The organism is Sphingobacterium sp. UBA6645, from assembly GCF_002455685.1.
Lineage (GTDB): Bacteria > Bacteroidota > Bacteroidia > Sphingobacteriales > Sphingobacteriaceae > Sphingobacterium > Sphingobacterium hotanense.
Window position 1 is genome coordinate 1 of record NZ_DKLH01000030.1, and the last position, 49,573, is coordinate 49,573.

46 protein-coding genes are annotated in these 49,573 nt (G+C 40.8%); 21 read left to right on the forward strand and 25 right to left on the reverse strand.

All coding sequences use genetic code 11. The features are described 5' to 3' along the window. The first annotated feature begins 477 nt into the window (after positions 1-477). The 4 genes from B2400_RS05080 to B2400_RS05095 all read left to right on the forward strand — a co-directional run bounded on the left by B2400_RS05080 (position 478) and on the right by B2400_RS05095 (position 7,842). Positions 478-1,731: an efflux RND transporter periplasmic adaptor subunit gene (locus tag B2400_RS05080; RefSeq protein ID WP_149527004.1), complete on the forward strand. Its 1,254-nt coding sequence runs from the start codon at positions 478-480 to the stop codon at positions 1,729-1,731. Positions 1,732-1,818: 87 nt separating this feature from the next. Then, positions 1,819-2,496, forward strand: a complete 678-nt coding sequence (locus B2400_RS05085) for an ABC transporter ATP-binding protein (RefSeq protein ID WP_149527005.1) — start codon at positions 1,819-1,821, stop codon at positions 2,494-2,496. 298 nt (positions 2,497-2,794) lie between these two features. Continuing rightward, entirely contained in the window at positions 2,795-5,143 is a 2,349-nt protein-coding gene (locus tag B2400_RS05090; RefSeq protein ID WP_293931543.1) for an ABC transporter permease, read from the forward strand. Between the two features lie 248 nt (positions 5,144-5,391). Continuing rightward, entirely contained in the window at positions 5,392-7,842 is a 2,451-nt protein-coding gene (locus B2400_RS05095) for an ABC transporter permease (RefSeq protein WP_293931546.1), read from the forward strand. A gap of 869 nt (positions 7,843-8,711) precedes the next feature. Here B2400_RS05095 and B2400_RS05100 read toward each other — a convergent pair. Further along, positions 8,712-9,125 carry a hypothetical protein gene (locus tag B2400_RS05100; RefSeq protein WP_149527008.1) on the reverse strand — a complete coding sequence of 138 codons (414 nt, stop codon included), beginning with the start codon at positions 9,123-9,125 and terminating at the stop codon, positions 8,712-8,714. Positions 9,126-9,439: 314 nt separating this feature from the next. Here B2400_RS05100 and B2400_RS05105 point away from each other — a divergent pair, with 314 nt between their 5' ends. From B2400_RS05105 to B2400_RS05125, 5 genes are all read left to right on the forward strand, one after another. After that, the gene (locus B2400_RS05105; protein ID WP_293931551.1) at positions 9,440-11,824 is read left to right on the forward strand and encodes an ABC transporter permease; all 2,385 of its coding nucleotides are present in this window, start codon (positions 9,440-9,442) and stop codon (positions 11,822-11,824) included. Between the two features lie 175 nt (positions 11,825-11,999). Continuing rightward, on the forward strand, positions 12,000-14,354 hold the full coding sequence (locus tag B2400_RS05110; RefSeq protein ID WP_293931554.1) for an ABC transporter permease: 2,355 nt from the start codon (positions 12,000-12,002) through the stop codon (positions 14,352-14,354). Positions 14,355-14,581: 227 nt separating this feature from the next. Next, positions 14,582-16,966, forward strand: coding sequence for an FtsX-like permease family protein (locus B2400_RS05115; protein ID WP_293931556.1), 2,385 nt, complete (start codon positions 14,582-14,584; stop codon positions 16,964-16,966). Positions 16,967-17,135: 169 nt separating this feature from the next. Continuing rightward, on the forward strand, positions 17,136-17,801 hold the full coding sequence (locus B2400_RS05120; protein ID WP_149527012.1) for an ABC transporter ATP-binding protein: 666 nt from the start codon (positions 17,136-17,138) through the stop codon (positions 17,799-17,801). 38 nt (positions 17,802-17,839) lie between these two features. Next, on the forward strand, positions 17,840-18,688 hold the full coding sequence (locus B2400_RS05125) for a transglutaminase-like domain-containing protein (protein WP_414712984.1): 849 nt from the start codon (positions 17,840-17,842) through the stop codon (positions 18,686-18,688). 365 nt (positions 18,689-19,053) lie between these two features. Here B2400_RS05125 and B2400_RS05130 read toward each other — a convergent pair whose 3' ends face one another. The 10 genes from B2400_RS05130 to B2400_RS05175 form a co-directional block, all read right to left on the reverse strand. Then, a complete protein-coding gene (locus B2400_RS05130; RefSeq protein WP_293931562.1) occupies positions 19,054-20,643 on the reverse strand; it encodes a M28 family peptidase in 1,590 nt (529 codons plus the stop codon). Between the two features lie 22 nt (positions 20,644-20,665). Continuing rightward, positions 20,666-21,103, reverse strand: a complete 438-nt coding sequence (rpiB, locus tag B2400_RS05135; protein ID WP_149527015.1) for a ribose 5-phosphate isomerase B — start codon at positions 21,101-21,103, stop codon at positions 20,666-20,668. A gap of 9 nt (positions 21,104-21,112) precedes the next feature. Then, entirely contained in the window at positions 21,113-21,982 is an 870-nt protein-coding gene (tatC, locus tag B2400_RS05140) for a twin-arginine translocase subunit TatC (protein WP_286651678.1), read from the reverse strand. Between the two features lie 92 nt (positions 21,983-22,074). Further along, entirely contained in the window at positions 22,075-23,436 is a 1,362-nt protein-coding gene (accC, locus tag B2400_RS05145) for an acetyl-CoA carboxylase biotin carboxylase subunit (protein ID WP_149527017.1), read from the reverse strand. A 59-nt stretch (positions 23,437-23,495) separates the two neighbouring features. Then, positions 23,496-23,981: an acetyl-CoA carboxylase biotin carboxyl carrier protein gene (gene accB / locus B2400_RS05150; RefSeq protein ID WP_286651677.1), complete on the reverse strand. Its 486-nt coding sequence runs from the start codon at positions 23,979-23,981 to the stop codon at positions 23,496-23,498. A 67-nt stretch (positions 23,982-24,048) separates the two neighbouring features. Continuing rightward, a complete protein-coding gene (locus B2400_RS05155) occupies positions 24,049-25,038 on the reverse strand; it encodes a beta-ketoacyl-ACP synthase III (RefSeq protein WP_149527019.1) in 990 nt (329 codons plus the stop codon). 5 nt (positions 25,039-25,043) lie between these two features. Next, complete coding sequence (plsX, locus tag B2400_RS05160) at positions 25,044-25,982, reverse strand: phosphate acyltransferase PlsX (protein ID WP_149527020.1); 939 nt, start codon at positions 25,980-25,982, stop codon at positions 25,044-25,046. A gap of 105 nt (positions 25,983-26,087) precedes the next feature. Further along, positions 26,088-26,279, reverse strand: a complete 192-nt coding sequence (gene rpmF, locus B2400_RS05165) for a 50S ribosomal protein L32 (protein WP_149527021.1) — start codon at positions 26,277-26,279, stop codon at positions 26,088-26,090. A gap of 15 nt (positions 26,280-26,294) precedes the next feature. Next, positions 26,295-26,834, reverse strand: coding sequence for a YceD family protein (locus B2400_RS05170; protein WP_149527022.1), 540 nt, complete (start codon positions 26,832-26,834; stop codon positions 26,295-26,297). Positions 26,835-26,908: 74 nt separating this feature from the next. Continuing rightward, complete coding sequence (locus B2400_RS05175) at positions 26,909-27,559, reverse strand: epoxyqueuosine reductase QueH (RefSeq protein WP_149527754.1); 651 nt, start codon at positions 27,557-27,559, stop codon at positions 26,909-26,911. A 154-nt stretch (positions 27,560-27,713) separates the two neighbouring features. Between B2400_RS05175 and B2400_RS05180 the strand changes: the two genes are divergently transcribed. From B2400_RS05180 to B2400_RS05200, 5 genes are all read left to right on the forward strand, one after another. Next, positions 27,714-28,748 carry a hypothetical protein gene (locus tag B2400_RS05180; protein ID WP_293931574.1) on the forward strand — a complete coding sequence of 345 codons (1,035 nt, stop codon included), beginning with the start codon at positions 27,714-27,716 and terminating at the stop codon, positions 28,746-28,748. Positions 28,749-29,356: 608 nt separating this feature from the next. Continuing rightward, positions 29,357-30,175, forward strand: coding sequence for an ATP-binding cassette domain-containing protein (locus B2400_RS05185; protein WP_293931577.1), 819 nt, complete (start codon positions 29,357-29,359; stop codon positions 30,173-30,175). After that, positions 30,172-30,960 (forward strand): hypothetical protein, encoded by a 789-nt coding sequence (locus B2400_RS05190; protein ID WP_293931581.1) that lies wholly within the window; start codon positions 30,172-30,174, stop codon positions 30,958-30,960. The genes B2400_RS05185 and B2400_RS05190 overlap by 4 nt, the downstream gene beginning before the upstream one ends. Then, entirely contained in the window at positions 30,961-31,320 is a 360-nt protein-coding gene (locus B2400_RS05195) for a GntR family transcriptional regulator (protein WP_293931584.1), read from the forward strand. Further along, positions 31,317-32,102, forward strand: coding sequence for a hypothetical protein (locus tag B2400_RS05200; protein WP_293931587.1), 786 nt, complete (start codon positions 31,317-31,319; stop codon positions 32,100-32,102). Before B2400_RS05195 ends, B2400_RS05200 begins: the two co-directional genes overlap by 4 nt. Before the next feature lie 124 nt (positions 32,103-32,226). Here the strand turns inward: B2400_RS05200 and B2400_RS05205 are convergent, their stop codons facing one another. Further along, positions 32,227-32,781, reverse strand: coding sequence for a ferritin (locus tag B2400_RS05205; RefSeq protein ID WP_293931590.1), 555 nt, complete (start codon positions 32,779-32,781; stop codon positions 32,227-32,229). A gap of 224 nt (positions 32,782-33,005) precedes the next feature. Between B2400_RS05205 and B2400_RS05210 the strand changes: the two genes are divergently transcribed. Both B2400_RS05210 and B2400_RS05215 read left to right on the forward strand, forming a co-directional pair. Beyond that, on the forward strand, positions 33,006-33,932 hold the full coding sequence (locus tag B2400_RS05210) for a J domain-containing protein (protein ID WP_293931593.1): 927 nt from the start codon (positions 33,006-33,008) through the stop codon (positions 33,930-33,932). A gap of 3 nt (positions 33,933-33,935) precedes the next feature. After that, on the forward strand, positions 33,936-34,211 hold the full coding sequence (locus B2400_RS05215) for a chaperone modulator CbpM (protein WP_149527030.1): 276 nt from the start codon (positions 33,936-33,938) through the stop codon (positions 34,209-34,211). A gap of 89 nt (positions 34,212-34,300) precedes the next feature. Here B2400_RS05215 and B2400_RS05220 read toward each other — a convergent pair whose 3' ends face one another. The 4 genes from B2400_RS05220 to arfB form a co-directional block, all read right to left on the reverse strand. Then, entirely contained in the window at positions 34,301-34,786 is a 486-nt protein-coding gene (locus tag B2400_RS05220; RefSeq protein ID WP_293931597.1) for an energy transducer TonB, read from the reverse strand. Positions 34,787-34,921: 135 nt separating this feature from the next. Beyond that, positions 34,922-36,130 carry a M56 family metallopeptidase gene (locus B2400_RS05225; RefSeq protein WP_293931600.1) on the reverse strand — a complete coding sequence of 403 codons (1,209 nt, stop codon included), beginning with the start codon at positions 36,128-36,130 and terminating at the stop codon, positions 34,922-34,924. Positions 36,131-36,147: 17 nt separating this feature from the next. Then, positions 36,148-36,519, reverse strand: coding sequence for a BlaI/MecI/CopY family transcriptional regulator (locus tag B2400_RS05230; RefSeq protein ID WP_293931603.1), 372 nt, complete (start codon positions 36,517-36,519; stop codon positions 36,148-36,150). A gap of 223 nt (positions 36,520-36,742) precedes the next feature. Next, positions 36,743-37,150 (reverse strand): alternative ribosome rescue aminoacyl-tRNA hydrolase ArfB, encoded by a 408-nt coding sequence (gene arfB / locus B2400_RS05235; RefSeq protein WP_293931606.1) that lies wholly within the window; start codon positions 37,148-37,150, stop codon positions 36,743-36,745. A 92-nt stretch (positions 37,151-37,242) separates the two neighbouring features. Here arfB and bshA point away from each other — a divergent pair, with 92 nt between their 5' ends. The 4 genes from bshA (at position 37,243) to B2400_RS05255 (ending at position 40,920) form a co-directional block, all read left to right on the forward strand. Beyond that, entirely contained in the window at positions 37,243-38,391 is a 1,149-nt protein-coding gene (bshA, locus tag B2400_RS05240; RefSeq protein WP_293931608.1) for an N-acetyl-alpha-D-glucosaminyl L-malate synthase BshA, read from the forward strand. 53 nt (positions 38,392-38,444) lie between these two features. Beyond that, the gene (gene pyrH / locus B2400_RS05245) at positions 38,445-39,149 is read left to right on the forward strand and encodes a UMP kinase (protein WP_149527036.1); all 705 of its coding nucleotides are present in this window, start codon (positions 38,445-38,447) and stop codon (positions 39,147-39,149) included. Between the two features lie 31 nt (positions 39,150-39,180). Beyond that, positions 39,181-39,744, forward strand: a complete 564-nt coding sequence (frr, locus tag B2400_RS05250) for a ribosome recycling factor (protein WP_149527037.1) — start codon at positions 39,181-39,183, stop codon at positions 39,742-39,744. A gap of 180 nt (positions 39,745-39,924) precedes the next feature. Continuing rightward, the gene (locus tag B2400_RS05255) at positions 39,925-40,920 is read left to right on the forward strand and encodes a sugar phosphate isomerase/epimerase family protein (protein WP_149527038.1); all 996 of its coding nucleotides are present in this window, start codon (positions 39,925-39,927) and stop codon (positions 40,918-40,920) included. Positions 40,921-40,949: 29 nt separating this feature from the next. Here B2400_RS05255 and purE read toward each other — a convergent pair whose 3' ends face one another. From purE to B2400_RS05300, 9 genes are all read right to left on the reverse strand, one after another. Beyond that, entirely contained in the window at positions 40,950-41,450 is a 501-nt protein-coding gene (gene purE / locus B2400_RS05260; protein ID WP_149527039.1) for a 5-(carboxyamino)imidazole ribonucleotide mutase, read from the reverse strand. Between the two features lie 12 nt (positions 41,451-41,462). After that, a complete protein-coding gene (locus B2400_RS05265; protein ID WP_293931616.1) occupies positions 41,463-42,605 on the reverse strand; it encodes a 5-(carboxyamino)imidazole ribonucleotide synthase in 1,143 nt (380 codons plus the stop codon). Between the two features lie 8 nt (positions 42,606-42,613). Next, on the reverse strand, positions 42,614-43,126 hold the full coding sequence (locus tag B2400_RS05270; RefSeq protein WP_149527041.1) for an NADH-quinone oxidoreductase subunit B: 513 nt from the start codon (positions 43,124-43,126) through the stop codon (positions 42,614-42,616). Further along, complete coding sequence (locus B2400_RS05275) at positions 43,123-43,716, reverse strand: NADH-quinone oxidoreductase subunit A (protein ID WP_293931619.1); 594 nt, start codon at positions 43,714-43,716, stop codon at positions 43,123-43,125. Before B2400_RS05275 ends, B2400_RS05270 begins: the two co-directional genes overlap by 4 nt. A gap of 136 nt (positions 43,717-43,852) precedes the next feature. After that, positions 43,853-45,196 carry a signal recognition particle protein gene (gene ffh, locus B2400_RS05280; RefSeq protein WP_293931621.1) on the reverse strand — a complete coding sequence of 448 codons (1,344 nt, stop codon included), beginning with the start codon at positions 45,194-45,196 and terminating at the stop codon, positions 43,853-43,855. A gap of 279 nt (positions 45,197-45,475) precedes the next feature. Then, positions 45,476-46,159, reverse strand: coding sequence for a zinc metallopeptidase (locus B2400_RS05285; RefSeq protein ID WP_149527044.1), 684 nt, complete (start codon positions 46,157-46,159; stop codon positions 45,476-45,478). Between the two features lie 212 nt (positions 46,160-46,371). Then, positions 46,372-46,962: an RNA polymerase sigma factor gene (locus B2400_RS05290; protein WP_149527045.1), complete on the reverse strand. Its 591-nt coding sequence runs from the start codon at positions 46,960-46,962 to the stop codon at positions 46,372-46,374. 238 nt (positions 46,963-47,200) lie between these two features. Then, a complete protein-coding gene (glyA, locus tag B2400_RS05295) occupies positions 47,201-48,472 on the reverse strand; it encodes a serine hydroxymethyltransferase (protein ID WP_149527046.1) in 1,272 nt (423 codons plus the stop codon). Positions 48,473-48,582: 110 nt separating this feature from the next. Continuing rightward, positions 48,583-49,107, reverse strand: a complete 525-nt coding sequence (locus tag B2400_RS05300) for a hypothetical protein (RefSeq protein ID WP_187773885.1) — start codon at positions 49,105-49,107, stop codon at positions 48,583-48,585. 89 nt (positions 49,108-49,196) lie between these two features. Between B2400_RS05300 and B2400_RS05305 the strand changes: the two genes are divergently transcribed. Beyond that, positions 49,197-49,550 carry a HesB/IscA family protein gene (locus tag B2400_RS05305; RefSeq protein WP_149527048.1) on the forward strand — a complete coding sequence of 118 codons (354 nt, stop codon included), beginning with the start codon at positions 49,197-49,199 and terminating at the stop codon, positions 49,548-49,550. Positions 49,551-49,573: the final 23 nt, after the last annotated feature.

Sequence of the window (49,573 nt, forward strand, 5' to 3'; positions counted from 1 at the left end):
GGTGCCTTTTTAGACACCTTCCTAAAATGTATATAACCCATACCATCTTTCGCCGCTATACCTGATCATGGCAATCCTTGTATCCTTTTTTTCCTGGTTCAGAACAAATTTCCCTTCCTTTCCTGGTTCAGAAACAACCCCTTTTTTTCTTTCAACCCGATCCTGCCAATCCTTGCATCTTTCCTTTCCTGGTTCGAAACAAAATTCCCTTCCTTTCTAGTTTAAACCAAATGTTCAAAACAAAATTCCCGTTCTAAACCAAAGTTTCAGACAAAAAACCCCTCACCCCACCTCTCCGACTCCTCCATGTCTTACATCTAAAATCTCATATCTAACATCTAACATGGACATAAGCGAACATCTACTGTTCGCTAACGAACAGTAGCCAAGTTGCTAAAGACGAAACAGCACTGATTTACAGATATTTACAACTTTGGCACAACCTTATCTATGCATTTATCGTAAAGAATAAAATAAATGGACAGACCAATTAAACAGAAGACATGGAATACGAAGCGGCTCTTAACGGTTGGCGGCGTGGTTGCCTTGGTTGGCTTGATCGGCGCGAGTTATTACTTCACGAGCGGCAATAGCAAACTCAATGTAGAAGCGGAGCGTATTGCTATCTTTGAAGTAAAAGAAGATACCTTTCAAGAGTTTATACCTATCAATGGAACCGTACTTCCTATCAGCAGTATTTATCTGGATGCTTCGGTTGGTGGTCGTGTGGAGGAGAAATATGTAGAAGATGGGGCGCATTTGAGAAAAGGAGACCCTATCATGCGTCTTTCGAATACGGATTTGGAGCTGAGCCTTATCAATCAGGAAACGCAGGTTTTGAACCTCTTGACACAGGCTCAAATTGCGCAGACCAGTGCACAGCAGGCTACTATCAACAATCGTAATCAGATGGCGGATGTGGAGCAAGCACTGAAGGAAGCGGAGCGCGTTTATACCTTGAACAAAAAGTTGCTGGCGGAAAAGGCGATTGGTTCACAGGAATATCAAAAGTCACTTAATGAGTATAATTACCAGAAAGAACGTATCGGGTTAACGAATCAGATCGTGAGACAAGATGAGGTTTCGAATGCACAGAAACTAAATCAGGACCGCGAAACCTATAAACGTACGCAGAGCGCTTTGCAGCTGATGCGCCAAAAAGTGGGAGATCTAATATTAAGAGCTCCTGTGGATGGACAACTGACTTCCTTTGATGCAGAGATCGGACAGAATAAAACGGCTGGCGAGCGTTTAGGACAGATTGATGTATTGACAGGCTTTAAAGTGCGTGCAGAAATCGATGAGCACTATATCAACCGCATCTTTCCTGATTTGAAGGGGCAGTTCAGCATTGATGACAAGTCCTATGAGCTGCGCATTAAAAAAGTGTACACCCAGGTGAAAGATGGTCGCTTCTTGGTAGACATGGAGTTTATTGGTGCAAGACCGGAGAGTATCCGTCGCGGACAGACCCTGCCGATACGTTTAGCATTGAGCGATAAGACCAAAGCGGTGTTACTCGCAAAGGGAGGCTTTAATCAACAAACGGGCGGAAACTGGATTTTTAAATTAGATAAATCAGGAAATACAGCTTATCGTACGGATATTCAATTAGGCCGTCAGAACCCGGAATATTATGAGGTATTAGGAGGCTTGAAACCCGGCGATAAAGTCGTTATTTCAAGCTATGAAACCTACGATAAGATTCAAGAATTGAGCATAAAACAGTAGAAGTCATTGCGCCTGCTGCTTCACCCCCTAACCGAAGTAGTAGGTCGCAAATGATGAAAAGATAAACAAAGAAATTATAGATACCATATGATCAAGATAACCAACCTACAGAAATTCTATCGCACCGAAGAGGTGGAGACTGTTGCGCTCAACGATGTTAATATACATGTGAAAGAGGGAGAGTTTGTTGCCGTAATGGGCCCCTCTGGATGTGGGAAGTCGACCCTATTAAATATAGTTGGTCTGTTGGACGATTTAGACGAGGGCAGTTATCTATTCAACAGTATCGAAGTAGCAAAATTTAAGGAGAATAAGCGTTCGGATTTGCGCAAGCATAACATCGGCTTTGTCTTCCAGTCGTTTAACCTAATCGACGAGCTAACGGTTTTTGAAAACGTGGAACTTCCGCTTGTTTACACCAATGTGCCTGCTGCCGAACGTAAGAAACGCGTGGAGGAAGTGTTGGAAAAAGTGCAGATCATGCACCGCCGCAATCACTTTCCACAGCAGCTGTCCGGTGGTCAGCAACAACGTGTCGCCGTAGCGCGCGCCGTAGTCAACAACCCTAAATTGATCCTAGCCGATGAGCCCACAGGTAACTTAGATTCGAGCAACGGTAATGAAGTTATGCAATTACTAACCGAACTCAACGAAGCCGGAACAACCATCGTCATGGTAACACACTCTGAATACGACGCCAAATTCGCAGACCGTGTAATCAGAATGCTCGACGGACAGGTGATATTGGAAGATGTAAGAAATTAATTTATAGATATGAGATGTTAGACATTAGATATGAGATGTTAGAAATTAGATATGAGATGTTAGACGTTAGATATTAGAATGGAATTTGAATCAGGAAAAGAAGGACAGTTGACTTGAAGGAAAGGAAGGTACGTTGTCTTGAACCAGGAAAGGAAGGATTTAAGGATTGACAGGATCGGGTCTGATATCTAATATCTACTGTCTAATATCTAGTCTGAAAGAAAGGCTCCTAATCGGCGTCCTACTCTAATGTCTAATATCTAATGTCTAAAATCTAAAAAACACTAAATACAACCACATGTTTAAAATAGCCTTTCGCAACCTCAAGAAGAATAAGGGATTCACGGCGATCAATATTATTGGTTTAGCTATTGGTATGGCGGCCGCGATATTGATTATGTTATGGATTCGGAGTGAAGTGACGTTTGATCGTCAGTACAGCAATCTCGACCGGACCTATGTTGTCGGGAATAAAGCAATCTGGGGCGATAAGATGCAGGTATGGTTCTGGACCCCTCGTGTGATGGCAAGGACACTAGAGACGGAATTTCCCGAGATCGAGCATGCCGTGCGTGTAAATAAAAGCGGTAATAATTTGCTTTCCGTCGGAGAGAACAAGTTGAACAAGGAAGCTGGCATTTTTGCAGATGAGCGATTCTTTGACATCTTTGATTTCGAAGTCCTCGCAGGTGATACGAAAACTGCGCTCTCCAATGTGAATAGTATCGTCTTGACGGAATCATTAGCGAAGAAATTATTCAATTCCACGGATGTTATCGGAAAATTCGTTCAACGAAATAATGAAGAGCAGTTCGCCGTATCTGCCGTATTGAAAGATCTTCCAGCCAATAGCACCTACAATAAAACGAGCTATTTGCTCTCGATGAAGTATCATGACAGCAAAAATGCTGGAGATACGTATTGGAATAATAATACATTACAGACCTACATCTTATTGAAAAAGGGAGCAAACGTTGAATTGCTGAGCAAGAACATCAAAGGACTTGTAAAACGTCACACCGAAACAAACGCCGACAATTTAATCAAGCCTTTGGCGGACATGCATCTTTACGATAAATATGAGAACGGCGTAGTCGCAGGTGGAAGAATTGATACGGTACGTGTTTTCTTTGTGATTGCTTGCTTTATCCTGCTTATCGCCTGTATCAACTTTATGAATCTAAGTACAGCGCAGAGCGAAAAAAGAGCGAAGGAGGTTGGTATCCGAAAAGTGGTTGGTGCAGGAAAATCATCCTTAATCAAACAGTTTCTGTCGGAGTCCATCTTACTGGCTATTTTTGCTGGACTTGCTGCACTCCTTATTGTGATCCTCGCACTTCCGAGTTATTCGAAATTAGTAGATCGGGAATTGACATTGCCATACGATAGCATTGCTTTCTGGATTGCGTTTATGGCATTCGTCATCTTTACGGGATTAGTTGCTGGCAGCTATCCGGCTTTCTTTTTATCCTCGTTCAAACCAATCCGTGTGCTTAAAGGCAAGTTTGTGTTCAAGGTGAATAGCTTTAGCACAAGGAAGGTATTAGTCGTGAGTCAGTTTATTATCGCTATCGTATTAATCGTCAGCACCATCACTATCCGTAAGCAAATACAACATGCACAAGACCGTGAGGTTGGTTACAATAAAGAACGTTTGATTTTCATATATGAAAATGGGGATGTTGAGAAGAATTTCAAATCCATTAAACAGGAATTATTGGAACAAGGTATTGCTAGCAGCTTGACACGCACAATGTCGCCAATTACATTACGATGGAGCAACAGCAACACTTTTGAGTGGGCAGGGAAATCCAAAGACAATACCGTAATCTTTAATAGAACAGCAGCAGACGATAAGTTGATAGAAACCACAGGTCTGGAGTTAGTGAAGGGTCGTGATTTTGACCTCAGCAAATTCCCAACAGACTCGGCAGCGGCGATTATCAATGAATCTGCGGCAAGGGAAATTGGGTTTGCGGATCCTATCGGACAGATTATTAAGGACGGCAGTCAGTCTTACCAAATCATCGGTGTGATCAAAGACTTTATACAAGAGTCGCCTTATGATCCTATAGCACCGCTGATCATCGAAGGTGCCCATGGCTATCTAGCGACTACACATATTAAGTTCCAACCGAATATACATACGCGTGAGGCTTTAGACAAAACGGAAGCGATTCTAAAGAAATACAATCCGCTCTACCCTTTCGAGTACACCTTCGTTGATGAAGACTATGCGAAGAAGTTTAACGAGTCAGAAAAAACCGGACAACTAGCTTCTCTATTCGCCGGGCTCACCATCTTTATCTCTTGTTTGGGACTATTCGGACTTTCGGCGTTCATGGCAGAGAACAGAACGAAAGAAATCGGCATCCGCAAAGTATTGGGTGCATCTGTATTTTCAGTTACCCGAATGCTTTCCAAAGAGTTTGTGCTGCTTGTAATCATCGCTTGCATCGTCGCATTCCCATTGGCCTACTGGGCAATGAACAGCTACCTGAGCACTTATGCCTACCGCATATCAGTAAGTTGGGAGATATTTTTGATAACAGCAATAACCGCTATTTTGATTGCCATATTTACGGTGAGCTATCAGTCGATAAAAGCCGCTATAGCAAATCCAGTGAATAGTTTGAGGGATGAGTAAAGGTTAGATATTAGACATGAGACATTAGATTTTAGACCTTGTTTAAGTATTTAGTAGTTATTACTTAGTATTTAGACCTATGCTGGCTTGGTATAGCAGCACATAGTCTTGAACCAGGAAAAAAAGGATAAAAGGATTGGCAGGATCGGGTCTAATATCTAATGTCTGACGTCTAATATCTGATATTCCGCCATAGGTCTAAATACTAAATACTAACCACTAAATACTAACCACTAAATACTACAAAAATGTTTAACAGTCTACGCCACTTAAAAAGAAATAAGCTATTCAGCTTTTTGAATATCCTGGGATTAACTATCGGGATTAGCTCCTGCTGGTTGATATACCGATTTGTAAGTTACGAGCTCAGTTATGAGCAGGGCATTCCAGATAAAGAGAACATTTATCGAGTATTATTGAATTTTAAGCGCGATGGCCAGGATGAGCTATTTGGTGGCTTGTCGCGACCGATCTACTTCCATATGAAGCAGGAGATGGATGGTCTTGAAAATGTTGTTCCGAGCTTCCGGATGTTTGTTGCAAAGATCGATATACCTGCTATCGCCGGTCAGGACGCAAAGCAGGAAGAGCCTGATTATTTGGAGACTGCAGTGATCAATACGGTTCCTAGTTATTTTGATATGCTACCCTATAAGTGGCTCGCGGGAGATAAGAGGACCGCGTTGAACGACCCGTTTCAACTCGTGCTGACGGAGAAACGCGCAAAGTATTACTTTCCAAACTTAAGCCCGCGGGAGATTGTGGGAAAAACGATCGTATATAATGACTCATTGAAGAAAACAGTTTCCGGCATTGTCGAGAACCTCCCATTTCCTTCTGAATTTATTGGTCAAGAATTTCTCCTACTGCAGAAAAGGGCGGAAGATAAAAGACTAGCCAGTTGGACAAACAGCAACGGTGCGGACAAGGTTTATATTTTAGTCAAGGATAAAGCCGCCGCTGATAAAGCTCTTACGGAAATACAGGCTACCGTCAAAAGTAAATGGGAAGAATTTAAAGCAGAGACCAAGCCGACTTATGAATATACGAGAAGCATAAACTTCATGCCGATCAAAGACTCGCATTTTGCGTCGCACATGAACGAGCGCGACGCTGATAAAACCAGCTTACAGGTGATCTATGGTTTAATTGGTGTTGGAATTTTCTTGCTACTGTTGGCTTGCATCAATTACATCAACCTGACCACCGCACAGTTACCGCAACGTTATAAAGAAATTGGGATTCGCAAAACGCTTGGTGGATCTAACAAATCGCTAGTACTGCAGATGATGACAGAAACAGCAATCATCGTTGGATTAGCGACCGTCTTATCGGCTTTCGTTGTCCAGATTGCCATGCTGTTCCTTGGCGACTTAGTATCCGAAGGTGCCAAGACCAATTCCAATCCGCTACTCTTTATAGTCTTCATCGCTTTTGTATTATTAACGACTAGTGTATTGGCAGGATTTTATCCCTCGTGGATCATCAGCAAGGTCAATGCTGTGGATATCTTTAGAAATAAAGGAACAGTTGCTGTCGGTCAGAACAGAATAAACCTTCGTAAGGCACTTATCGTTTTCCAATTTATCATTGCGCAGATATTTATTGTTGGAGCATTGATTGTTGGGCAGCAATTAAAATATCTGGTCGAAAAAGATATGGGTTTCAACAAAGAGGCCGTGATTCTTTCTGAAATACCTTACAAGCTTTTCGAAGACCCTAATTTCGAAACGAAGAAGATAACCCTAAGCAATGAACTACGTCAGATTCCAGGTGTTGAGGCTGTAACGATGGGGACTGCTCCATTATCGCCGGACTATAGTTCTTCTCACATGAACTACTATCCGAAGGGACAGTTGGAGCCTATCTCACAAAACATATTCACTAAAGTAATCGATCAGGAATACTTCTCCTTTTACGATTTGAAGCTCAGTGCTGGTGCTCCCCTTTTACCATCTGACACAACCAACGGCTATATTATCAATGAAACCGCAGCTAGAGGATATGGATTTAAAAATCCACAAGATGCGATAGGCGAAATAATTGGTCAGAAAGGATATGAGCAGCGAATTGTCGGTGTTATGAAAGATTTCCATACCAGAGACTTTTATTCAAACATTGAGCCTTTAGCACTTCTCCACTCAAAGGAACAGTTAGGGGATTATGGTATCCGACTAAGCTCAACGAATAGAAAAGAATGGCCGCAAATCATCGAACAAGTGAAGTCTACCTGGGCAAAGTTCTTCCCGGAAGATACATTTACATATAAGTTCTATGACGAGTCGATTCTCGCGATGTACAAAAAGGAACAAAACCTATACAAACTGACGAACATCAGCACGGGCATCGCGATTATCATCAGCTGTCTGGGTCTATTTGGACTTGCAACCATCACCGCATTTCAACGAAGCAAAGAAATCGGCATCCGTAAAGTGTTGGGTGCAACGGTGTCGGGAATTGTCGGCATGCTTTCTAAAGACTTTGTGAAGATGGTGATCCTTGCAATCCTCATTGCTAGCCCTATCATCTGGTGGGCCTGCAACAAGTGGTTGCAAGACTTCGTCTACCGCATCGAGCTATCATGGATACCGTTTGTATTGGGCGGATTATTCGCCTTAGTGGCAGCCCTATTAACCGTGAGCTATCAGGCTATCAAGGCGGCAAAGACTAATCCTGTGGATAGTTTGAGGGATGAATAAGGGGGGCTAGATATTAGACATAAGACATTAGATTTTAGAGCAGGGCGCCGATTAGGCGCCTTTTGCTGTTTGAGGAGTCTCTGAACCTTTGGTTTAGAAAGAGAAGATTGTTTTGAACCAGGAAAGGAAGGATGCAAGGATGAACAGGATCTGGATACACCTGCTATTACTGAGTAACATTTTACACCCCATTCTTAACCATAACATAGCCAATTCGGAGCGCTTATGATTGGGGTTTGAATTGGGTTTACATTGGGTTTGAAATGGGAGTAAGTAAACTTACTTACCTCTAGATTACGAAAAAGGGTACAATAAAATATATCATAGGTATTTAAAGGTTAAACCTGATCCTGACAATCCTTAAATCCTTCCTTTCCTGGTTCAAAGACAAAGTGTCCTGACAATCCTCAAATCCTTCCTTTCCTGGTTCAAAGACAAAATATCCTGACAACCCTTAAATCCCTCCTTTCCTGGTTCAAAGACAAAATATCCTGACAATCCTTAAATCCTTCCTTTCCTGGTTCAAAGACAAAATATCCTGCCAATCCTTAAATCCTTCCTTTCCTGGTTCAGACAAAATATCCTAACAATACTTCCTTTCTTCAAAAACAAACTTTCCTTTCTTGTTTAAGACAAATGTTCAGGATGTGTGGAGTGACGGGATTGAATTGTCTTGAACCAGGAAAAAAAGGATGAAATGATTATCAGGATTGGAAAGAAAGGTAGACGATTGATCCTGCCAATCCTTAAATCCTTCCTTTCTTGATTCAGAAAAATTTTCCTTTCTAAACCAAAGAAAAAAACAACGCATCCCCAAAAAAAGCGCCTAATCGGCGCCCTGCTCTAAAATCTAATGTCTAATATCTAAACTATTGTTTCGGTCCCTGAAAGCTAAACTGAACAGCATCCGCTGCTAGGGGCTGGCTACTTATAGATAACTGAGATGTCGCCGTGTAATAAATAAAGATTCCTGCAGGATCTTGAGGATCTTCGCTCATAATATCGCCGTCCAAACTTGCTACTTTTATTACTCGGGTGTAAGCTCCTTCCGGAAACGGCATGGTAATTTTCATTTCCGAACCATTTTGTTTACTCACCGTTACGATGGCGTTGGCAGTCGTATTAAATGCTTTTCCGGGAAGTCTGGATTTTAGCGTCCCTTTGAAGGATCCTGTCGCCACATCAATCGACGGACCTGCTTCTTCATCTTTACTGCAAGAAGAATGTGCTGTTGTGCTGACTGCTAACAAGGCTAGGACAGCAAGTTTAATTGTTGATTTCATAGGGTTTTATTATAGTTGTGTATCAAGATAGGATACAATTATCTTGCCATTTCTTCGATATGCTTCTAAGAGAGAATAGCTTGTTAAGACGCTGATATATAAGTTCTAAACATGTAAATTGAAAGCAAATAATGATTGTTCGCATACGCACAAATACTGTTCGAATTCGAACAATAAACAAATGAGATTAACACACAAACAACTGCATATCAATACGTTAAAACAATGGCATCCTAGTGGCTATTTGATAAATGTCGAATAATATAGTCCCTACGGGTCTAAATACTAAGTACTAAATACTAAATACTTCATCGATGATTCGCAATTACTTTAATATACTAGCTCGCAGTCTTGCAAAGAACAAAGTGTTTTCCTTTATCAATATTATCGGATTGTCTATCGGTATGGCTGCATCTATCCTAATTACCCTCTGGATTCAGCGAGAATACAGTATGGATAAGTTTCATGAGAAATCTGATCGTCTATATGTAGTCTATAATCGTGATACGGATGGAATCGAAACATGGGTAAACAATAATACCCAGAAAATATTGACGACGACTTTACAATCGGATTATCCTGAGGTTGAGGCCGCAACTATATATAATGGGAGCTCGAATCTCTTCCGAAGTGGCGACAAGAAAATAAAAGGTTATGGTGCAGTCGTAGACAGTGTGTTTCTAAATATGTTCAGCTTTCCTCTACTGGAAGGCGATGCGAATACAGCGTTGGCAGACCCTAGCCATATCGTGTTGACAGCCTCCTTTGCGAAAACCTTATTTGGGAATGAGAATCCGGTTGGAAAGACGTTAACTGTCGACTCTGCATCGCAGTTGACAGTGACCGCTGTGCTCCAAGATCTACCAAACAATACCAAGTTTGGTTTCAAATACTTGATCCCTCGATCTTATGCCAAACGCATAAATCCAGAGCAAGATGGCTGGGGAGCATTTTCGACAACTAGCTATGTATTATTGAAAGAAGGAGCCTCGCAGACCGCTTTGGAAAACAAGATTAAGAACCTGGCAAAGGATAACACCAAAAGTGCTGGCCTTCCGATTACGGCAGAGCCCTTTCTACATCCAATAGACAAGAAGTACTTGTATAATAAAGATGTGAATGGGCAGCTCGTCGCTGGCGAGATTAGTAAGATTCGATTGTTTACCGCCATTGCCGGCTTCATACTGCTAATTGCATGCATCAACTTTATGAACCTGAGTACAGCTAAGAGTGAAAAGCGTGCGAAAGAAGTGGGGATCCGCAAGGTTGTAGGCGTGACGAAAATGGGATTGATACTGCAGTTTATTTTCGAGAGTGTGTTCTTAAGCTTCGTGTCCTTCCTCATTGCACTGGCACTCGTTTATTTGGCCCTTCCACATTATAGCCAATTAGTTGGCGGGAAACTGATTGTACCAATACAAGAGCCAGGGTTTTGGTTGCTTAGTATTGCTTTCATTTTGTTTACGGGACTTTTGGCCGGTAGCTATCCAGCCTTCTTCCTATCCTCCTTTAATCCTGTTAAAGTATTGAAAGGTACATTTAAGTCCGCAAGAAGTACTGTCTCTGCGCGAAAAGTCTTGGTTGTTATCCAATTTACCTTTGCAATTACATTGATTATTTCCACGATTATTATTTACAACCAAATACGCTATGCACTAGACCGCGATGCGGGATATGACAGGGAGCAGTTAATTGCTGTACCGATGGAAGGAAAAATACGTTCGAATTATGATTTGATAAAAAATGAAATATTAAATACCGGAGCAGTTAGCTCGATGACCAAGAGTCTGAGCCCTATAACACAAAAGTGGAGCGATCAATGGGGGCTAGAATGGGATGGCAGCACGAAACAGGACGAGCAGACCGTATTCGTAAAATTTGGAACGGATGCCGACTTTGCGAAGACGATGGGCTTGAAGATTGTCGAAGGTCGCGATATCGACGTCAATAAATTCCCAACGGATACTAGTGCTATATTATTGAATGAGGCGGCCATTAAGGCGATGCGTATAAAGGACCCTATCGGTAAACTGATCAATCATGTGGGTTATAAAGAAGCGAACTATAAAATCGTCGGCATTGTAAACGACTTTGTGTTTGGATCGCCTTTTGTCGATAAGATTGAACCTATGATGATCTGTGGACCGCGTGCGTATTATGCGACGACGATACATATGAAACTCTCCGATAGATTTGAGACGAAAGAAAGTCTGAACAAGATCGAACAGGTCTTGAAGAAGTTAAATCCGGATTATGAGTTTGTTTATGATTTCACCGATGAAGACTATGCTTACAAAGTTGCCTCTGCCGAACGTACGGGCAAATTAGTAACTCTCTTTGCGGGCCTCACTATTCTTATTTCTTGTCTCGGGTTGTTTGGCCTTGCAGCATATATGGCGGAGAACAGAACGAAAGAGATCGGAATCCGCAAGGTGTTGGGAGCCTCGGTCCTGCAAGTGACGAGCTTATTATCAAAAGAGTTTATCGTGTTGATCTTTATCGCATTCTTGATAGCTTCTCCAATTGCTTGGTATGCCATGAAAAACTGGTTATCTGATTACAGCTATAGAACCGAGATTTCTTGGTGGGTATTCGCTATAACGGGCGGATTGGCAGTCATTATCACCATGCTGACCATTAGCTGGCAATCCATAAAGGCCGCAATTGCAAATCCAGTGAGCAGCTTGAGAGATGAATAATGTTTTAGATATAAGATATTAGATTTTAGACATTAGACCAGCATTGAATATTAAGCAGGTTAATAATGAATAAGTTTCATCAACTATAGGTCTTAATACTAACTACTAAATACTAAATACTAAATACTACAAAATGTTAAAAATAGCCTTTCGCACTATATTAAAAACAAAGTCCTTGACTTTTGTTCAGATCTTCGGGTTCTCTATCGCGATAGCGACAGCTACCATTCTATTCTTAACGGCCATGTTCGAGCTATCCTTTGACAAATTTCACAAGGATATTGACCGAATTGGTGTTGTCTACATAGAGACCAATACAGCTAATGGTACTAACTATAACACAAGTGTTGCTGCGCCATTAGCACCATTAATGAAAAAAGAGCTTCCTAATGTAGAAGAAGTTAGCAGGCTTTTAAACGGCAATATCTTATTGCGAAATGGGGATAAGGAACTCCGAAGCAATAATAAATATGTTGACCAGTCTTTCTTTTCCATGTTTGATTTCGAACTGATTGCTGGGAATAAAACGGCACTTGATAATCTTGATGGACTAGTCATTGACGAAAACACCGCGACTGCACTGTTTGGAACGACTGATGTTGTCAGTAAAACTGTCGAATTTAATCAAACTGGAACCTGGGAAAATAATGTTGTCACCGCCGTGACAAAATCTGTTCCAGCGAACTCTAGCATACAATTTAACAGTTTAACGCGCTTTGAAAAATCACCGCAATACCAAGAGCGGATGAATGAGTGGACCCACAAAGATCATACATTATTAGTGAAAGTAAAGTCTTCCAAATTGGATGATCGGAAATTTGCAGACGCTTCGAGATCCTTTGCTCAAGTACATTACAGCGATGAAATTACCAAGTTGAAAAGAGATGGCGCAAAGCCTGATGAACATGGCGCCTATATCAATATTCATTTGCTCCCGCTGTCGGATTTGCATTTAACAAGTGTTGAATATGGGTCGATAGAAAAAACGCCATTCCCCTGGATACTCCTGTTAATATCCGGGCTCATCCTGTTTATCGCGGGTTCTAACTTTGTCAATCTATCTTTAGCAAACTCCTTAAGCCGTATTAAAGAAATTGGTACAAGAAAAACAATTGGAGGCACTACCTTCCAACTTTTCAAACAACTGTGGATAGAGTCGTTTATCATCTGTGTAATCGGATTGATCTTAGGAATTTTATTCGCCACGCTACTATTACCGGAATACAATGCGACGCTAGGCTACCACTTTAAGATAGCACAGCTCTTCGACCCGGTGAACATCGCTGTATTCCTTGCTGCTTTCCTTATTTTGACATTGATTACCGGAGGCTATCCTGCCCTCCGTATGGCTCGCGCCAATATCATCCAAAGTCTTAAAGGCACGGGAAAGATAAAATCAACTCCAATGCAGAATAGTTTGACGGTATTGCAATTCGCTATCGCTATCATCCTATGTATTGCGACCATTGTAATAAGCTTTCAATTGCACTACCTTACGAACCGACCTTTGGGCTTTAACAAGAGCGAGGTAGTCAGCATTCCTATTGGCAATAGTATAGATGGTCAACAAGCATTAGAACGCATGCGCATTGAACTAGCTGCCCAAACTTGGGCAAAAAGTGTCAGCGGATCAGATATTAACCTGGGTCGAGGACGGGACAATAGTACATCGACGAGCAGATTCGGATTCGATCATGAAGGGAAAGAGATTATCACGAACTTCCTAAGGATAGATTATGATTATCTGAAAACCTTGGATATCAAACTCATTGCCGGTAGAGATTTTAACAAAAGCTTTGGAACTGACACCAATGCTGTGCTTATCAATAAAGAAATGGCATTAGCTGTTGGCGGAGAGGACGCTATATTAGGGAAACCATTAGGAATGGATGGATCGCCGACAGTAATCGGCATTGTCGATAACTTCAACTTTCAAGACTTAAAACAACAAGTCGGCCCCTTGACCATGTCTGTCAATCCCAATATATTCCCTGTGCAATATATCTTTGTTCGCGTGCAGACTAATGATCTCGCCAAAACACTGGAAAATGTTGAGTCCATCTGGAAAAATGTCAATCCACGCTCCAATATTGACGCAAGTTATCTCGACGAGAATACGCAAAATCTATATAAGAACGACCGACGTTTTGGGAAAATAGTGATTACTGGAGCATCGGTAGCTATCGTTATCTCTTGTCTCGGGTTATTCGCCCTGACTGTGCTTCTGATCAATGGAAAGATTAAAGAGATCGGAATACGTAAAGTATTAGGATCCTCGATCAGCAATATCATTCTATTGCTGTCCAAAAACTTTATCAAGCTGATCAGTATCGCCTTCCTAATCGCCGCACCTATCGCTTGGATAGCGATGAAGAAATGGTTGCAAAGCTTCGCCTTCCGAATTGAAATTAAATGGTGGATGCCTGCCCTAGCAGGGCTGATCGCACTGGCTTTCGCCATGCTTACCATCGCTTGGCAAACCTATAAAGCGGCGCGCGTCAATCCGGTGGATAGCTTGAGGGATGAATAATTTAGACTTTAGATCTAAGACATTAGACATTAGAGCATAGTGAAACAGCAAGTATCTAGTGTTCGAAATTGGACTGAGACTGTTCGAAAATGAACGAACAAAGAGAACAAAATAAGACAAAAACACTATAAACCAACACATTACAATATTAGCAAAGCCATTGCAACTCGGATAATACCGTCGTCAAGCTCTAAAGTCTAATATCTTATGTCTAATATCTAACATATATGTATCTAAAAACAGTATTCCGAAATATCAGGAAAAACAGAGGTTTTTCATTGATCAACATCCTTGGATTTAGCTTAGGAATAACATGCTTCTTATTATTAGCAGGATATATCTATCATGAGGCTAACTACGACAGGTTCTTGGGGAACTCAGAGCGGATAGCGTTGGTGAGTGCGGCATTTAAATCGGGAGAAAGCAACGAATTCCAACAAAGCAGTGTTACTCCTACAGCCGTTGCGCCCTTATTGATGCGTGAGTTTCCGGAGGTCGAAAAAGCCGTGCGTGTTTATCAGTATAACGATGCAGCATTGGTTAGAAAAGGAAATGACTGGGTGAAGGAAAGCAAACTTAAGTTTGTAGACCGTGAATTTCTGGAAGTATTCGACTATCCTGTTATCGCCGGAGATGCCAATACTCCACTTGCTAACCCAAATGCTATTATTCTAACAAAAGATCTTGCTGATAAATATTTCCAGAATGCAGATCCCATTGGCAAAACACTGCGAATTGATGATACCGACCGAATTGTGACAGCAGTGATTGACAATCCCCCTACCTACTCGGAAGTCCAGTTCACTGGCCTTTTATCTAACGTTGGGCTAGAACGCTATAAGCAGGAAGATTGGGGAGCGGCAAATGATGTGACATTTATTCTATTAAAAGATCCAAGTCAACTCAGTGCGCTTGAAAAGAAATTCAACACCCGCATCGAGGAAATGTTCAAAGAGGCTTTCACCAACGGATTTTCCATCAAAACGAATATGGAAAGCCTGCCTAGGTTACATCTGCATTCCAAGGCTGCAGGTTCCGGACAGATAGTCTATATCTACGTATTTGCCTGTCTTGCCCTCGCCCTATTGCTAATCTCCTGCATTAACTTCATGAACCTCTCTCTCGCTCAGGCGACCGAAAGAGCAAAAGAAATTGGAGTTAAAAAAGTATTAGGCGCGCGTAAAGACACAATCTTCAAACAGTTCCTTTTTGAGGGTAGTTTGATGGTATTCATCAGTCTAGTGATCGGCTTTGTATTTGCCTATTTATTGTTTCCGTTTTTTGCCGAATACCTAGGTTCCGAAATGCAGTTGCGAGTATGGAAAGAACCATTATTCTTTGTCGCAATCATTGTATTCTTCATCACGCTATCGCTATTAGCTAGCGGATGGCCGGCATGGTTGATAGCACAATACAGACCTATAAAAGCACTGAAGGCTAAACTCTCTACGCGATCTTCAAAATTCAACATCGGCAATGTTCTGATAACTATCCAATATACCGTCTCCATCTTTTTGGTCATCTGTACATTCTTCGCTTACAAACAGATGCAGTTCCTGCAAAATACGGATACGGGCTTGAACCGAGAGCGCATTGTTGTATTGGATGGAGACGTATGGAGCCAGCAAGAAAGGGAAACGATGAAGACGATGTTGCTCGGAAAGAATACAATAAAATCGGTATCTGCGTCCTATGATTCCCCTGTAGACATACAGGGTGGATATACCATTACTGAAGCCGAAGGAAAGGCCGATGATTTCTCTTTAAGTATTACTGCTATTCCTATTGAAAAGGATTTCTTGTCGGTATTCGAGATACCGGTATTAGCTGGAGAAACCCTAACGGATGCCGATATTCTGAAAGCAAGAGATACATCCGACCACCGTTCGGTAGCATTTGTAATCAATAAGCTTGCAGCGCAGAACTTAGGCTGGACTCCAGAACAGGCTATCGGAAAAAGATTAGTCCTCAACGGTCGCAAAGGAAATATCAAAACAGTGGTCGACAACTTCAACTTTGCATCGCTCCGCGACGAGGTAAAGCCTGTCGTATTATTCCCTGAATACAACTACTTTGGAAATATATTCGTTAAAATACAGGATCAAGCCGACAGCAGACAAGCGCTCGCAGAAATTGAAATGGTATGGAAATCAATGAAACCGAATAGCACATTTGAATACCATTTCTTAGACGATGATTATGCTAAATTATATCAGCAGGAGCAGCAAACCACTAAGATCATGCAGCTCTTCGCCGTCATTACCATCAGTATTGCCTGCATCGGATTATTCGCATTATCAGCATATGCCACACAGAAACGTGTTAAAGAGATCGGCATACGCAAGGTATTAGGTGCCTCTATTGGCAAAATTGTCAGGATGTTGACCAGCGATTTTATCAGCCTAATCTGCATTGCATTTCTATTAGCCGTACCTTTAGGATTTCTGGCAATGAATAAATGGTTAGGAAACTTCGCTTATCATACCAACATGGACTGGTGGGTATTCGTTTTAGCTGGTCTCATGACGCTGTTGGTGTCATTCCTGACGATAGGATCCCATGCGATTAAAGCCGCAAAGGCAAACCCGGTAGACAGCTTAAGAGATGAATAACTTAGATTTTAGATCTAAGACATAAGACATTAGAGCAAAGTGGGAGAGCAAGTATCAATTGTTCGAAATTGGATTGAGACTGTTCGAAGCAGGACAAATAAAGAGAACAAAATAAAAAAATAACAAACATAGGTCTAACGACTAAGTACTAAATACTAACTACTACAAAATGATTCGTCTAGAAAACATATTCAAATGGTATAACCTAGGAAGTACAAAATCTTTTGTACTCAAAGACATCAATTTAGAGATCGAAGAGGGCGATTTTATCTCCATTATGGGACCTTCAGGATCTGGAAAATCGACACTATTAAATGTCATCGGCATGCTCGACGAGCCTAATGAAGGAAAGTACTTCTTTATGGACGAAGATGTCTTGGCAATGAAAGCCAAGAAGCGTAATCAGCTATTTCAATCACATATTGGCTATGTCTTTCAATCGTACCATCTAATCGATGAATTAACAGTTTATGAGAATATTGAAACCCCACTTATATATAAAAACATGTCCTCTTCGGAACGTAAAGCCATCGTCAGCGACATGCTGGATCGCTTCAACATCGTTGGCAAGAAAGACTTGTTTCCAGCACAGCTATCCGGTGGTCAGCAACAGATTGTAGGTATTGCACGTGCATTAGCTGGCTCACCCAAATTGCTCCTAGCAGATGAGCCTACGGGAAATCTAAACTCCAAACAAGGCGAAGAAATCATGGAATTGTTCAAGCAATTGAATAATGATGGCGTGACGATTATCCAAGTGACACACTCAGAGAAAAACGCCGAATATGGCAAAAGAATAATCGACTTACTCGACGGTCAGATCGTAAAGCGTTAAGCCATTCTTGTATATATGTCTTTATTTCCTTAAATTTAATTGTGAATGAGAAGGAAATAAAGGCACTTATATCCTTATTGGATGACCCGGATAAAGGAATCTTTCAGGAAATTGAACATAAACTCATTACCTGTGGACCGGAAGTAATTCCTTTATTGGAAAGCTCATGGGAATCCTCATTCGACCCACTCTCGCAAAGCCGAATCGAAAATATCATCCATAAAATACAATTCGATCAGGTTAAGAACGATTTACAACTCTGGAAATTAAACAATCAGGAAGATCTTCTTGAAGGTCTATTGATTATCAACCGCTACCAATATCCCAATCTCAACGAAGATCAGGTGTACTACCAGCTGGCAGAATTACGACGCAATGCCTGGTACCATTTGATGTACGACATGAGCCCATTGGAACAGGTCAAACTCCTAAATAATATTATCTTCCGAGAATTCGGACTGTCAGGAAATACCTCTAGTTACCATGACCCGCAGAATTCTTTTATCCACAAGGTGCTCGAAACTAAAAAAGGCAATCCAATTAGCCTTGCTTGTATCTATGCCCTTGTTGCTCAGAAATTAGATATACCAATTTACGGAGTAAACTTACCGAAGCATTTTGTCCTCGCCTTTATGGATAGCCAAGACAACGATAAGGTAGCTTTTTACATCAATGTATTCAATCGCGGGCAAATCATGCGCGAAGAAGATATATTTGCCTTCCTACGACAGCTAAATCTTCCCCTTTCTGAAGAATACACCCTACCCTGCGACAACTTAGCCATCGTCAAGCGTGTGCTACGGAACCTCGTCGCTGCATACGAATATATCGATAACGCTGAAAAACGCATGGACATCGAGCTATTGCTGGGATTACTTGAAGATTAGATACTAGACTTTAGATATAAGATTTTAGATATTAGAGCATTGTCTTGAAACAGGAAAGGAAGGATTTTAGGATGAGCAGGATCATGGCCATCGCTTAGTCTTTTCTTTCCAGCTTCAGAACAGAAATTAGATATTAGACTTCAGACTTAAGATATTAGACTTCAGACCCGATCCTGACTACCCTTAAATTCTTCCTTTGATCGTTCAAAGACAATATGTCTATGCCCTTTACGCTTCCTTCCTCTACCGACTTAAACAAACTTTCCTCCCTTTCCGACCATTTCAAACAAGAACAATCCACATAAAAAAGGGCGCCTTATCGGCGCCCTACTCTAATATCTAAAATCTAATGTCTAATATCTAATTTATAAAGCCTCTGGCTTTTTATCGACTACTAGTCTGTTATCACGGTTTGCAATTTCCCATGCTGTGTGGAATACTAGTTTCTCACGTTTGGTCATCATATTGAAATCGATACGATCAACCGTATCGTTTGGTGTATGATAATCTGGGTGCAAGCCCGAGAAGAAGAAGATTACAGGAATACCATGCTTTGCTAAGTTATATTGATCTGAGCGGTAGTAAATACGCATCGGATCCTTAGGATCATCATACATGTAGTCCAATTCCATTTGCGTATAGGTCTTATTTGCTTCCTCGTTGATCGCTTTCAGCTCGCTGCTCAACATATCCGAACCAATGGCATGGATATAATTGTGATTTCCTGCTAGGTGCTTGTCATCGATACGACCGATCATATCCATATTCAAACAAGTAACGGTATTTGCTAATGGGAATATAGGGTGTTCTGAATAGTAGCTAGAACCTAATAAGCCTTTTTCTTCAGCTGCAAAGCCCATGAAAAGAATCGTTCTTCTAGGTCCATGTCCGTCTTTTTTAGCTGCAGCAAAAGCTTTCGCTAACTCTAAAACACCTACAGTACCTGAACCGTTATCATCAGCACCAGGGAAGAACGTTCCGTCAGGTAGAATACCATCGTGATCGTAGTGGCCAGAGATAATTACAATCTCATCCTTCTTATCTGTTCCCTCAATTACGCCCAATACGTTTGGATCATTGAACTCTTCTGCCTTTACGCCCATCTTCGCTTTCACATCAGCTTTGACAACGAAAGAGTTCGGTTTCTTAGAAGTGTTTATCTTTGCAAGCGCTTTCTCAACCGTAGTTTTCTTTGCCGCTAAGACTTGGTTCGCTGTCTCTAATGTGATATTCACTACTGGAGCTGCTGTGCTGCCTGTAGATTGACTCTTCTTTTCCTCAGAGCGCAACATGAAGCGACCGCCTGTTAAGCGACCTCCAAAGCGAGCAATCATATCAGAAGTCTGTTTGCCGGTAGCAATAATAAGCTTCGGCTTCAACTTCATCAATTCTTGTGCTTTCTTAAAGCGGCTTGTAGCCCACTCCGATTGGTTTTTAGTACCAGTTATGAGCGAGTTTCCGTTATTATCCGTTGGCTCTCCATCGCTGATGAACATCACTATCTTTCCAGCAATGTCAAGACCTTTTAAATCATTGTACTTCTCCGATTGAATACCATAGCCTACAAATACAATCTCATTGGCATCAAAGCACGCTAGATCATTCGACCCCTGAACGAAGAAATCCTTTCCATTGGTGAATTCGTGCGTATTGATCTTGAATTGCTCAACCGCATACGAAGACTTTTCTAAAGCGACAGGTTGAAAGTATGAACCATTCACTGCAGGCTTTAAACCAAGTTCTTTGAAGGTGTTAGCAATATATTCTGCTGCTTTCTGACCACCCTCTTGTCCGGTGCCACGTCCTGCATATTCTTTAGACGTCAGCGTCGTCAAATGGGCTTTTGCCGATTCTACAGTTAATAGCTCAGCATATTTACTTTGTGTAGGATTCTGTGCCATCGAGCAACTGAACATTGCCGGTAGCAAGAATGACAGTACTAAATATTTCCTCATAATCTATGATTTAAATAATGGATTAGGAACAAGCGATTTTGTTCACTCGGTTCTCATGACGACCGCCTTCAAAGTCGGTAGTTAAAAACGTTTTTACGATGCGCTTCGCAAGATCTAAATCAATGAAACGTGCTGGAACACAAACAACGTTTGCATTGTTATGCTGACGTGCTAATGCAGAGATTTCCTCCAACCAACAGATTGCTGCACGAATTCCTTGGTGTTTGTTTGCTGTAATAGCAACGCCATTCGCCGAACCGCAAATCAGGATACCCATATCATTCGACTGATCTTCAACGCTGCTCGCCACAGGGTGAGCAAAATCAGGGTAATCAACTGAATCTGTAGAATAGGTACCGAAGTCTTGAACGGTATAACCTAATTCCTGTAAAAATTCAATGATCGCTGCTTTATATTCAAAACCAGCATGATCTCCACCAATTGCAATTTTTTTTGACATGATATGTTATTAACTGTTATAGAATTCTTTTTCCGCTTGTTCTTTCGCTCGTTTTACATTCGCCGAAACCATAATACTCAATTCATATAAAATGAACATAGGCGCAGAAACCGTCAATAGGGTAATGACATCTGCCGTTGGAGTAATGATTGCAGCAATAACTAAGATAATCACAATAGCGTAACGACGACTAGCACGCATGAACTCTGGAGTCATGATACCAATCTTCGATAAAATAAATATTAAGATGGGAAGAAGGAAGATAATCCCACAGCCCAAAGTTAAAGTCGCGATAGTAGATAGATAGGAGTCAATCGTAATTTGATTCGTGATTTCCTCACTTAAGGATACGTTTGCTAAGAAGTTCACCGATAAAGGAACTACGATATAGTATCCAAATAAAGCTCCGATAATAAAAAGTATCGTCGCATAGAATACGAAACCACGCGCCGATTTACGCTCAATATCCGTCAATGCGGGTTTGATAAAAAGCCAAACCTCAAACAATAAATAAGGGAAGCCCAAGGCTACCGCCATTAGTAAACAGGAGTTGATCTGAAGCATAAACTGCCCGGCTAACTCGGTGTTAATGATATTGAAGGGAATTTTTTCCACGCAGAAACCGGCTAAGTTAAGCGCATCCCCTACTTTACACATCATACGGTAAGTCCAGAAATCCAGATTCTTTGGCCCCATGATGATTTCGTTGAAGACAAAATCATAAAAGGTGAAAGATAAAATAGCAAAAATAGTAACCGCGATTACCGCACGGATAATATGCCAACGAAGTACCTCAAGATGATCAAAGAAAGACATCTCCGATTCAATATTCTTGCCTTTGTTCTTTATAGCTTCGATTAATTTTAGATTCTTGGACATGTAAGTTTATATACGTGTAAATTGTTCGTAAGAAAACAAAAATACCATTCTTCGCAAGAAGAATGGCATGTTTTGCTTATGTAAAATAAATTTTATACAACTTCCTCATCAGGATACTGCGTCAGGTCGAAAGTCTCCATAAATTTAGTGGTAAAATTACCAGCTCTAAAGTTAGGATCACGCATTAGACGTAGGTGAAGTGGAATTGTTGTTTTCACACCCTCGATTACAAATTCGCTCAATGCGCGTTCCATTGTGTTAAGCGCCTCTTCGCGAGTCTGTGCCACACAAATTAATTTCGCAATCATCGAATCGTAGTTCGGTGGAATAGTATATCCAGAATATACGTGCGTATCTACACGAACGCCATGACCTCCTGGAGAGTGGAAGTTCGTAATCTTCCCTGGCGACGGACGGAAATTATTAAAAGGATCTTCCGCATTGATACGACACTCGATAGCATGCATGGTTGGCTCATAGCTCTTTCCTGAAATAGGAATACCTGCTGCTACCTTAATTTGTTCTTTAATTAAATCGAAGTTGATTACTTCTTCAGTTACCGGGTGCTCTACTTGAATACGCGTATTCATTTCCATAAAGTAGAAATTACGGTGTTTGTCTACCAAAAACTCGATAGTACCCGCACCCTCATACTTCACTGCCATTGCACCTTTGATAGCTGCTTCGCCCATTTTAGCACGCAACTCTGGCGTAATAAATGGAGATGGAGCTTCCTCTACCAATTTTTGGTGACGACGTTGGATAGAACAATCACGCTCCGAAAGGTGACATACTGTTCCATATTGATCTCCGATCACCTGGATCTCGATATGACGTGGGTCTTCCACATATTTCTCCAAATAGATACCGTCGTTTCCGAATGCGGCACCAGCTTCTTGACGAGCTGAATCCCATGCTGGTTCAAACTCTTCATCTTTCCATACGATGCGCATACCACGACCACCACCACCGGCAGTAGCTTTCAAAATGATAGGATAGCCCATGTCGTTGGCAAGCTTAAGTCCCGTTTTCACATCAGGCACCAAACCATCCGAACCCGGAACCGTTGGAACACCTGCTTGCTTCATCGTTTCTTTTGCCGAAGCCTTATCACCCATTTTTTCGATCTGCTCTGCGGTAGCACCAATAAATTTGATACCGTATTCCGCACAGATAGCAGAGAACTTCGCGTTTTCCGAAAGGAAACCGTAGCCTGGGTGAATAGCATCTGCATTTGTTAATTCTGCAGCTGCAATGATATTAGGAATATTTAAATAGGAATCTTTACTTGCTGGCGGACCGATACAAACTGCTTCGTCTGCAAAACGTACATGCAGACTATCGCGGTCTGCGGTAGAATATACCGCAACACTTTGAATACCCATCTCTTTACACGTTCGGATAATTCTTAATGCGATCTCGCCCCTATTGGCAATTAATATTTTTTTAAACATAGTTCTGAATGATGTAATACTTTAATCCTGAGCAATAATGTCTGCGAGCAGACGACAGATTAGCTAGGATCTACCAAGAATAATGGTTGATCGTATTCCACAGGTTGTGCATCATTAACTAAGATTTTCACGATTTTACCAGAAACCTCCGACTCAATCTCATTGAAAAGTTTCATCGCTTCTACAATACACAATACTTTACCAGGAGCGATTTCATCACCAACATTCACAAATGACCCTTTATCCGGACCTGGAGAACGGTAGAAAGTACCGATGATAGGAGACTTAACCGTGATATACTTCGATTCATCATCAGCTGCTGGCGCTGCTGCAACTGGCGCTGCCGTTGCCGGAGCCGCCGCAGGTGCTGCCGCTACTGGAGCCGCAACTGGCGCTACTGCAGGAACTGAAGCTGTAACGTAAGTTGGTTCTTGATTTGTTTTAATAGTGATCTTGAAATCTTTCTCTTCGATAGAAACTTCATTAACACCCGATTTCGAAACAAATTTGATTAAATCTTGAATTTGTTTAATATCCATACTCATATGCTAGTAGGTTAGTTTATTTAATGTGAAAAAATTGTTAACTGTAAAGGTAATAAAATCCCGGAGATTAGTATGCCCATTTTAAATAAACGGAACCCCAAGTAAATCCACCGCCAAAGGCCGCTAGGATTAAATTATCGCCTTTTTTCAACTTGCTCTCCCATTCCCATAAACACATAGGAATCGTTGCGCTTGTTGTATTTCCGTATTTCTGGATATTCACCATTACTTTTTCTTCTGGCAATCCAGCGCGCTCTGCTGTCGCATCAATAATACGCTTGTTTGCCTGATGTGGAACTAACCAAGCTACATCATTCGCAGTTAGGTTGTTACGATCCATAATTTCAGCAGCAACATCAGCCATATTTGTAACGGCAAACTTAAATACTGTGCGTCCCTCTTGGTAAGCATAGTGCAATCCTGCATCCACCGTTTCGTGGCTCGCGGGGTGTAATGAACCACCACCTTTAATGTTCAGGTATTGTCCGCCCGAACCATCAGTACGCAGGATAGAATCCTGAAGTCCATTTCCTTCTGTATCCGGCTCTAATAACACACATCCACATCCATCGCCAAATAAAATACAGGTATTTCTATCGGTATAGTTGACAACCGATGACATCTTATCACCACCAACAACTAATACTTTTTTATGTTTGCCCGACTCGATGAACTGAGCACCGGTAGTTAATCCAAATAAGAAACCCGAACATGCTGCTTGTAGGTCATATCCCCACGCATTTTTTGCTCCAATCTTATCTGCGAGGATATTCGCAGTCGCTGGAAACAACATATCTGGTGTACTGGTACAGAAAATAATCAATTCGATATCCTCTGCAGAGATTCCTCTTTTTTCTAGAAGACCCTTTACTGCAGGAACGGCTAAATCAGAAGTCGCTTTATTCGGATCTTTTAGAATTCTTCTCTCGCTGATACCCGTGCGGCTTACAATCCACTCGTCGTTGGTATCAACCATGGTTTCCAACTCTTTGTTGGTAAGGATATAATCCGGAACATAACCATTTACAGCGGTTATCGCCGCATGAATTTTCGACATATCAATTAATTAAAAGCTGATCTGATCTTCTCGATAAATTGAGAAGCAATCATATCTCTTGACAATAAAACCATATTTTTAATAGCCTCAGGAGTTGATATACCATGGCCAATAATAACTGGAGCATTTACACCTAGAATAGGGCTTCCTCCATATTGCTCGTAGTTAAAGCGATCGAAAAAAGGATCTTTCATCCCTTTTTTCAAGGTAACCACATAAAACGACTCAGCAAGTTTTAGAACCACATTCCCGGTATAACCATCACAAACGACAACGTCCGCATGATCAGTGAACAAGTCACGGCCTTCTGCGTTTCCAATAAAATTGATCTTATTGTTTGCTTTTAATAATGGGTAAGTTGCAACAGTTAGGTTATTTCCTTTTTCCTCTTCTTCGCCAATGTTTAGTAAACCAACTTTCGGGCTTGGGATGCCATATACATGCTCGGCATATAAACTACCAAGCAACGCAAATTGGTTCAACATTTCAGGCTTACAGTCTGCGTTTGCACCAACATCAAGCAGGATTCCGAATCCTTCTTTTAATTTAGGAACATTGGTAGCAATTGCGGGGCGTAGCACTCCCGGGATGGTCTTGACACTGAACATAGCGCCAACTAACATGGCTCCGGTATTTCCAGCTGAAGAGAAAGAGTCTATCTCACCGTTTTTTAATAATTCAAAACCTTTTGCAATGGATGAATCGGGTTTTTGTGTGATAGCTTTGGTTGGATGTTCGTGCATGCTGATATTTTCAGGAGCATGAACATAATCAAATTTTGAGGGGTCGGATCCCGCCGCTTCAATAGCTTTTTTGGTGGCTTCTTCGTCGCCAAATAACACTATGCGTTGAGATTCGTCTAGCAATTGTTGAGCTTCGATAGCACCTTTGATATTTGAGTCCGGTGCATAATCTCCCCCCAATACGTCTAATCCAATCTTCATTCGTAATTATTTAGAATATTCAATAATACGCAAAAAACATCCCAAAGTAAAGTGAATAATATAAAATATTACACTTTTTTGGGATGTTTATTCTGAATGATATCGTTAGACAGTAGCAGTATTTTCGATAATTAATTTACCGTTGTAGTATAAATTACCGTCTACTGTGTAAGCACGGTGTGGTGTATGAACCGCGCCAGTTTCTTTACAAACTGTTAAGCTAGGTAACTCAGCTTTATAGTGTGTTCTTCTTTTGTCTCTTCTAGATTTAGAAGTTTTACGTTTTGGATGTGCCATCTCGTATTTCTCGTTTTAGTTATTCTTAATATTTTTTAATGCTTCCCAACGTGGATCGATGTTCTCATCGTCCGCTATTGATGATTCTTCGTCTTGCTCGTTTTGAATCATATTCAACATCTCCGGATCGCAGCTGATGTTTTCGCCCTGCTCACTACATTTAGTGTATGGCGGAACAGCAACATTGATATATTCATATAGCAACGGAGCAATGTCTAGTTCGTAATCGTTTTTAGATAACATAACGACCTCTTCGGTATCGTCTTGCCAATCTTCTTCCGAAAACTTAATCAGAGCGCGCTCTTGAATATGAATCGGAGCGTCAAATTGAGATAAACAAACGTCACAAGTAAGCTTCATGCTGCCTTTGATATCAAAATTGGCAATCAGCATATTCTCCTGTTTCTGTAGTTCAACTACAACTTTTAGGTCTCCTTCCTTTATCAAGGAATGTTCGTAACAAGCAAAGAACTTCTCATCTACTTCAAAGTCAAAACTGTGTTTACCTGTCGAAAGACCTGAAAATGGTATTCTATATTTTTTTAGATACTTCACAATCCTGCATTTGAGCCTGCAAAAATAACGATTAATAAAGTATAAACGAAATTTATTTTAAAAAATCCTTATACCTATTCGTAATAGTTTTTTCCTAATTCTATTTTATCGCGATTATTCGCCATACGCCACTTATTCGTGTCGCGAAGCGAGTAGGCACAACCACAGTATTCCTGCATATAGAAGCGTTCGCGCTTGCTGATTTCTAGCATACGCGCCGAGCCTCCTTTTTTACGCCAATTAAAGGTCCAGTATTCCATGTCAGGATAACGCGACGCTGCACGAACCCCACAATCATTAATCTGGCTCATCGTTTTCCAACGCGAAATACCTAAGGAACTGGAAATAACATCGAAGCCATGCGCCGCGGCATACTCCGCAGTCTTCTCAAAGCGCATATCAAAGCACATCGTGCAACGAATACCGCGCTCTGGCTCGTTTTCCATACCTTTAGCAAGTTCAAACCAATGGTCTACATCATAGTCCGCGTCGATAAAGGGAATATTATGCTTTTCCGCAAATCGAATGTTCTCTTCTTTGCGTAAATCATATTCCTTGCGTGGATGGATGTTGGGGTTGTAAAAATAGATCGTAAATTCAATGTCCGAAGCAACCAGCGCTTCCATCACTTCCCCCGAACATGGTGCACAGCAGGAATGTAGCAATAGTTTCTTCCCTTCGTTGGGTAATTCCAACTTCTCCCTTACAAATTCTTTATTATCCATTGCATTCAATTCAATCATGCAATGTTACATAAATACCTTTATTTAATCAAATTAACATTTCTTGACGCTTCCATCTGCGCCTGAATAGCGATAAATTTTTACATTTGTAATAAAATAAAGAAACATGAACTTAAGATGGATTTTCGCGCTAGCTATGATAACAACACTAATCGGAATTGTTGCTTGCGAGCGTGATGATGACGAACCTTTCGTAAATAGAGATTTTTCTAGATTGTATATCTCATTCTCTGATTATTCTACCAATCCGCAAGTAGCGAGCCCTACCAACATTGGCGTGATCAAACGAGCAGACTCGACAAATTTTGCCGATGTTAATAACTTTCAGCCATTTCAATCCCGTACTTTCGGAGGCAATGCGATCAGCTTCAGTCCTGCCGCGCAGCGTGTATTTATGAGCTCTATTAATCAAGTTGTATCCGACACGAGCTTACAGATCTTTATGGTAGGCCCCGAAGGCAACCTAGCTAATAATGGAAAGATCGATAACAAACATGCCAATAAAGTAACAGGCTTAGTATATTATCCCAGCGTAGATGTACTATTCGGTATAGATGTTTCTTCATCGACAATCATATCATACGATATACCGAAGAATAGAACGGGGTATATGAAAGTGTCGCGCCGTTTCATCATTGAAGACGAGCTCTTGCCGTGGGCACTTGCCATTCACAACAACATCATTTATGTATCTCGAAACGGAACGAACGGTGGGGTCGATATTTATGAAGGACTAATTTCTCGCAGAACAGATACACTCTACAACGATGTTAAACCTACGAGATCCCTTCGTATTGCGGATACGCACAATATTCAAGGGATGTCGCTTGACACGGTAAACAATACCCTAGCATTAACCGACTATACGACATCAGGAACCACATCAACCGGGAGAATCCTTCTATTTGAAAACTTTTCTGAGTTAGCAAAAAATGGTGGCAATATTACTCCTACGCGCATCATCACCGGTCCAAATACCGGATTGATACGTCCGTCAGATGTCGCCCTAGATTTCAAAGAAAACTCTAAATATCTGTATGTTGCCGATCCAGGAGCTAAGAAAGTATATCGTTTCTTAAAAACGGCCGAAGGAGACAGCAAACCAGATAGCGAATTCTCTTATCGCAATGGTGCATCAACACCTGTTGGGTTGTCTTTAGACTCGCGATAGGAAAATCTCTATAACGATACAGTCCAGCATGCAATCATGCTGGATTTTTTTTTGCCTATAATTTTAATGCAAAGGGGAATGCTATGTGGAATGCGTGGTTGGAGCCGTCGTTGGATCCCAACATGGAGTACACTATGGAATTCATCGAGGACTCGGTAGAGGAATTACGTTTTGGAATACAATGTGGAATACGTGATAGGGATCAATATAGGAAGGCATTTTGGAATACATAGTGGGAGCCCTTTAGTGAAAGGGCTCTACGCTTTCGTCCTATTTACTGCCTATATAGTTGTTTGCATTATTGTTTTCATTTAGCCGATATATTGATTCTGTTTTGTATAAGACCTTTTCGAAACTTCTTCGACGTAAAGCCCTTTTAAAACCCTTTCAAACCCAATACAAACCCAAATCATAAGCGCTCGGGATTGGGTTTGATTGGGCTTTATATTGGCATTTAAAGGTCATTGACTGAACGTTGATAGTTAGATGCGTTCTTTCATCCTGAAACAAGCTGTTTCACTACATTATTTTTATTTTCTTCTTGCATTTACAAATTCATTTTTTACATTTGTAGTGTATTAGTTCATTAATACACTAAAACTTAAATTATGTTGAGCATCAAATCACTATCTTATTCCTACAAAAAGAGGAAGCGGGTGCTAGAGGAAATCAGCACAACGCTAAAACCCGGTCATATCTACGGACTTTTAGGTTTGAACGGCGAAGGCAAAACAACTTTGTTAAAATTGATGGTCGGTTTATTACTGCCAAAAGAGGGGAATGTGTTTTTCGGAACATTGAAGAGCGCTGATCGTTCTGCGGCATATTATAACGAGGTGTTCTACTTAGCTGACAGCAGCAAGCTACCTGACATGAATATTGAAGCTTTCGGAAAGATATATGGAGCTTTCTATACCAGATATGACCATCAGGAATATATCAACAACCTGAAGTCATTCAATATTCCTATCGAAAATGGTTTACGAGGACTGTCTTTAGGCCAACATCGCAAAGTGCATCTCGCCTTTGCATTAGCCTGCAACACGTCGGTATTGCTGATGGACGAACCAAGCAATGGCCTTGATATTCCTTCTAAGGGAATCTTCAGAAAATTGTTGGCCAAGTCAATGTCGACTGAAAAGATCTTTGTGATTGCTACCCACCAAATTCGAGACGTCGATAATCTGTTCGACCATCTGCTGATCTTAAACGAGGGCAAGCTACTTATCGATGCGAACCTATTTGACTTATCAAAAGAATATAGCATCACAAGAACCCCGGAACCGGAAGATGAAATTGTCTATAGCCAACAGGAATTTGATGGAGCAGTCCATCTTGTTAAAACGACGGCGCCAAACGAGGCAAAACTCGATATTGAATTCCTGTTTAATGCTTTTACTCAATCAAACCAAACTGTAGAACTATGAGAACCTCCCTATTATATTCAAAAACCATCTTATTAGGTAATCGGTACTTGCTAATCTCCATTCCATTGCTTGCAATAATTGGATTTGTTGGGTTATTCTTGCTGACCTGGAACCATTCATTTGAGTTGATGGAAGCTACAATCAGCGACGCGGGAATTGTAGATTACAATGCTGCTATGCAATTGGCAGGCTATTCTTATTTCGAACCCAGCATTGTCCTTGTATTCGTATTACCGTTAGTACATCTACTATTACTTCAGAAATTGTACTATAGATTCTATGAACTGACCCTTCCGGTAAGTCCTGCTCAACGGTTTTTATCGTATTTGATTACAGCGGCAATCATTTACGTAGCGAACCTATTGATCATTATTTTGCTAAACTATTTGACACAAGTTTATTTTCAAAGTCGCTATCTAGAGGTATGTACAGAAGCGTTTGATAAATTGGGTTATCTATACGAAGGAATACGTGAAAACAGCATACTAAATAACGCCAACATTAATTACCCCTTAATGAAGATTGGGTTATTCTTTTTTGTCTTGTTGCCACTGCATCTATATGCTCTTCTCTATTTCAGAAAATATAGCCTACTGAAATTTATAGGAATTATCACGGTCTTAATGACTATCGGTATCTACTTCCTGAACAAGGTATGGTCCGGCCATCCCTACTATATCAACAACGAATCCTATGTAGAGCTATTCCCGATTATCCTTTATTTATTAGCATCAATAGCATGTTACGTGGGTTTTTATTTTTTATTAAAAGAGAAGGAGGTTTAAATGCAGTTTACAAATGATAAACCCATCTATCAACAGATCATCGATCTAGTGATGGAAAAGATTCTGAAAAAGGAATGGGCCGCTGGGGAAAAAATCCTCTCAGTTCGCGACCTGGGCGCAACTTTGGAGGTAAACCCGAATACCATCATGCGGTCTTACGAAAAACTGCAACAGGATGAAATCATCTTCAATAAAAGAGGCTTAGGTTTTTTTGTTGCAGAAGACGCTCAAGACCGAATTATCGGCCTACGGAAAGAAAGCTTTCTGGAACAAGAAGCGCCACGATTTTTGCAGACAGCAAAATTGTTAAACATATCAATCGATGAAATAACCGCCTTATATAACGCTATAGAATTATGAAAAAGTCCACCATTATAATTATCGTCACAGGGTTAACCTTATTCCTTTGCTTTTTTATTTTTCGCCCGATAACAGGTCGCATCCTTGTTAAAGACAAGATTACAAAGGAACCGGCGGATCCAATTTCAGCCTTTATGATGCGCTTTGGCGAGCCTGAAACGGCAGAGCCGATTTCTCTTGGCAACATTAAACATATTGTGATCAACGGCAAGGGCTTGAAAAACCACACCTTCGTGCGTGTCACAGAGAACGGGAGAAACGAGATTTCTATGTCAAATTATTATTATAAAAAAGAAATAAACTCTGTTGTCGAAGGAAACACGATGGTGATCACGCTGAGCGGTCTGAGTACAGATAATTTTGAGATTGATGTGGATAGTTTATCCATCAAAACCATTGCGTTAAACAATATCAGAGGCACCCTTTCTATCCATTCGGCGGACAGCGTGTTCTACGGTCTCAGCAAAGTAACCGTGGGCAAAGGCGCTCAGGTAGATCTTCGGGGGGCGACCGACAATCGAAATAATTTAGACCCAAAGTTCAAACTGCTAGGAATGGAAAAATCCATTATTCGTTTGGAAGGTCTATCATTCGCTACATTCGACGCCACTCTTAATAACGCACGCTTAGATTTGATAGAATCAAATGTTGCCGATACGGCGAACATTGCATTAGAGGGTCGCAGTAATATTATTCATCCCGCAGGATTGAAGACCTTCGGGAAACTTACATTGACCGGAAATACGGATTACTACAACGAGCGAAACGTCAAAAAACAATAGCTATGAACCCTCATCTTATCATCCGACTTATCAGTAGATTGATAAATTTGTTTAATAGTCTTTAAAAAGCATAGGGTTGGACGCAAGCGCCCAACCCTATTATTAAGATTAATATAGAACTTCTTTATTCTGGATTATCAGCAGTCGACTCTCTGGATAAAGTCACTTCATCCGGTGCGTTTTCTAAGAATTTATCCAAAGAGAATAGCGACTCATCTGTTGCGCGATCGCCACCCGCAATCTTCAATTTATCGATTAATTGAAGCGCTAGTTTTTCTTCTTCAATCTGCTCCTTCACAAACCACTGCGCAAAGTTCCAAGTTGCCCAATCCTTTTCATCCATCGACTGATTAACCAGATTGTAGATAGCATTGGTATTATCCACCTCATGCTCGAAAACCATATCGAAACATTCGGTAATTGTTTTCGGCAATTTGCTTGGTGCCTCGACCGCTTCCACCTTTGGCTCTCCCCCACGCTCCAGAATGTACATCATAATCTTGATCATATGATTCCGCTCTTCCTGCGCATGACGGAAAAGAAAATTTGCAATACCACCATAACCTTTTGTATCGGCCCAAATCCCCAAAGCCAAATAAATCTGTGAGGCTTGGTTTTCTTTTGTCATCTGTTTAATCAGCGATGTTTCCATCGCCTTTGAAAGTCTATTCGTGTTCATAGCTTCAGCTTTTTATTAATCAACAGTAGGCATCTTATATTGTTTCATTTTTTAGACTTTTTTAATCCCTACGAAGGTTGTAAATTTGATTTCAACCCAAAGAAACAATTGCACAGACTACTTGTTTTTTAAGAGAGCGTCTGTTTTCAATGGCCATCAAGGAACTCAAACTTGCTGGTATTGCGATGGAAACATGAAAGTTTTAAAATAAATCAATTAGATATATGGCGTTTTTAGATTACTATAAAGTATTAGGATTGGATAAAACAGCCAGCCAGGAGGACATCAAAAAAGCATATAGAAAACTTGCCCGCAAGTTTCATCCTGATTTGAATCCAAATGACGAGGAGGCTAAGAAGAAATTTCAGGAAATCAATGAGGCCAACGAAGTGCTGACCGATCCGGACAAGCGTAAGAAATACGATCAGTATGGCGAAAATTGGAAGCATGGTGAAGAGTATGAAAAGGCGCAGCAGCAGTATGCGCGTTCGAATGCTGGGCGAGCTGGACAGAATCCGTTCCAGAGCTATGATTTCAACTACGACGGTAATTATGACACGGGCGAGTATTCGGATTTCTTTGAAGAACTTTTTGGCAGTCGCTTTTCGGGGCGCAGCTCCAATCGCAGATCTGCGGGCTTTAGGGGGCAAGACTATAACACAAGTTTAGAATTGACTCTTTTGCAAGCTTCGCAGACGCATCAGCAGACCTTCACTGTGAATGGAAAGAATATTCGTATCACGATCCCGGCGGGCGTGGAAGACGGACAGAAGATTCGGTTGAAAGGTCAGGGCGGCGAAGGAATGAATGGCGGGCCAAACGGCGACTTATACATCACGTTCAGCATTAAAGCGGACCCTAATTTCCAACGGAAGGGGAATGATCTTTATACCAATATATCCATTGATTTAGCGACGGCGCTATTAGGTGGAGAGACCATCGTAAATACCCTGACGGGCAAAATCAACGTAAAGATTAAGGCAGAAACACAAAACGGAGCAAAGATACGTTTAAAAGGTAAGGGATATCCGGTTTATAAAAAGGATGGTGAGTTTGGCGATTTATATGCTAAGGTTCACGTGAAACTTCCGACAAATTTGACTGATGAACAAAAGAAACTTGTTCAACAATTTGCAGACTCAACAAAGTAAGCTATGGAAAAGACATTATTTAAGGTGATTGATATCTGCCGATCGAATAAGATTGAACGGACTTTTATTCAGGAATTGCACCAGAATGGCCTGATTGAAATTATCATCGAAGAGGAAACGGAGTTTATTGAAGAGGAGCAAATACCACAGATAGAACGCTTCTCAAACTGGCATTATGAACTAGAACTTAACGTGCAGGGTATCGAAGTCGTACAGAATTTGATCGATCGTATCGAGAAATTACAACGAGAGGTTAGGTTTTTAAAAGGGGGGGCTTGATCAGCGTAGAGAAATACAAAAGAGCCCCTTTAAAGGGCTCTTCAGTCTTTTCGATTTATTGAAGAAATAGCAATGATGCTAGTACTCATTTAAAAGTTGCCAGACATATTTCTAATACTGCTTTGATTTGATTGTGTTCTCGATTGAGAATTAAGATTAACAGTCACTGGAATAGTGTGTCTTACCTTCACTTTCTTTCCATCCACAACCGCTGGAACCCATTTATGCCTTTTCCCCGCTTTACTAATAGCTCTAGCAAGCGCCTCACCACTACCACTACCGATATCTTGCAAAATAACCACATCGGTAATTACGCCCGCCGTATCAACTAAAAAAGCGGCTTCAATTTTCCCGCTTCTTCCCGAGTTAATGACTGCTTTTGGAATTGTAAAGCTTGAATTGACATCTCTTCTAAACGCCTTTTCTCCCTTTAGGGGCGCCGACTGTTGATCAAAAATAACGTTGGGATCAATGGCGTCAACGATCATAATCGATGTGTCGACCTCCTGAGATTTAACTTCATGAGTAAATGCCAATCCAAAAAATAATAAATAAGTTAATATACTCCCTTTCATAATCTAAATGGTTTGATACTAAAATACCAAGATTCATATTATAATCCTATTTTAGGTCTTCTAATTGTTATTCAAAGACCTAAAATAGGCACCAGAAAGGTTCTAGAGTCAAACCAACCCAAAAGGGTTAGTCTACTATTGTTGGGTAAGATCTAATCTTAACGGGATCATAAAGCGGGAGGCTACGGGTTTTCCGTCTTGAATAGCAGGCTTCCATTTCTCCGCTTTCTCAATCGCCGCAATCAATGCCTCACCGGTTCCATGCCCTAAATCTTCTGTGATGATAATATTAGAAATCGCTCCATCTGAACCAATGATAAAATTTGCGACTATTTTTCCTTTTACACCGGCATCAATCGCAGCCTGCGTATAAGTATACTTTTCTTGTACAAATTTCCGGAAATTATCGATGCCACCGGGATAATCAGCTAGTATCTCGGGATTGTCAATAAGTGACCCCTCAAATTTTTCTTCCTCTGGTAAATCCAGCAAAGTGATCTCTTCAACCGGAGGTTCTGTTTTCTGTTCTTCCTGTTTACAGTTTACCACAAGGAAAAGCATAAATAGGGTTGCAGGTAGGGCTAATAGGTATATCGCCTTAAATTTATAGGCTGTTTCTTCTTTAAATAACATAGTGATTCTATTTTTCAATAATGAATTATTGGAAAACTCATGTTGTAGCAAGGCGCTTTTGGTATTCATTGCCTGGGCCAGCAAAAGCTCTGCATAGGCAACTTTATTGTCGGCATTCTTTTCGTCGACAATACATTCATGAACAAATTTCATCTCCCGAATCAACATAGGATAGATCGGATTAAACCAATTGAAAAGCCTAAAGATCTCTAATAGGATAATATCCAGCGAATGCCCTTGTTTGACATGTTCAAGCTCATGATTGCGCACTTGTTGTAAATCTTCGTCTTGTAATTCCTTGCTTAGCACAATCTTTCCAAAGAATGAAAAACTGCCTTTGGCAGACCCTGCCCCTATCGTTCTCAATAATGCCACAATTCGGTAGAGAAACCAAGCGCTGAACATAGCAACCCCAAGCCAATACATTGCATTTAATGTTTGGAAGCTCAGAATGTCCCATTGATCAGTTGATACTTTATCGGCTTCAATAGCTTGTTGATTTGCCCCGATCGTTATTTCGGGGATTTCTACAATCATCATCTCCGGCATAGGTACTTGTACGTAAAGTCCCATGGGAATGAGATATGCGGCGAACAAGCTGCCCAATAGGAACCAACGATTCCATTGGAAAAATGTTAGCTTTCGTAGTCCTAACCAGTAGATTAGGAAAAAGACGATCAGCGCTATATTTGAAAGAATTAAGTATAGCATGGCTCAAGTATTTGGGTTTAAGATTTATGCTTCTGTATTAATTTCAAGATTTCGTCCATGTCCTTGACGTCGAGCTTCTTTTCTTCTAGAAAAAAAGACAACATGCTGCTGGCTGAATTATCAAAATAACCTTGCAAGAGTTTTCCTGTGATTAACTTCTTGTATTCTTCTTTTTGGATCTTCGGAAAGTAGCGATGGCTCTTCCCAAAAGACTCGTGATCCACAAAACCCTTGGTCTCAAGAATCCGAATGATGGTTGAAACAGTATTATAAGCAGGTTTCGGCTCTGGAAGCATGTCGATGATCTCTTTCACAAATCCACCATCACGATCCCACAACGCTTGCATGATTTGCTCCTCAGCCTTCGTAAGTTCTTTTAATTCGTCCATACTGGTATTGATAAATTATAAAAAGACAATATTGCCTATAATCGATTATAAGACTAAGGTATAACTAATAATTTAGTTATACAACTAAATTATTAGTTATAAAAGGAAGATTTAAGAATAACATGCTGTAAATAAAGACTATAAATTCATCAAAAAGACATATTAAGTCTGTAACAGCTTATTCCAAGGGAGAGAAATGTGAGTTTTGAATGATTGGAATTTGCTACTCATGCCGCCATCGCCTATCCGCTTTTTTATCGGATTGCATTTTTTTACGATCTAGTCGGGCTATGATTTTAGATTTGGGAATCTTTGTCGGAATACGAGGTTTATCTAACTTTAATGCTTCATCCAGAATATTCAGAAATCGTTCAATTACGATTTCTTTGTTCTTGATTTGGCTTCGATCACTTGAAGCATCAAGCAATAGTTCGCCTTCTTTATTGATTCGATTAGCTAAACGCTCTTTGAGCAAGGTCTTTTGTTCGTCGGTAAAAATAGAAGAAGCATCAACATTCCAAATAAGCATAACCTTAGAAGAAACTTTATTGACATGCTGCCCTCCTTTTCCGCCCGCTCTTGATGTTTTAAATTGAAGCTCCTCGATCAGTTTTGTTGTTTGTTCATCCATTTGTAATAAAAATAGAATATTTCTGCCTGTCGAAAAAATATTAATGCGGATTTATAAAAGCATCATTATCTTTATGGAAGAAAACGAAACGTATGAAGATAGGAATTGTCTGTTATCCAACATTTGGTGGAAGTGGGGTGGTTGCCACAGAATTAGGAAAAGCATTAGCCAACGAAGGGCATCAGGTACATTTCATCACATATAGCCAACCTGCCCGTTTGGATTTCTTCTCCGAAAACCTTTTTTATCACGAAGTCTCTATGGCGCAATATCCATTATTTGACTTCCCTCCCTACGAAACAGCACTGGCCAGCAAGATGGTTGATGTTGTTCGTTTTGAAAAATTAGACCTATTGCATGTGCACTATGCAATTCCACATGCATCAGTTGCTTTCCTTGCAAAACAGATCCTAAAGACCTATGGAATCGATATACCTGTCGTAACGACATTGCACGGCACAGATATAACGCTGGTAGGCAAGGACAAGAGCTTTAGCCCGGTTGTCACTTTCTCGATCAATCAATCGGATGGCGTGACGACCGTTTCAGATAATCTTAAAGAACAGACGCTGCAGTACTTCGACGTCACACAAGATATTCAAGTAATACCCAACTTTATCGATCTTAAACGCTTCAGCAATAAGAATCATGAGCATTTTAAGAAAGCCATTGCGCCGAACAACGAACGGATATTGGTGCATACCTCCAATTTCCGGAAAGTAAAGCGCGTGGAAGATGTTGTGCGCATTTTTGAGAAAGTGAACAAGGTTATTCCAAGTAAATTATTGATGGTTGGGGATGGTCCGGAGCGTCGTAATGCAGAGGAATTAGCCCGCGACCTAGCGATCTGCGATGTGATCCGTTTCTTAGGGAAACAAGATGCTATCGAAGAGATCTTATCGATCTCCGATCTGTTTTTGATGCCTTCTGGTTCAGAGAGTTTCGGACTAGCTGCATTAGAGGCTATGGCCTGCAAAGTTCCTGTTATTTCCTCAAATACTGGCGGTTTGCCGGAATTAAATAAGCAGGGCTTCAGCGGATTCCTAAGCGATATCGGAGATATCGATGATATGGCAAAAAATGCGATTCATATTCTTGAAAACGATGCGACTCTTGCTGAATTTAAGGCGAATGCCTTGGTGAGAGCACAGGATTTTGAACTTAGTAAAATAGTTCCAAAGTATGAGGAGTTTTACCGTCAAGTAACCGAATCGTTAAAAAATCAGAATAAAACTGTTTAACCGATGTTAAAAAATCCTATCTTTGGCTTTTGGAAATACTCCAAAAATCAAATATGAAATACAAACGCATCCTACTAAAACTCAGCGGAGAAGCTTTGATGGGTGAACAAAGCTACGGAATCGACATTAATCGCGTTCAGCAATACGCAAAAGACATTCAAGAACTTCATAGTCTAGGCATGGAAATCGCTATCGTAATCGGTGGTGGTAATATTTACCGTGGCTTAAGCGCTGAAAAAGCAGGAATGGATCGTGTACAAGCTGATTATATGGGCATGTTAGCAACCGTAATCAACAGTATGGCTTTGCAAGATGCTTTGGAAAAAGAAGGAATGAAAACCCGTTTACTAACCGCGATTAAAATGGAGCAGATTTGCGAACCATTTATTCGTAGAAGAGCGGTCCGTCACTTAGAAAAAGGACGTATCGTTATCTTCGGTGCCGGAACAGGAAACCCTTATTTCACTACTGATACAGCTGCTTCATTACGTGCTATCGAAATCAACGCAGATGCTGTATTGAAAGGAACACGCGTAGATGGAATCTACACTGCAGATCCTGAGAAAGACCCGAATGCTCAGAAATTTGATCATATTTCATTCACAGAAGTGTATGAAAAAGGATTAAACGTAATGGACATGACAGCTTTCACATTATGTCAAGAAAACAACTTACCAATCATCGTATTCGACATGAATAAGCCTGGCAACTTAATGAAGCTAGCAAATGGCGAGCACGTTGGTACTATTGTAAGCTAATCTATTTTTTACGATAAATTATATTCAAGATATGAACGAATTAATTTCACTTCAGTTGGACGATTGCAAAGAAGGAATGATTAAAGCAGTCGCGCATACCGAGTCTGAACTTACAAAAATACGCGCTGGAAAAGCTAGCCCAGGCATGCTTGATGGAATCTTCGTAGATTACTACGGATCTGCAACAGCATTGTCGCAGGTGAGTAACATCAATACTACTGATGCTAGAACAATCGTTATCCAGCCATGGGAAAAGTCTTTACTTTCTGCGATCGAGAAAGCAATTATGGACTCAAACATCGGTTTGAATCCTCAAAACGACGGTAATATCATTCGCTTGGTGGTTCCACCATTGACAGAAGAACGTCGTCGCGATCTAGTGAAAAAAGTAAAGGAAGAAGCAGAGAAAGGTCGTGTTACAGTTCGTAACATCCGTAAAGAATCTAACGAAGCAATCAAGAAATTGAAAAACGACGGCGCTTCTGAAGATGAAATCAAAGCTGGTGAAGGCGAAGTACAAAAATTAACTGATGCATATATTGTAAAAGTTGATCAGCTAGCTGAATTAAAAGAAAAAGATATCATGACTGTATAGTCTCAGGATATACCTTTAACATACATGAAGAGGGATTTCTAATAGGAATCCCTCTTTTTTTTCGATGCGCATCAGCTTTCAAATGTCTTCAAGAACTCTCATACCTTTTGCTGTTTACATAGAAACATGAAGTTTTTATTAAAATAATACTTATCTTCAATCAACAAACTTATTGTAAGTATGACACAGTCAAGACGTAATTTCCTTAAGCAAGCTAGCTTAGGAGTCATGGGAGGACTTCTTGCCCCTCATCTTTTTTCCTGCAAAGGAACCAACATTGCATCAGGATCGCCACTTAAAAATATAGGACTTCAACTTTTTACACTTCGTGATCTTTTAGCAAAGGACCCGAAAGAGGTCCTTAAGAACGTTTCTAAGCTCGGATATACGCATGTGGAAACCTTTGGAGTGGATCTGGCGAACAACTCGTTCTGGGGACTCTCGATCGATGATTTCAAGAAGGTATTAAATGACAATGACCTCATCACACATAGTGGTCATTACGATATGGGTAAATACCTAAGTAAAGACCATAACGACAAAGAAAACATCGAGAAGTACATCGAGATTGCACATAACCTAGGGCAAGAGTATGTCATTGCCCCGGTTCCACCGATGGACAACCTCAATAAATTAGATGTTGCTGCTTACCAATATATCGCTGAACAGTTAAATAAGGCAGGCGAGATGGCGAAAAAGGCAGGTATCAAAATTGGCTATCACAACCACTTTTGGGAATTCAAAGAATTCGGCAATGGTACAAAAGGGCTGGATATTATCCTAGCCTTCACAGAGCCTGACCTCGTATGCTTTGAACTCGATTTATACTGGATCAATAAAGCGGGAGAAAACCCGCAGACTTATTTCACGAAATACCCAGGGCGCTTTCCGCTATGGCATGTGAAAGATATGGACAGACAATTCTCGAACCCTATTGAACAAAACAAGTTCGACCCGAAGACCGGCAAACGTGATACCTTAAACTTTGAAGAGGTCATGAAGACCATTCGATATACTGAGGTTGGTTCTGGCAGTATCAACTTTCCAAACTTGGCTTCGTTCGCCAATGAGAGCGGACTCAAGTATGCTTTCATTGAGCAAGATGACATTTACTCGGATGATAAATACGCGAGTGTCAAGAAAAGCTATGACTATATGCAAAAGACATTTAAATAGAAAAAGGCGGGATAACCCGCCTTTTCTATTTAAAATTTTAATTGTTCTACTTCTCTCGCAGTCTCTTCGACCTTATCTCTCAACTCTTCTTTAAACTTAATGAGCGCCTGCGCTACAGTGTCGTCTTGCGTTCCTAATATCTGTGCTGCAAGGATACCTGCATTCTTTGCGGCATTCAAAGCTACTGTCGCAACAGGAATACCATTCGGCATCTGAAGGATAGACAATACGGAGTCCCAACCGTCAATTGAGTTTGATGATTTTACCGGTACACCAATTACTGGAAGGTGCGTGATCGAAGCAACCATACCTGGTAAGTGTGCTGCACCGCCAGCGCCGGCAATAATAACTTTAAGTCCTCTGCTAGCTGCTTGTTCCGCATAATCAAACATACGCTTTGGCGTACGATGTGCTGATACAATCGTTACTTCAGCATCGACTCCTAAATATTTTAATACTTCAACCGCATCTTGCATCACAGGCAAGTCCGACTTGCTGCCCATGATAATTCCAATCTTTGGATTACTCATTATATCTTATTTTTAAGCAATAACTTTAATTAAATTCTGAACTTTACGCGCATTATCAATGGCTGTTGCACGGTCTTCATGCACAATCGTAACGTGTCCCATCTTACGGAACGGTTTCGTATATTTCTTACCATATAAGTGAATATAGACACCGTCTATTGCCAATGCCTCTTCTAGCCCTTCATATTCTGCTAATCCCTCGTAGCCTTCTTCTCCCAGAAGATTAATCATGATGGCATTTCCTCGAGCTTCTGTATTTGCTAATGGAAGATTAAAGATCGCGCGCAAGTGCTGACCGAATTGGGAAACGTAGTTTCCTTCAATGGTTTGGTGTCCAGAGTTGTGCGGTCTTGGCGCTAGCTCATTCACGAGAATCTCGCCATCTTTCGTCAAGAACATCTCCACAGCTAATAGACCAACAATCTGTAAATCATTAGCAATTTTCTTCGCGATTTGCTCTGCCTTTTCTTGAACATCTGCCGAATAAGTCGACGGAGATATCAAAAACTCAACAAGATTCGCTTGCGGATTGAACTCCATCTCCACCATTGGGAAGGTCGAAATATCACCACGGTCGTTTCTAGCAACAATCACAGCAATTTCTTTTTCAAAGTCAACCAACTCCTCTACAATGCTTGGTTCCTCAAAAGCCGTTTCAAAATCAGCTGAAGAATTGATTTTCTTTACGCCTTTACCATCATATCCATCTTTTCTAAGCTTTTGGATAAAAGGCAACGGAAGATGTGATTGCGCTAAGCCATCTTTATTCGATATAAACTGAAATGCTGATGTTGGAATATCATTCTGTTTGAAGAATTGTTTCTGAAGCCCTTTATCTTGGATCAAACGAATTACACGCGCTTGCGGGTAAACAATGACGCCTTCCGATTCCAGAGCTTCCAATGCATCAACATTAACTTTCTCGATCTCAATCGTAATCATGTCCAAATCCTTACCGAAGTTATACACGGTATCATAGTCTCCCAACGAACCAACTTCAAACTGGTTACAAAGGCGCTTACATGGTGCATTAGGATCTGGATCTAGCACATGGATGTTTACATTAAAATTTATTGCTTCTTGGATCAACATACGGCCCAATTGTCCGCCACCTAGAATCCCTAAGCGTAAATCCCCATAAAAATCTTTTGCCATATTTTATTCTATTGCTCTACTGCAACGGGAAAAATATCCCCTTTCAGTAAAGACTGTTCATCAATTTTCTTTTGTAATTCTAAGAAAGCTCCAATCAAAGCCTCCGGTCTAGGCGGACAGCCTTGCACATACACATCAACAGGGATAATCTTATCCACACCTTTAACCACATGATAACCATGTTGCCAATAAGGTCCTCCACAGTTAGAGCAAGAACCCATCGAAATCACATACTTTGGATCAGGCATCTGCTCATAAAGCTTCTTGATGCGATCTGCCATCTTGAAAGTAACCGTTCCGGCAATAATCATCACGTCGGACTGTCTTGGCGAAGGGCGTGGAAAAACCCCTAAGCGGTCTAAATCATATGTAGCCGCCATAGCCCCCATCATTTCGATCGCACAGCATGCAATACCGAAACTGATAGGCCACATGGATGACAACCTGGCCCAATTCAATAGATCGTCCATCTTAGCGATAATGACGCCATTATTTTGTTGCAGACGCTGGTCTAGACTCATGATTCTGAACTTGGTTTCTTGAATTTAGGTTTAAATCCTATTTTAGGCGCTGTAGCTGTAGTGCTAACAACGGTTTCTACTTCTTCAATTAAAGGCTCCTTATAATCCCTCACCGCATACGTTTGCTGATTAAGTTTGTCATAGGCTGAACTTGGGATATTAACAGAAACGCTAGGCGTTTTATGCTGTGGCTTGATCCAGCTGATATCCCCACTTTTCCAAACGTAGATTAATCCTACGATCAAGATACCGATAAAGATAGCCATCTCAACCAGTGTAAACCAGCCCCAGCGCGCATCGGCAGCAATAAAGTCAGCATTGCCAAACACGGTAGCCCAGGGAAAGATGAAGATCAGTTCCACATCAAAGAGCAGAAAGATCAGCGCGATGACGTAGAAACGCGGATTGAATTGAATCCAGGAAGTTCCAACACTTTCCTCTCCACATTCGTAGGTACTTAATTTTAGTGGATTAGGATTCTTAGGCGAAAGGACGTACGCCAGAAAGATTGTAGCACATACCAATAGCATCCCTACTATAGCCATTAGTAGGATTTTGCCATATTCTGATATCTGTGCGGGGTCGTCCATTTTACAAAACTAAGAATTAATTCTAGCATTTAGTAGCCTCAAAGCTTTAGAAACATAAAAAAGGGCATCCTGCTGAATGCCCTTTTCTTATATCAGGAGAGCGACGCTAAACTTGCCGCTCCTTTTTCATCATTTTCTAGAATGGCTTTCCAGGCATCTTAGGCATGTTTCTCATCATTTTGGCAGCCATGGCAGGGTTCGACATTTGCTTCATCACCTTACGCATATCGCCAAATTGCTTCATCAACTTGTTAACCTCATTGACATCTGTTCCGGAACCTTTCGCAATACGCATTCTCCTACGTTGATCGATTGCATCCGGATTTTCGCGCTCAAAAGGAGTCATTGAATCGATGATCGCTTCGATAGGTTTGAACGCATCATCATCAATCTCCACGTCTTTGATCGCTTTTCCAACCCCCGGAATCATCCCCATCAAATCCTTCATATTACCCATCTTCTTGATTTGTTGAATCTGGGACTTGAAGTCGTTGAAGTCGAATTTATTCTTACGGATTTTCTTCTGCAACTCTGCCGCTTGTTTCTCGTCAAATTGTTGCTGAGCACGCTCCACAAGGGAAACAACGTCACCCATCCCTAAAATACGAGAAGCCATACGATCTGGGTGGAAAACATCCAATGCTTCCATCTTCTCACCCGTACCGATAAACTTAATAGGTTTGTTAACAACCGACTTAATCGAAAGCGCAGCACCACCACGCGTATCACCGTCTAATTTCGTTAATACAACCCCGGTAAAGTCTAAGCGATCGTTAAATGCTTTAGCCGTGTTTACCGCATCCTGACCCGTCATCGAGTCAACAACGAATAAAATCTCATGTGGTTGCGTAGCATCCTTAACCGCTGTGATCTCTTGCATCAACGCCTCGTCAATTGCTAAGCGACCAGCAGTATCGATGATGACTACATTATTTCCATTGCGTTTAGCTTCTTCAACACCCGCAACGGCAATACCGATTGGATCGGTAGATTCTCTATTCACAAAAACCGGAACACCAACTTGTTGGCCTAATACCTCCAATTGATCAATAGCGGCAGGACGATAAACGTCGCCTGCAACCAATAAAGGTTTCTTGTTCTTCTGCGTTTTCAAGAAGTTCGCCAATTTTCCGGAGAAGGTCGTTTTACCCGCACCGTTCAAACCAGCGATCAAGATGACAGTAGGATTCTTTGTAATCTCAAGCTCTGTAACTGTACCGCCCATTAACCCGGTCAGCTCGTCGTTCATGATCTTCGTCAATAACTGACCCGGAGAGATACTAGTTAATACATTTTGCCCTAAAGCCTTTTGCTTAACGTCATCTGTAAAAGTCTTAGCAGTCTTGTAATTCACATCGGCATCTAATAAGGCCTTGCGAATTTCCTTCATCGTCTCTGCTACGTTAATTTCCGTAATATTACCTTGCCCTTTAAGTACTTTAAAGGCTCTGTCTAATTTATCCTGTAGATTTGAAAACATCGTTTAATCTCTTGAAATCCTGTTGCTAATTGTGCAAATGTACGAAATCCTATTGAAAGGAAATCCATCCGCAATAAACTTTAATGATTAGGTCGAATCCCTGAAATAGCGTAATCCTGTTGAATATCTTCCCTTATCACCTATTCAGAAAAAACTTTAATGTCTCCATTGAAACATCAACGGCGATGAAAGTTCTTGATGAACGCTCTAAATAGACAATTCAGAAAAAATGGGATGAAATTGCTTCCATCCCATCGCTATATTCTTTGACTAATCTGATTAGTCTCTTCTTCCAAACAAAATCGAAGCGTAGTACAACAAAGTCACCAATGCTGACAAAGCTGCCACAACATAAGTCATCGCTGCCCACTTTAACGCATCTTTCGCACCATCATGCTCGGCAGTGTTGTGTGTCACTCCAGAACGATCTAACCACGCTAAAGCTCTTGCCGAAGCATCAAACTCTACCGGCAGCGTAATGAAACTGAATAGGGTTGTTAAGAACAATGCCCCTACCCCAACAGCAAGAACAATGTAATTACCTGAAAATGCCATCATCATCACACCGATCAACAATACCCATGAAGTCAAGCGCGAGGCGACACTTACCAACGGCACCATCGCCGAACGGAACTGTAACCAATTATATGCTGTCGCATGTTGCACTGCGTGGCCACACTCATGTGCAGCAACCGCCGCCGCAGCAACAGAACGTCCATGATAAACCTCAGGACTTAAATTAACAGTTCTATTTCCAGGGTTATAGTGGTCAGTTAATTGACCTTCCACGGAAATAATCTGTACATCATTAATACCATTCTCGTTCAACATCTTTTGCGCAATCTCCGCACCAGACAACCCCGACGATAACGGCATCTCCGAATACTTCTTAAACTTACTCTTGAAACGGAACTGGACTATCCAGCTCACTAACATAATTCCAATAAAAATAATCCAGTACATCTATTGTATTTCTTTAATTTTCTAATTTACTAATACCCATCAAATCTAATTCCAAACCTTGATTTTCGGAAATAAAAGACAAAATGACATTTTAAAAGATGTTAGACATTAGACATAAGACATTAGACTCTGCATATATGATATTAACAAGGCCACTAAATACTACTTGCTAACCCGCCAAAGTCTAATGTCTAATATCTTATGTCTAGTATCTAATTCAATTGAAACATCAAATTGTTCTCTTCGATCATCTTGCGCAGGTTGGTTAATGCATAGCGCATTCTGCCTAAAGCGGTATTGATGCTGACTTCAGTGATATCGGCAATATCTTTAAAGCTCATATCACAGAACAGGCGCATGATTAACACCTCTTTCTGATCATCAGGAAGCAATTGTATGATTTTTTTGAGATCTATGTCTCTTTGGGTTTTCAGCATTTTAGTTTCAACGCTGTCATCGGAGAACTGTAGGACTTCGAAGATATCGAATCCATCGTTATTGACAATATTTGGGGCTCTTTTCTCGCGGCGGAAATGGTCGATGACCATATTATGTGCAATACGCATCACCCAAGGCAAGAATTTACCCTCATCATTATAGCGACCAGCCTTTAAAGTATTGATCACTTTAATAAAAGTCTCTTGAAAGATATCCTCTGCAAGGTATTGATCCTTTACCTGGTGGTAAATAGAGGTATAGATTTTAGTTTTATATCGTTCTAATAAAACCTGTATTGCTCTTTCTTCGCCTTTGACGTACGCTTGAACCAGTTGTTGGTCACTTTTCTTATTCAATAGTTTCATAATTATTCCTCCACAAAAATGCTAGAGTATCTGCTATGTACTTGTAATGATTTTTTAAAGCGTATTCGTGTTTCGATAGGCGATTTGTTATTATTTATACTAAATCAAAGAGAATTAAAAATTCTGAGTATTCAAAAAGTTACGGTTGATTTTAACATTTCTTCACATTATACTAAACAACAAAAATGGCTCCAAATTTATCATTTGAAGCCATTTTTATGTAAAATATACCTCTACACTATTTATATAAAGGGAATTGAGCCATCATCTCTTTAACCTTTCCATGTATACGATTTAGCGCAGCTTCGTCGTTTCTACTAGTTAGGGCCTCATCGATAAGCTCACCGATCTGTACAATCTCTGTTTCACCGATACCACGAGTCGTGATAGCAGCAGTTCCGAAACGAACACCCGATGTAACGAACGGCGAACGTGTATCAAATGGAACCATGTTTTTGTTGGTCGTAATTCCGGCTAAGCCTAAGACTGCTTCTGCCTCTTTACCTGAAATATCCTTATTGCGTAGGTCAACCAACATCAAGTGGTTGTCTGTTCCGCCAGAAATAATCTTGTAATCTTTCTCTACAAAGAACTGAGCTAACGCTGCAGCATTTTGTTTTACTTGTTTGATGTATGTCAAATAGTCATCAGAAAGCGCCTCGCCATAAGCAATAGCTTTAGCCGCAATAGTATGCTCCAATGGACCACCTTGCGTACCTGGGAATACCGCTAAGTCTAATAACTGCGTGATCGTACGGATCTCGCCTTTTGGAGTTTTGATGCCCCAAGGGTTTTCGAAATCCTTACCCACCATGATCATACCACCACGAGGACCACGTAATGTCTTGTGCGTCGTAGTCGTTACGATATGACAGTGAGGAAGTGGATCGTTCAATAATCCGCGAGCGATCAAACCTGCAGGGTGAGAAATATCAGCAACAACTAGAGCACCGATTTCATCAGCTACCTTACGGATACGAGCGTAATCCCAATCGCGTGAGTATGCTGACGCACCACAGATAATAACCTTTGGTTTCTCTGCGCGCGCAGTTTCTTCTAATTTTTCGTAATCGATTAATCCAGTATCTTCTTTTACACCGTAGAATAACGGTTGGTAAAGTTTACCCGAGAAGTTTGCCGGAGAACCGTGAGTTAAGTGACCACCATGAGAAAGGTCGAATCCTAAAATCTTATCACCTGGTTTCAAGATCGCTAAGAATACTGCCGCATTCGCTTGCGCTCCTGAGTGTGGCTGAACGTTTACCCATTCAGCGCCAAATAATTCTTTAGCGCGATCGATTGCAATTGTCTCGATTTTATCGACTACTTCACAACCACCATAGTAACGTTTTCCTGGAAGTCCTTCAGCATATTTGTTCGTTAATACTGAACCAGCAGCTTCCATAACCTGCTTACTTACAAAGTTTTCCGATGCGATTAACTCAATACCTTCTTCTTGGCGTTTAAGCTCCTCGTTAATAAGATTAAAAATGGATTGATCTCTTTCCATGTTTGGGAATTTTTACAAATTTAGAATTATCGGCAAATATAGATAATATCAAAGAATTGGACTATCAATTACTTAACTTTTATCAGATATTTTGCTTTATTATGATATTGCTAAGCATTTAGCTCTTTTTTCAACAAAACTTGCGTTTGCAGGTTCACATTTTCGCCCTTCTGGTTAGAATAAGCCAATACTTCCTCCACAAAAGCATCAATCGACCCAACTTTAGCACCGGTATTTCGAATCAAATCGACCGTATATTTCTTCAATTGCAATACCGCCAACCAAGCCGCATCGCTAACGTATAATTGTTGGGTATAATTATGTTCAAACTCCGCCTCAATATCGCCAATTAACGTCTGCTGAAACTGCTCTACCGTCAAATCGCTCGAATAATTACGCTGCATTACCTGTTGCACATCCATACGATGCACTAATAACAAAAGCCTTTCATAAGCGGAGGTTCTCAAGGTTTCCTTGCCCACAGCTTTTGGTCGCTTCATGACGTTTAGCTTCACAAAAAAGCGCTCTATTTTTGGCCATGCTAGTCTAAAAGCAAGCAGCAGACCTGCAAAAACGCCAAATGCAACAACAAACAATGATTTAAAAAAATCAATTAATTCCGGGCTCAAACTCATACTGTTACCTGATTGTCAAAAATGTCCTAAATGTTAAATAATGCCTAAAAATATGTAATTTTGTTAAACAATTTATACGAGGAAAGGATATGGCATCAGATAATTTAACAGCAGTAGCGCCAGTAACACTTACTGAAGGGGCGCTAAAAGAACTAAAAAAGTTGATCGACCAACAGGAAATCAGTGAAGATTTCGGACTTCGTGTTGGCGTTGAAGGAGGTGGCTGTTCGGGAATGAGCTATATATTAGGCTTCGATCAAAAGAAAGATGGCGACACCGAATATGAAATCCATGGCATCCGTTTATTTATGAACAAAGCGCATGGCCTTTATCTTGCAGGTATGGAAATCGACTTCAAAAACGGTCTCGATGCTCGAGGATTTACGTTCAATAACCCAAACGCAACTAGCACCTGCGGATGCGGAAGTAGCTTCTCAGCATAACATTTTTTAGATATTAGACATTA

Coding starts and splice junctions, on each gene's coding strand:
- B2400_RS05275 (WP_293931619.1), bottom strand. CDS start 43,716: ATGGACGACCCCGCACAGATATCAGAATATGGCAAAATCCTACTAATG.
- B2400_RS05155 (WP_149527019.1), bottom strand. CDS start 25,038: ATGTCGAAAATTCATGCGGCGATAACCGCTGTAAATGGTTATGTTCCG.
- B2400_RS05210 (WP_293931593.1), top strand. CDS start 33,006: ATGGCGTTTTTAGATTACTATAAAGTATTAGGATTGGATAAAACAGCC.
- accB (WP_286651677.1), bottom strand. CDS start 23,981: ATGAGTATGGATATTAAACAAATTCAAGATTTAATCAAATTTGTTTCG.
- tatC (WP_286651678.1), bottom strand. CDS start 21,982: ATGTCCAAGAATCTAAAATTAATCGAAGCTATAAAGAACAAAGGCAAG.
- rpmF (WP_149527021.1), bottom strand. CDS start 26,279: ATGGCACATCCAAAACGTAAAACTTCTAAATCTAGAAGAGACAAAAGA.
- B2400_RS05080 (WP_149527004.1), top strand. CDS start 478: ATGGACAGACCAATTAAACAGAAGACATGGAATACGAAGCGGCTCTTA.
- B2400_RS05095 (WP_293931546.1), top strand. CDS start 5,392: ATGTTTAACAGTCTACGCCACTTAAAAAGAAATAAGCTATTCAGCTTT.
- purE (WP_149527039.1), bottom strand. CDS start 41,450: ATGAGTAATCCAAAGATTGGAATTATCATGGGCAGCAAGTCGGACTTG.
- B2400_RS05115 (WP_293931556.1), top strand. CDS start 14,582: ATGTATCTAAAAACAGTATTCCGAAATATCAGGAAAAACAGAGGTTTT.
- B2400_RS05185 (WP_293931577.1), top strand. CDS start 29,357: ATGTTGAGCATCAAATCACTATCTTATTCCTACAAAAAGAGGAAGCGG.
- B2400_RS05175 (WP_149527754.1), bottom strand. CDS start 27,559: ATGGATAATAAAGAATTTGTAAGGGAGAAGTTGGAATTACCCAACGAA.
- B2400_RS05130 (WP_293931562.1), bottom strand. CDS start 20,643: ATGAGGAAATATTTAGTACTGTCATTCTTGCTACCGGCAATGTTCAGT.
- B2400_RS05285 (WP_149527044.1), bottom strand. CDS start 46,159: ATGTACTGGATTATTTTTATTGGAATTATGTTAGTGAGCTGGATAGTC.
- pyrH (WP_149527036.1), top strand. CDS start 38,445: ATGAAATACAAACGCATCCTACTAAAACTCAGCGGAGAAGCTTTGATG.
- B2400_RS05215 (WP_149527030.1), top strand. CDS start 33,936: ATGGAAAAGACATTATTTAAGGTGATTGATATCTGCCGATCGAATAAG.
- B2400_RS05305 (WP_149527048.1), top strand. CDS start 49,197: ATGGCATCAGATAATTTAACAGCAGTAGCGCCAGTAACACTTACTGAA.
- B2400_RS05205 (WP_293931590.1), bottom strand. CDS start 32,781: ATGAACACGAATAGACTTTCAAAGGCGATGGAAACATCGCTGATTAAA.
- B2400_RS05100 (WP_149527008.1), bottom strand. CDS start 9,125: ATGAAATCAACAATTAAACTTGCTGTCCTAGCCTTGTTAGCAGTCAGC.
- glyA (WP_149527046.1), bottom strand. CDS start 48,472: ATGGAAAGAGATCAATCCATTTTTAATCTTATTAACGAGGAGCTTAAA.
- B2400_RS05180 (WP_293931574.1), top strand. CDS start 27,714: ATGATAACAACACTAATCGGAATTGTTGCTTGCGAGCGTGATGATGAC.
- B2400_RS05195 (WP_293931584.1), top strand. CDS start 30,961: ATGCAGTTTACAAATGATAAACCCATCTATCAACAGATCATCGATCTA.
- B2400_RS05200 (WP_293931587.1), top strand. CDS start 31,317: ATGAAAAAGTCCACCATTATAATTATCGTCACAGGGTTAACCTTATTC.
- ffh (WP_293931621.1), bottom strand. CDS start 45,196: ATGTTTTCAAATCTACAGGATAAATTAGACAGAGCCTTTAAAGTACTT.
- plsX (WP_149527020.1), bottom strand. CDS start 25,982: ATGAAGATTGGATTAGACGTATTGGGGGGAGATTATGCACCGGACTCA.
- B2400_RS05255 (WP_149527038.1), top strand. CDS start 39,925: ATGACACAGTCAAGACGTAATTTCCTTAAGCAAGCTAGCTTAGGAGTC.
- B2400_RS05220 (WP_293931597.1), bottom strand. CDS start 34,786: ATGAAAGGGAGTATATTAACTTATTTATTATTTTTTGGATTGGCATTT.
- B2400_RS05225 (WP_293931600.1), bottom strand. CDS start 36,130: ATGCTATACTTAATTCTTTCAAATATAGCGCTGATCGTCTTTTTCCTA.
- frr (WP_149527037.1), top strand. CDS start 39,181: ATGAACGAATTAATTTCACTTCAGTTGGACGATTGCAAAGAAGGAATG.
- B2400_RS05230 (WP_293931603.1), bottom strand. CDS start 36,519: ATGGACGAATTAAAAGAACTTACGAAGGCTGAGGAGCAAATCATGCAA.
- arfB (WP_293931606.1), bottom strand. CDS start 37,150: ATGGATGAACAAACAACAAAACTGATCGAGGAGCTTCAATTTAAAACA.
- B2400_RS05190 (WP_293931581.1), top strand. CDS start 30,172: ATGAGAACCTCCCTATTATATTCAAAAACCATCTTATTAGGTAATCGG.
- B2400_RS05120 (WP_149527012.1), top strand. CDS start 17,136: ATGATTCGTCTAGAAAACATATTCAAATGGTATAACCTAGGAAGTACA.
- B2400_RS05290 (WP_149527045.1), bottom strand. CDS start 46,962: ATGAAACTATTGAATAAGAAAAGTGACCAACAACTGGTTCAAGCGTAC.
- rpiB (WP_149527015.1), bottom strand. CDS start 21,103: ATGTCAAAAAAAATTGCAATTGGTGGAGATCATGCTGGTTTTGAATAT.
- B2400_RS05105 (WP_293931551.1), top strand. CDS start 9,440: ATGATTCGCAATTACTTTAATATACTAGCTCGCAGTCTTGCAAAGAAC.
- bshA (WP_293931608.1), top strand. CDS start 37,243: ATGAAGATAGGAATTGTCTGTTATCCAACATTTGGTGGAAGTGGGGTG.
- B2400_RS05300 (WP_187773885.1), bottom strand. CDS start 49,107: ATGAGTTTGAGCCCGGAATTAATTGATTTTTTTAAATCATTGTTTGTT.
- B2400_RS05085 (WP_149527005.1), top strand. CDS start 1,819: ATGATCAAGATAACCAACCTACAGAAATTCTATCGCACCGAAGAGGTG.
- B2400_RS05265 (WP_293931616.1), bottom strand. CDS start 42,605: ATGGCAAAAGATTTTTATGGGGATTTACGCTTAGGGATTCTAGGTGGC.
- B2400_RS05270 (WP_149527041.1), bottom strand. CDS start 43,126: ATGAGTCTAGACCAGCGTCTGCAACAAAATAATGGCGTCATTATCGCT.
- accC (WP_149527017.1), bottom strand. CDS start 23,436: ATGTTTAAAAAAATATTAATTGCCAATAGGGGCGAGATCGCATTAAGA.
- B2400_RS05090 (WP_293931543.1), top strand. CDS start 2,795: ATGTTTAAAATAGCCTTTCGCAACCTCAAGAAGAATAAGGGATTCACG.